The 57,671-nt window shown below is 59.7% G+C and carries 35 protein-coding genes and 2 pseudogenes (1 of these 37 running past the window's edge); 18 read left to right on the plus strand and 19 right to left on the minus strand.

Features of this window, described 5'->3' with window-relative positions; all coding sequences use genetic code 11:
- Positions 1 to 183: 183 nt before the first annotated feature.
- The 3 genes from AC3WWR_RS16840 to AC3WWR_RS16850 are packed head-to-tail and all read right to left on the minus strand — an operon-like array spanning position 184 to position 3,653.
- Positions 184 to 1,092: a LuxR C-terminal-related transcriptional regulator gene (locus AC3WWR_RS16840; RefSeq protein WP_033045467.1), complete on the minus strand. Its 909-nt coding sequence runs from the start codon at positions 1,090 to 1,092 to the stop codon at positions 184 to 186.
- Positions 1,089 to 2,507 (minus strand): aminotransferase, encoded by a 1,419-nt coding sequence (locus AC3WWR_RS16845; protein WP_432668434.1) that lies wholly within the window; start codon positions 2,505 to 2,507, stop codon positions 1,089 to 1,091. Before AC3WWR_RS16845 ends, AC3WWR_RS16840 begins: the two co-directional genes overlap by 4 nt.
- A 39-nt stretch (positions 2,508 to 2,546) precedes the next feature.
- Complete coding sequence (locus AC3WWR_RS16850) at positions 2,547 to 3,653, minus strand: polyamine ABC transporter substrate-binding protein (protein WP_020795665.1); 1,107 nt, start codon at positions 3,651 to 3,653, stop codon at positions 2,547 to 2,549.
- 218 nt (positions 3,654 to 3,871) lie between these two features.
- Between AC3WWR_RS16850 and AC3WWR_RS16855 the strand changes: the two genes are divergently transcribed.
- The 3 genes from AC3WWR_RS16855 to queC all read left to right on the plus strand — a co-directional run bounded on the left by AC3WWR_RS16855 (position 3,872) and on the right by queC (position 6,852).
- Positions 3,872 to 4,654: an enoyl-CoA hydratase-related protein gene (locus AC3WWR_RS16855; RefSeq protein WP_020795666.1), complete on the plus strand. Its 783-nt coding sequence runs from the start codon at positions 3,872 to 3,874 to the stop codon at positions 4,652 to 4,654.
- Positions 4,651 to 5,832: an acetyl-CoA C-acyltransferase family protein gene (locus AC3WWR_RS16860; protein WP_151142918.1), complete on the plus strand. Its 1,182-nt coding sequence runs from the start codon at positions 4,651 to 4,653 to the stop codon at positions 5,830 to 5,832. The genes AC3WWR_RS16855 and AC3WWR_RS16860 overlap by 4 nt, the downstream gene beginning before the upstream one ends.
- 321 nt (positions 5,833 to 6,153) lie before the next feature.
- Positions 6,154 to 6,852 (plus strand): 7-cyano-7-deazaguanine synthase QueC, encoded by a 699-nt coding sequence (queC, locus tag AC3WWR_RS16865; protein ID WP_020795668.1) that lies wholly within the window; start codon positions 6,154 to 6,156, stop codon positions 6,850 to 6,852.
- Between the two features lie 55 nt (positions 6,853 to 6,907).
- Here the strand turns inward: queC and AC3WWR_RS16870 are convergent, their stop codons facing one another.
- Both AC3WWR_RS16870 and AC3WWR_RS16875 read right to left on the minus strand, forming a co-directional pair.
- Entirely contained in the window at positions 6,908 to 7,780 is an 873-nt protein-coding gene (locus tag AC3WWR_RS16870; protein ID WP_020795669.1) for a queuosine precursor transporter, read from the minus strand.
- Positions 7,773 to 8,369 (minus strand): helix-turn-helix domain-containing protein, encoded by a 597-nt coding sequence (locus AC3WWR_RS16875; protein ID WP_020795670.1) that lies wholly within the window; start codon positions 8,367 to 8,369, stop codon positions 7,773 to 7,775. Before AC3WWR_RS16875 ends, AC3WWR_RS16870 begins: the two co-directional genes overlap by 8 nt.
- 424 nt (positions 8,370 to 8,793) lie before the next feature.
- Between AC3WWR_RS16875 and AC3WWR_RS16880 the strand changes: the two genes are divergently transcribed.
- The 4 genes from AC3WWR_RS16880 (at position 8,794) to AC3WWR_RS16895 (ending at position 12,340) form a co-directional block, all read left to right on the plus strand.
- The gene (locus tag AC3WWR_RS16880; RefSeq protein ID WP_033039860.1) at positions 8,794 to 9,171 is read left to right on the plus strand and encodes a DUF6124 family protein; all 378 of its coding nucleotides are present in this window, start codon (positions 8,794 to 8,796) and stop codon (positions 9,169 to 9,171) included.
- A gap of 41 nt (positions 9,172 to 9,212) precedes the next feature.
- Positions 9,213 to 9,467 carry a hypothetical protein gene (locus tag AC3WWR_RS16885; RefSeq protein WP_033039858.1) on the plus strand — a complete coding sequence of 85 codons (255 nt, stop codon included), beginning with the start codon at positions 9,213 to 9,215 and terminating at the stop codon, positions 9,465 to 9,467.
- 180 nt (positions 9,468 to 9,647) lie between these two features.
- Positions 9,648 to 10,766 (plus strand): HlyD family secretion protein, encoded by a 1,119-nt coding sequence (locus AC3WWR_RS16890; RefSeq protein WP_020795676.1) that lies wholly within the window; start codon positions 9,648 to 9,650, stop codon positions 10,764 to 10,766.
- Positions 10,763 to 12,340, plus strand: a complete 1,578-nt coding sequence (locus tag AC3WWR_RS16895) for a DHA2 family efflux MFS transporter permease subunit (RefSeq protein WP_020795677.1) — start codon at positions 10,763 to 10,765, stop codon at positions 12,338 to 12,340. Before AC3WWR_RS16890 ends, AC3WWR_RS16895 begins: the two co-directional genes overlap by 4 nt.
- An 11-nt stretch (positions 12,341 to 12,351) precedes the next feature.
- Here the strand turns inward: AC3WWR_RS16895 and AC3WWR_RS16900 are convergent, their stop codons facing one another.
- The 5 genes and pseudogenes from AC3WWR_RS16900 to AC3WWR_RS16920 all read right to left on the minus strand — a co-directional run bounded on the left by AC3WWR_RS16900 (position 12,352) and on the right by AC3WWR_RS16920 (position 18,496).
- Positions 12,352 to 14,943, minus strand: coding sequence for a putative mucin/carbohydrate-binding domain-containing protein (locus tag AC3WWR_RS16900; protein WP_151142920.1), 2,592 nt, complete (start codon positions 14,941 to 14,943; stop codon positions 12,352 to 12,354).
- A gap of 303 nt (positions 14,944 to 15,246) precedes the next feature.
- A complete protein-coding gene (locus AC3WWR_RS16905; protein ID WP_151142922.1) occupies positions 15,247 to 15,687 on the minus strand; it encodes a carboxymuconolactone decarboxylase family protein in 441 nt (146 codons plus the stop codon).
- 118 nt (positions 15,688 to 15,805) lie between these two features.
- Positions 15,806 to 17,248 carry a mechanosensitive ion channel domain-containing protein gene (locus AC3WWR_RS16910; protein WP_492598894.1) on the minus strand — a complete coding sequence of 481 codons (1,443 nt, stop codon included), beginning with the start codon at positions 17,246 to 17,248 and terminating at the stop codon, positions 15,806 to 15,808.
- Between the two features lie 280 nt (positions 17,249 to 17,528).
- A pseudogene (locus AC3WWR_RS16915) lies at positions 17,529 to 17,648 on the minus strand (hydrolase); the annotation flags it as partial.
- Entirely contained in the window at positions 17,630 to 18,496 is an 867-nt protein-coding gene (locus AC3WWR_RS16920; RefSeq protein WP_020795682.1) for a pirin family protein, read from the minus strand. The gene AC3WWR_RS16920 and the pseudogene AC3WWR_RS16915, both read right to left, overlap by 19 nt.
- Positions 18,497 to 19,024: 528 nt before the next feature.
- Between AC3WWR_RS16920 and dkgB the strand changes: the two genes are divergently transcribed.
- On the plus strand, positions 19,025 to 19,828 hold the full coding sequence (gene dkgB, locus AC3WWR_RS16925) for a 2,5-didehydrogluconate reductase DkgB (RefSeq protein WP_020795685.1): 804 nt from the start codon (positions 19,025 to 19,027) through the stop codon (positions 19,826 to 19,828).
- Here dkgB and AC3WWR_RS16930 read toward each other — a convergent pair.
- The 5 genes from AC3WWR_RS16930 to AC3WWR_RS16950 form a co-directional block, all read right to left on the minus strand.
- Positions 19,825 to 23,061 carry a transporter substrate-binding domain-containing protein gene (locus AC3WWR_RS16930; RefSeq protein ID WP_492598895.1) on the minus strand — a complete coding sequence of 1,079 codons (3,237 nt, stop codon included), beginning with the start codon at positions 23,059 to 23,061 and terminating at the stop codon, positions 19,825 to 19,827. The two genes, dkgB and AC3WWR_RS16930, sit on opposite strands and share 4 nt — an antisense overlap.
- Positions 23,062 to 23,688 carry a response regulator transcription factor gene (locus AC3WWR_RS16935; protein WP_020795687.1) on the minus strand — a complete coding sequence of 209 codons (627 nt, stop codon included), beginning with the start codon at positions 23,686 to 23,688 and terminating at the stop codon, positions 23,062 to 23,064.
- Between the two features lie 111 nt (positions 23,689 to 23,799).
- Positions 23,800 to 24,213, minus strand: coding sequence for a hypothetical protein (locus AC3WWR_RS16940; RefSeq protein ID WP_020795688.1), 414 nt, complete (start codon positions 24,211 to 24,213; stop codon positions 23,800 to 23,802).
- Between the two features lie 148 nt (positions 24,214 to 24,361).
- Entirely contained in the window at positions 24,362 to 25,696 is a 1,335-nt protein-coding gene (locus AC3WWR_RS16945) for a lysine N(6)-hydroxylase/L-ornithine N(5)-oxygenase family protein (RefSeq protein ID WP_492598896.1), read from the minus strand.
- A 145-nt stretch (positions 25,697 to 25,841) separates the two neighbouring features.
- Positions 25,842 to 26,324, minus strand: a complete 483-nt coding sequence (locus tag AC3WWR_RS16950) for a sigma-70 family RNA polymerase sigma factor (RefSeq protein ID WP_008056197.1) — start codon at positions 26,322 to 26,324, stop codon at positions 25,842 to 25,844.
- Between the two features lie 419 nt (positions 26,325 to 26,743).
- Here AC3WWR_RS16950 and AC3WWR_RS16955 point away from each other — a divergent pair, with 419 nt between their 5' ends.
- From AC3WWR_RS16955 to AC3WWR_RS16965, 3 genes are read left to right on the plus strand one after another with little or no spacing between them, the layout of a single operon-like run.
- On the plus strand, positions 26,744 to 27,916 hold the full coding sequence (locus tag AC3WWR_RS16955) for an efflux RND transporter periplasmic adaptor subunit (RefSeq protein ID WP_083349532.1): 1,173 nt from the start codon (positions 26,744 to 26,746) through the stop codon (positions 27,914 to 27,916).
- Positions 27,917 to 29,890, plus strand: a complete 1,974-nt coding sequence (locus tag AC3WWR_RS16960; protein ID WP_083349533.1) for a MacB family efflux pump subunit — start codon at positions 27,917 to 27,919, stop codon at positions 29,888 to 29,890.
- Between the two features lie 7 nt (positions 29,891 to 29,897).
- Positions 29,898 to 31,292 carry an efflux transporter outer membrane subunit gene (locus tag AC3WWR_RS16965; RefSeq protein ID WP_492598897.1) on the plus strand — a complete coding sequence of 465 codons (1,395 nt, stop codon included), beginning with the start codon at positions 29,898 to 29,900 and terminating at the stop codon, positions 31,290 to 31,292.
- 111 nt (positions 31,293 to 31,403) lie between these two features.
- Here AC3WWR_RS16965 and pvdP read toward each other — a convergent pair whose 3' ends face one another.
- Entirely contained in the window at positions 31,404 to 33,023 is a 1,620-nt protein-coding gene (gene pvdP / locus AC3WWR_RS16970; protein WP_492598898.1) for a pyoverdine maturation tyrosinase PvdP, read from the minus strand.
- Positions 33,024 to 33,249: 226 nt separating this feature from the next.
- On the opposite strand from pvdP, the gene pvdM reads away from it, so the two are divergent.
- The 5 genes from pvdM to AC3WWR_RS16995 all read left to right on the plus strand — a co-directional run bounded on the left by pvdM (position 33,250) and on the right by AC3WWR_RS16995 (position 41,383).
- Positions 33,250 to 34,599 carry a pyoverdine-tailoring dipeptidase-like protein PvdM gene (gene pvdM / locus AC3WWR_RS16975; protein WP_033044704.1) on the plus strand — a complete coding sequence of 450 codons (1,350 nt, stop codon included), beginning with the start codon at positions 33,250 to 33,252 and terminating at the stop codon, positions 34,597 to 34,599.
- Between the two features lie 29 nt (positions 34,600 to 34,628).
- Positions 34,629 to 35,921: a pyoverdine-tailoring periplasmic protein PvdN gene (pvdN, locus tag AC3WWR_RS16980; protein ID WP_492598899.1), complete on the plus strand. Its 1,293-nt coding sequence runs from the start codon at positions 34,629 to 34,631 to the stop codon at positions 35,919 to 35,921.
- 142 nt (positions 35,922 to 36,063) lie between these two features.
- Positions 36,064 to 36,927 carry a dihydropyoverdine dehydrogenase gene (gene pvdO, locus AC3WWR_RS16985; protein ID WP_492598900.1) on the plus strand — a complete coding sequence of 288 codons (864 nt, stop codon included), beginning with the start codon at positions 36,064 to 36,066 and terminating at the stop codon, positions 36,925 to 36,927.
- A gap of 209 nt (positions 36,928 to 37,136) precedes the next feature.
- Complete coding sequence (locus AC3WWR_RS16990) at positions 37,137 to 38,786, plus strand: cyclic peptide export ABC transporter (RefSeq protein WP_492598901.1); 1,650 nt, start codon at positions 37,137 to 37,139, stop codon at positions 38,784 to 38,786.
- Between the two features lie 116 nt (positions 38,787 to 38,902).
- The gene (locus AC3WWR_RS16995; protein WP_492598902.1) at positions 38,903 to 41,383 is read left to right on the plus strand and encodes a TonB-dependent siderophore receptor; all 2,481 of its coding nucleotides are present in this window, start codon (positions 38,903 to 38,905) and stop codon (positions 41,381 to 41,383) included.
- A gap of 201 nt (positions 41,384 to 41,584) precedes the next feature.
- On the opposite strand, the gene AC3WWR_RS17000 is transcribed toward AC3WWR_RS16995, so the two are convergent.
- Complete coding sequence (locus tag AC3WWR_RS17000; protein WP_083349539.1) at positions 41,585 to 41,923, minus strand: DUF6124 family protein; 339 nt, start codon at positions 41,921 to 41,923, stop codon at positions 41,585 to 41,587.
- Between the two features lie 684 nt (positions 41,924 to 42,607).
- On the opposite strand from AC3WWR_RS17000, the gene tli1a reads away from it, so the two are divergent.
- Positions 42,608 to 43,129: a Tli1a family immunity protein gene (tli1a, locus tag AC3WWR_RS17005; protein WP_081648137.1), complete on the plus strand. Its 522-nt coding sequence runs from the start codon at positions 42,608 to 42,610 to the stop codon at positions 43,127 to 43,129.
- Positions 43,117 to 45,458, plus strand: a pseudogene (locus AC3WWR_RS17010) (T6SS phospholipase effector Tle1-like catalytic domain-containing protein). Before tli1a ends, AC3WWR_RS17010 begins: the two are co-directional and overlap by 13 nt.
- A gap of 173 nt (positions 45,459 to 45,631) precedes the next feature.
- Here the strand turns inward: AC3WWR_RS17010 and AC3WWR_RS17015 are convergent.
- Positions 45,632 to 46,588 (minus strand): alpha/beta hydrolase, encoded by a 957-nt coding sequence (locus AC3WWR_RS17015; RefSeq protein WP_492598903.1) that lies wholly within the window; start codon positions 46,586 to 46,588, stop codon positions 45,632 to 45,634.
- A 117-nt stretch (positions 46,589 to 46,705) separates the two neighbouring features.
- On the minus strand, positions 46,706 to 57,671 hold the 3' portion of the coding sequence (locus AC3WWR_RS17020) for an amino acid adenylation domain-containing protein (RefSeq protein WP_492598904.1). The gene runs 788 nt beyond the window's last position; 10,966 of the gene's 11,754 nt are visible here — the last part of the coding sequence; the start codon falls outside the window, past its right edge; it ends in the stop codon at positions 46,706 to 46,708.

Below are 57,671 nucleotides of genomic sequence, written 5' to 3' on the forward strand. Positions count from 1 at the left end.
GAAGGCAGGAGCGAGAAAAGCTGAAGGCTGCCCAAGGCAGCCTTCAGCTATGAAACATGTTTACCGGACACTAGTGACGCTCCGCGTGGGAATGCAGCCCGGGACGCTCTGCGTCCCCTCCAGCGCTGGAACGCGGAGCGTCCCTTGAGGCATTCCCACGCGGAGCGTGGGAACGATCAACGCTCAATGCCCGCGCAACCACTCGATAAACAGCGCAAACAACTCCGACTGCGAACCCACCTCCAGCTTCAGATACAGGTTCTTGCGGTGCATGCGCACGGTTTCCGGTGAGATGTTCATCTGGCTGGCAGTGGATTTCACCGAGTGCCCCCGCAGCACCATGTGCGCCACTTCGCGCTCGCGTTCGGTGAGCAAGTCACAACCGAACTGTTCGAACGCCGTTTGCACCCGATGCTTGAGATCATCGCGCAGGCCTTGATCGTTATCGCCCTGGATCTCGTCACTGCGCTGCAGGCCACGGCGACTGAATTCGCTGATGAATTCGCGCACCAGCGGTTCGACGGCGCGCAGCAGATTCAACTGCTCCACCCGCAGGCATTCACCGCCGAAACCTTGAAAGAGGCTGACGGAGATTTTCGTGTCGTTGCCGGTATCGACGATGTAGTAGCTGTCTTCCGAACAGTTCGCCTTCAGGTAATAGGTCTTGTAGTAATCACTGTCGAAGAAGTTGTCCGGCGCAATTTCCTCCAGGTGATAAAACCCCTGTGCCAGTCCCTGCTCCACCGCCAGGCAGAACGGGTCGAGCAAGTAGCCCCCGGCAAAATAGCGCTCAAGAATCGAGACCTGATACTCTTGGGCAATCCCGCGCTGATACAGCAACTGTGGTGCGCGGTCCTTGCGCTCCAGGCTGATCATCATCGACTCGATGGACACCAGCTGCGCCAACGCCGACGCCAGGTATTGCAGCGCGTCGGGCTCATCGATATGGGCGAACGCCTCGCGCATGCCCCCATGCCATTTATGCAGTGCCCCGAAGGGCATCGTGATCAGTGTTTCGTCGTTTGGCTTGCTCATGCCACGCAGTCTAGCGGGTGAACAGTCCCTTGGTAACGACCTGAGGGTTGAAATCATTGGCCGAAATACTGGCCGCTCGCCTCAAGCTCGGCCGCCACTTCCAGGATGCACTCGCGCAGGATGTCGACGATCTCATCGACCTGTGCATAAGTCAGGATCAGCGGCGGCGACATCACGTTAAGGTGCATGATCGGCCGCACCAGCAGCCCCCTCGCTTGTGCCCGCACATGGATTTTCTCACCAATGTTGATTGCGTCGGCGAACAACGCCTTGGTGCGTTTGTCGGCGACGAACTCCACGCACGCCATCAATTTCAGGCAACGCACATCACCCACCAGGGGCAGGTCGCGCAACGTGGCCAGGCGCTGCTCCAGGTAACCGCCAACATCGTCGACGTGGGCCAGCAGGTTTTCCCGCTCGATGATTTCAATGTTCTTCAGCGCTGCCGTGCAGCACACCGGATGGCCGCTGTAGGTGAAGCCATGGGTAAAGCAACGGCCCTGGCCCGGCTCGGCAATGACCTTCCAGATGCGCTCGGAAAAGATGCACGCGCCCAGCGGCAGGTAAGCCGAAGTCAGGCCCTTGGCGGTGGTGATGATGTCAGGCTGCACGTCGAACACATCCTTTGACGCGAAGAACTTGCCCAGGCGACCGAACGAAGTGACCACCTCGTCGGCGACGAACAGGATGTCGTAGCGCTGGCAGATTTCCCACATGCGCTTGAGATAACCCTTGGGTGGAATGATCACCCCGCCTGAGCCCATCACCGGCTCGGCAAAGAAACCGGCGACCTTGTCTGCGCCAATCGACAGGATCTTGTCCTCAAACTCCTTGACCAGGAACTCGAGAAACTGCGCCTCGTCCATGCCATCCGGCGCACGGTAGGGATTGGGGTTCGACACGTGGTGAATCAGCGGGTTGGCGTAATCGAACTCCGGCACCCGGTCGGCAGCCTTGTTGCCGATCGACATGGTCAGGGTGGTGGAGCCGTGGTACGCGTTGAAACGGGCGATGACGTGCTTTTTTTCCGGCAGGCCGCGGCAGTTCTGGTAGTACTGGATCAGCCGGTAGGCTGTGTCCACGGCAGTTGAGCCGCCGGTGGTGAGGAACACGTGATCGAGGTCGCCGGGCGCCAGGCTGGCGAGTTTTTCGCACAACTCGATGGCGACGTTATTGGCCATGTCGGAAAACGGGTTGGAATAGGCCAGTTGCCGCACCTGATCGGCAATGGCCTGGGCCATTTCCTCACGGCCCAGGCCGATATTGGTGCACCACATGCCGCCCACGGCATCGAGAAAGCGGTTGCCCTGGGTGTCGTAGATATAGGCGCCATCACCGGCGACGATGTTCAAGGAGCCTTGTTCGGCATGCTCGTCGAACACGTGATAACCGTGCATATGGTGGGCCTTGTCGGCCTTGACCAGCCGGGACTCGTCCGCTGGGGAAAAAACGCTGCGTGTTGGCGTCGCCATAAATAAACCTCTAACCGGATTGACTAACGATCGAACGAATCAGATGCCGCTTTTCACCGTGCTCCAGACACGGGTCATGGCGCGCATGTCCTTGGCGTCCTGGGTCTTCTGCGGGAACAGGCGCTCGCGGGTGGCGTCATCGGGGTAAATCGCCGGGTTATTGCGCACATCGGCATTCAACAAAGGCGTGGCCGCCGCGTTGCTGTTGGCGTAATGGATGTAGTCAGTGACGTCCGCCATCACCTGCGGTTGCATCAGGTATTCAAGGAATTTGTGCGCATTGGCGACATGGGGTGCGTCCGCCGGGATGTACATGTTGTCGAACCAGATCAGCGAGCCTTCCTTGGGAATGAAGTAGGACAGGTTGATGTTCAACTTGGCTTCTTCCGCGCGGGCCATGGCCGTCGCGTAGTCGCCGGACCAGGTCATGGCCATGCACACATCGCCGTTGGGCAGGCTGGTCAGGTAATTGACCGAGTCGAACTTGCGGATGTACGGCCGCACGGACAACAGCAGTTCCTGCGCCGCCTTCAGGTCATCCGGCTTGGCGCTACGGGGATCACGACCGAGGTACTTAAGCGCCAGGGGAATCACTTCGGTGGGCGCATCGACCAGGGTCACACCGCAGTCGGCGAAGCGCGAGACGATCTTCGGATCGAAAATCATTGCCAGCGAGCCGATCGGCGCATCCGGCATGCGCTCCTTGATCTTGTCGACGTTGTAGGTGATGCCATTGCTGCCCCAGGTATAAGGTGCCGAGTAGGTGGGGCCCGGATCGAACCCTTGCAGGTCGTGCAAGACTTTCGGGTCCAGGTTGCTCCAGCCCGGCAGTAGTTTCTTGTCCAGTGGCTGGAACACCTTGGCCTGGATCAGCGGCGGCGCGAGGGATGCATTCAGCACGATCAGGTCGTAACCGGAGTGGCCGGTGAGCAGCTTGGCCTGCACCGTTTCATAGGCATCGAAGGTGTCGTAGATCACCTTGATACCGGTGGCCTTTTCAAAATCGGCCAGGGTTTTCTCACCGATGTAGTCCGCCCAATTATATAGCCGCAGCGTATTGGCGCCGTCCGGCTCGCCAGCGTGGGCACTCAGGGTCAGCGGTACAACAAACAGACTGGAAATCACCTTAAGCAGTGTCTTGCCCATAGCAAATGCACCTTATCAAGCGAGTTCGGCTCTGGATGAGCGGATGAACCTACTATTGGTGGATTCGCCAGGCGGCACCATACCCCGAATGGGTGTGTGGGCGGTTTTACCGACGCGATATGGCAAAAAGCATCAGCTCGGTTGACCCGTTTTGTCATAGCTGCGGGGTTCCCCTGCCGCTTAAAGTGGCCGTCGAACCGACTCTGCAAGAGCCCGCAATGACCGACCTGATCAAACAAGACTATCGCGATGGCGTGCTGACACTGACCATTGATCGTCCCGACAAGCTCAACGCCCTGACCAACGCCATGTACACGCGCTTGGCCGACCTGCTGTTTGCAGCTGACGAGAACGATGAAATCGGGGTGGTCATCGTGACCGGTGGCCCGAACTGTTTTACCAGTGGCAACGACCTGGTGGATTTCCTGCAAGAGCCGCCAACGCACCTGGACAGCCCGGCATTTCGCCTGATGCGCGCCGTGACCCACCTGCGAAAGCCGTTGATCGCGGCGGTTTGCGGGGCCGCCATCGGCATCGGCACCACCCTGCTGCTGCATTGCGACCAGGTGCTGGTGACCCGTAATGCCAAGCTGCGCACGCCGTTCGTCAATCTGGGCCTGTGCCCCGAGTTCGGTGCCAGCCTGCTGCTACCACGCCGACTGGGCCAGGCACGCGCGGCGCGCCTGCTGTTGTTGGGCGACAGCCTTGATGGCAGCGAAGCGGTGGCCTGGGGCCTGGCCAACGAAGCCTTCGATGACGGCGAGCAGTGCCTGGCCGCGGCGGCAAAAATTGCCCAGCGCTTCCTGGCGATGCCCCAGCAAGCCTTGCGCCAATCCCGGCAGCTGATGACCCAGGCCGGCATGGCCGAACTGCAAGCCACCCTGCGCGAAGAAAACCTGCTGTTCATCCAGCGTCTCAACACCGTTGAGGCAAAAACGGCCTTGAACGCCCTGCTCAATCGCAGTACAGATAAGAATCCAGCAAAAGGAACACAGCCATGAACACCCCGGAAATTTACGTCGTCAGCGCCGCCCGTACCGCCATTGGCACCTTCGGCGGTTCACTCAAGGACGTGCCACCGGCCGATCTCGCGACCACCGCCGTGAAAGCCGCCCTGCAAAAGGCCGCCGTTGACCCGGCGCTGGTCGGTCATCTGGTGATGGGCCATGTGATCCCGACTGAAACCCGCGACGCCTACATCTCCCGCGTTGCCGCCATGAACGCCGGCATCCCGAAGGAAACCCCGGCCTACAACGTCAACCGCCTGTGCGGTTCGGGCCTGCAAGCGATCATCAGCGCGGCGCAGACCCTGCTGCTGGGCGACGCCGACATCGCCATCGGCGCCGGTGCCGAGTCCATGAGCCGTGGCCCGTACCTGCTGCCATCCGCTCGTTGGGGCGCGCGCATGGGCAACGTTCAGGCCGTCGACTACATGCTCGGCATCCTGCATGACCCGTTCCAGAACATCCACATGGGCATCACCGCGGAGAACGTCGCCGCACGCAACGGCATCACCCGTGAAATGCAGGATGCCCTGGCCCTGGAAGACCAGAAACGCGCAGCCCACGCGATTGCCAACGGCTATTTCGTTGATCAGATCGCGACCGTGGAAATCCCGGATCGCAAGGGCACCAAGCTGTTCAACGTCGACGAGCATCCACGCGCCACGTCCCTGGAACAGTTGGCGGCGATGAAGCCGGCGTTCAAGAAGGACGGCTCGGTCACCGCCGGCAACGCCTCCGGTCTCAACGACGGTGCTGCCGCACTGGTCATGGCCACCGGCGCTGCGGTCCAGGTCAACAACCTGCGCCCACTGGCCCGCCTGGTCAGCTACGCCCACGCCGGCCTCGAACCGGAACTGATGGGCCTGGGCCCGATCCCGGCCACGCGCCTGGCGCTCAAGCGCGCCGGCCTGACCGTCGCCGACATGGACGTGATCGAAGCCAACATCGCGTTCGCCGCACAAGCCTGTGCCGTCAGCCAGGAGCTGGACCTGGACCCGGCCAAGGTCAACCCGAACGGCTCGGGCATCGCCCTGGGTCACCCAGTGGGCGCTACCGGCGCAATCATCGCCACCAAGGCCATCCACGAACTGCACCGCATCAACGGCCGTTACGCACTGGTGACCATGTGCATCGGCGGTGGCCAGGGCATCGCGGCGATCTTCGAACGCGCCTGACCCCTGTCCCGCAGGACCTGTAGAACCTGTAGGAGCTGTCGAGTGAAACGAGGCTGCGATCTTTGATTTGAACAATCAAGATCAAAAGATCGCAGCCTGCGGCAGCTCCTACAGGGCTGTGTCTTTTCAAGTGAGCCCCATACCCGACGACCATTCCCGTCGCACCACTACCCTTCGGAATTTCCAGATATCTGCCAATAACTGACAGATTCGGAAAGCGCCGACAGCCATCTCGGAAACGTCCCACAGCCACAGTTTGATCTTCCCGGTACGGTCAATGCCCCCAACACACGTTGGATTCCCTCCAAGGAAGAAAAAAGCATGACTAAAAAGGCAGTTATCGTTTTCAGTGGCGGACAAGACTCAACCACCTGCTTGATCCACGCGCTACCGCTGTTTGATGAAATTCACTGTATTACCTTCGACTATGGACAACGCCATCGCGCGGAAATTGAAGTCGCGCAACAACTTTCCAAAAAGCTTGGCATAAAAGTGCATAAGGTATTAGATACTTCATTGCTTAATGAGCTGGCCATTAGCAGCTTGACGCGCGACAACATTCCCGTACCAAGCACAAGCAACGCAGGACACAGTCTACCGAGCACCTTCGTACCCGGTAGAAATATTCTGTTTTTAACTTTGGCGTCTATTTACGCCTATCAAGTGCAAGCGGACACCGTCATCACCGGTGTTTGTGAAACCGATTACTCTGGCTATCCTGATTGCCGGCATGAATTCATCGAGGTGCTGAACAACGCCATCGCGCTGGGAATGAATTACAAATTACACCTTGAAACTCCGTTAATGTGGTTAAACAAAGCGGAAACGTGGGCATTAGCTGACCACCATAATAGCCTGGACTTGATCCGCGACCATACCTTGACTTGTTATAACGGGATGAAAGGCAGCGGCTGTGGCAATTGCGACGCCTGCAATCTTCGTGCGAAAGGGCTGAATGACTTTCTGGAAGACAAGGAGAAAACCATGAAAACCCTGAAGAGCAAAATAAGCCTAAAATAGCTAGCACGTTATCGGGCGGTATGAATTCCAGATTGTTAATTATAGCCTCCACAACTTATACCGCCTGAGCTCCAGCCACATATTTCTTGAACAGCGACCTCGCACCATAGGCGGGCAACACGTTGAACACAGCAAAGCACATTTTGATGACTATCTGAACATAAACTATATTCAGGATTTCGTCATTTTCCATGGAGCCATAAAATGCAATAAAGCAAAAAATAAAACTATCTATTATTACTGCAAAAAAGGTACTAAAGAAAACCCGCAAAAAAAGAAACCTTGAACTTGTAAGTTCCTTTATTTTACACAGCAAATATGAGTTTACGTACTCAGAAAAAAGAAACGATACCGATGAGGCTACTAATGCAGACGAGACATGACCAATAACCTTATTGTATGATCCGTCAAGCTCCCAAGTAGGCAGCCCAGGAAGAAAACCAGTGACAGTGAGTAACACCAGAATAAAGGCATTGCTTGCGAAAGCAAAAAATATCGCTCTCCTTGCAAGCCTAAGCCCATAAGACTCATTCAAAAGATCAACTATTAAAAAGGTCAATGGATAGAGGAAAACGCCAGGAGTAACAACAATATCGAAATACTCTAAATATACAAGTTTAGCTGCTGCAACATTCGTAAAAATATAAAGAGCGAACAGCATTAGATTTAGAGCGACATAGGTCATCCACGACCTTTCATGGCGATCAGCGATCTCATAAGCCGTCAAGGCCGAGCCGCCAGAATAAAACTTTCTGTATACGTCTTTTATTTCAACCTTATTAAAGTTATCCATCACCTCACTTTTCATCAACTCAGCAAGTTTGATCTTGATAATTCTTCCTGTGGAGACAACCATAACCAAAGCAAGACTATTGCTCTTTTCAAACCCCAGCAGCCGGTAGCTACTGTTTTCCTGACTTCTACCCATTGAATCTTTCCTCTATTATTTCCCCCACAACACTAACAGCATCCAAATCAAGAACAGACTCACACGTCACAAGCAGTTTTTTCGTTATTTTGTCATAGATGAGCTTTTCTTTTTCACCACTCGATGATCCTTTTTTCACTATCAATAGATCTCCAGGCTCGTTCATGCCAACAATTTCATTCTCCAGCAGCACAGCGATGAGATTGCAAGCGGTACCAAAATAATAAGTAAGAGGATGAGTTGCAGCCAGTTCGCCGATTCGCTTGTCAAGGCTCTGAAAAAGCAAGCTTTCTTTGATGATAGGTACCGCAGCTGGATTCATGTTCCCCTGCAGAGAAACACTACTTTCTATAATCTCCTTCTCTTCAAAATCAACCGTCTCTATTTCCTTGTAAGACACCCCGAAAAAGTCAGAAATCTTACGAATAGTGGATTGCTGAACGTTGACGACTTTTCCTTCAAGAATGTTATAGATTGTTGTTCTGGTCAAACCACTTGAATTGCACAACGACAGCCGAGTTTCCCCGCGACTTTTTATTAGATATTTAATATTGCTCTTCAGTTTTTCTGTCTTCTCTTTTTTATACATTAAATATCTACCACTTAAATTATCCATCAAAAGATCTAATCTACCCTGATGTTTTTTTGATCAGCCCCGGTTTCCTGCACCCTGCCCTCCGAGCGAAAAACAATACTGCAACCACACCTAACAGCCGTCAAACAATGTTTCACAGCATCACATTCAGCGTCAATTCCTACAGCCCTACCCTACTTACATTGAGGATATTTCTTACAGAACCGGAAATCTTCTGGCGAATAAACCTTCAGAAAAACGAAAACGATTAGCACCGCAACTAAACATGAATCATTTAATTACATAGATGTTCATTTTTTTGATTAATTAAATGGTATTTTCTGGTAATAACTTTAGCGGCCCGCCAACTCATGCAGTGCCGCTAACCAATCCTGATTGACGGCATGGGTAGGCATTTCAACTCTGCAAGGACCTCGACATGAAAAAGACCGCCCCCCATTCCGCGCAATCGCCCGACCCGTCGATCTACGAACCTATCGATATCTCCAAACTCTCCGAGATCACCGAACCCCTGGTCAGCGCGCGCCTGCGCAATCCAAATCGTCCCGACCCTGTCAGCCACGTCTTCACCATCATGCCGAACATCGACACTGAGTCCTTGCTCTGTCACGCCTGTGAAACGCTCGCGTCCCTGAATGTCATGGCCACCGACCTTGCGTGTGAACTGGAAGGCTCGCGCCGCAATGTCATGCTGGCGATTCAGCAATTGGCCGTGCTGGGCGAACTACTGGTCAATCGGGCGCTGGACAACCTTGACCCACCGGGTGGTTTCCCCGAGGTACCGCCAAACAACTAGCTGAGTGGTCACGCTCTATTACCCAAAGGAGGTTTTTTGTCATGGATCGATATATGCCTGTCACCGGTATCGACTGTAGTGTTCCATCGTTGCTGATCGATACCGAAGCACCACTGGACGTGCTGCACGAAATTGCGGCCTACCGCATCCGCACCGCGACTCAACTGCTGGAAAGCTTTGCGCTCAGCGAAGGCGTTCACAGTGATTTAGCCCGGGTGCTGGTGACCTCATTGCGCGATGGCTGTGATTTGTTGGATGTGATTGGCCGTCGATTGCAGGCGCAACTTTCGGCTTAAGACAACAGGACAACGACGGGCGCCTGTTGGCGCCCTTCACAATCGGTCACCTGCCACCAGGCACTCATTCATTTTCTCCCCCACAACTACCTGACAGCCGGCAGCAAAAACCATTTGCGACAAAATATGACATGCGTCATATTACGCACGTAATTTAATGGCCTCCACAGGTAATCCTCCATGACCAGCATGCCCACCGTAGAGCCAGACCTTGCTGTCCCGGTGAACACTCCCAAGCCGCTGCTCAAACGCCTGCTCCTGCCGACACTGGGCATCGCCGTGTTGGTACTTGCTGGTATGTACGCCGCACACTGGTGGACCGCCGGCCGGTTCATCGAGGAAACCGACGACGCCTATATCGGTGCTGACGTGACGGTGATCGGGCCGAAGGTGGCGGGTTACATCGATGAAGTGCTGGTGACCGACAACCAGCAGGTCAAGGCCGGCGATGTGCTTATCCGCCTCGACTCACGCGACTATCGCGCCAACCTGGCCAAGGCGGAAGGCGCGGTGGCGGCTGAAGAAGCCCTGCTCGCCAACCTCGACGCCACCGAACAACTGCAACAGGCCGTCATCGGCCAGGCCCGCGCCGGTATCGATGCCGCCGGTGCCGAAACCGCTCGTTCGCGTGATGACGATGCACGCTACAAAAAACTCGTCGCTACCAATGCCGTTTCAGTGGAAAGCGCACAACGGGCGAACGCCACATTCAAGACCGCGCAGGCCCAAAGCAACCGCGCCCAGGCCGAGTTGCTGGCGGCGCAACGGCAGTTGAACGTGATCGCCACGCAAAAACAACAAGCCCGCGCCGCCCTGATTCAGGCTCTCGCCGAGCGCGACCTGGCGCAGCTGAACGTCGGCTACACCGAACTTCGCGCACCGGTAGATGGGGTGATCGGTAATCGCCGGGCACGAGTGGGCGCTTATGCCCAGGCCGGTTCGCAGCTGCTGTCAGTGGTACCGTCCAGTGGTTTGTGGGTCGATGCCAATTTCAAAGAGGATCAACTGGCACGCATGGTGCCTGGGCAGCGAGTCATCATTTACGCCGACGTTCTCTCGGGCCAGGAATTCCACGGCCATCTGGACAGCCTGGCACCGGCCAGCGGTTCGCAATTCAGCGTGCTGCCGCCGGAAAACGCCACTGGCAACTTCACCAAGATCGTCCAGCGGGTACCGGTGCGCATTCATCTCGACCCGGCAGACAGCGTGCTCGGCCACCTGCGCCCCGGTCTCTCGGTCACCGCCGAAGTGGACACACGCAAGGAGCCTGAAACGCCAGCCGTGGCCAGCGCGCCATGAGCCGCGCCCTCGCCGCCCCGGCACCACCGTTCAATGCCGCGAGCATGGCGACGGCGACCAAGGTTTTCGCCTTCGCCAGCATGTGCATCGGCATGTTCATTGCGCTGCTGGATATCCAGATCGTCTCGGCGTCGCTGCGTGACATCGGCGGCGGGCTCTCCGCCGGCACCGATGAAACCGCCTGGGTACAGACCAGTTACCTGATCGCCGAAATCATCGTGATCCCCCTCTCCGGCTGGCTATCCCGGGTGTTCTCCACGCGCTGGTTGTTCTGCGCCTCAGCGGTGGGTTTTACCCTGACCAGCCTGTTATGCGGCATGGCCTGGAACATCCAGAGCATGATCGCCTTCCGGGCCTTGCAAGGGTTTCTCGGCGGCTCGATGATTCCGATGGTGTTTACCACGGCGTTCGTTTTCTTCACCGGCAAGCAACGGGTGATTGCCGCTGCAACCATCGGCGCGGTGGCATCCCTGGCGCCGACCCTGGGGCCGGTGATCGGTGGCTGGATCACCGATGTATCGTCCTGGCACTGGCTGTTCTACATCAACCTGGTTCCGGGGATTTTCGTCGCCGTGGCGGTGCCGATGCTGGTGAAAATCGACCAGCCTGAACTGTCGCTGCTCAAAGGCGCCGACTATCTGAGCATGGTGTTCCTGGCGCTGTTCCTCGGCTGCCTGGAATACACCCTCGAAGAAGGTCCGCGCTGGAACTGGTTCAGCGACCACACGATCCTGACCACGGCGTGGATCAGCGGTCTGGCCGGCTTGGCGTTTATTGGCCGCACCCTGCACGTGGCCAACCCGATCGTCGACCTGCGCGCCTTGAAAGACCGCAACTTCGCCCTCGGCTGTTTCTTTTCCTTTGTCACTGGCATCGGTCTGTTCGCCACCATTTACCTGACACCGCTGTTCCTCGGCCGCGTCCGTGGCTATGGCGCGCTGGACATTGGCCTGGCGGTTTTCTCCACCGGCGTGTTCCAGATCATGGCGATTCCGCTGTACGCCTTTCTGGCCAACCGCGTCGACCTGCGCTGGATCATGATGACCGGCCTTGGCTTGTTCGCCTTGTCGATGTGGGATTTCAGCCCGATCACCCATGACTGGGGAGCCAAGGAATTGATGCTGCCGCAAGCGTTGCGCGGGATTGCCCAGCAATTGGCGGTACCGCCTGCGGTGACATTGACCCTCGGCGGCCTGGCGCCAGCGCGGCTGAAACATGCGTCGGGGTTGTTCAACCTGATGCGAAACCTGGGCGGCGCCATCGGCATCGCCGCCTGCGCGACCATCCTCAATGACCGCACCAACCTGCATTTCACCCGATTGGCGGAGAACCTCAACAGCACCAACGAAGCACTCAACCAGTGGCTGTCCCAAGTTGGCCACAACTTCGCCGCCCTCGGCCAGAGCGGCGACGTGGGTGTCACCGCCAGCCTGCGCCAGCTCTGGCTGCTGACTTACCGCGAAGCGCAAACGCAAACCTACGGCGACGCCTTCCTGATGATCATGGTCTGCTTCATCGTCGCCACGGCGATGGTGCCCTTGATGCGCAAGGTGCAACCACCGGCTGCGCATTGAGGCCTGGCGTGTTACGCCTGCATGTCCCCAGTATCCGATTCGTTGGTCGATACCGGCCAGTAGCTGGACAGATTCAAGCGTTGCGGACCTCCGATTTGAACATGTTGCACGTGCCCGACTGAAATTATGCTCCCGCTAGAATTATTTACGATCCAACTGCGTGTGGCTTCCCTGTGCATGACACTCACTTCACTCCCCGGCACCAACGGCAACTGCACATGACTCGCTTGAGCCCAGACATCTCCGCGAAACTCCTGAAGGTAAATTATTTCGCCCTTCTCTGATTTCACCATCACCGACAGGTAAGTCGATGCAAAGTAACTATGGGGGCGACCTGCATAAAAAACCAAGTCAATTGTACGCGCCAGTAGTTGCATATTTAAGTAACCAACTGCGCGACCACCGTTCCCTTGCCAATACCAAGTAAAGTCCCACCCATCAACTGTATGATTGACGGGCGGCCGTACGAATTCAATCTTGCGATAACGTTCAAACAGCTGACTCCTTACGGGTTCCGCGAATGTATTGATCGCCCTACGAAGATCTTGTTTAACTGGATACTCATCATGTATAACAAGATGCGGATGCGTATAAAAAGACTCCGTACACTTATCAATTTCAGACCTTAGATTTTCACCAGCATTAGTCCCAAGACTGACATTGACAAGCCCTTGCTCAGTCACCACCAACTCATTGATAAGTGCCCACCTATCAATCACTGCCGACTCCAGGCTGCTAGATACAAATAAGCGCGATGGCTCCCTGTGCATAACCTCAATTGTAAAACCCGTTGAAATTGCAACTACCGTAGAATACAACTCGGTTTTCTCACCCAACATTTCTCGAAAAAAAACGACATCACCATGTACATTTTTTACTGTTATCCGCGCATACACTTCTTTCTCAAAAAGACTGTGCGGAGCTGGATAAACAACATCGACCAACAAGCGCCCCCTAGAAACCTGCACGTCAAGCCTGCAAAAAACACCATATAAGCCTCCCAAACTTACAACCTGATCTACCAGATAACTTCCGTCCTTTTTAACGTAGGAACAATTTATTTCATTAGGTGCATCTCTAATCACGGCATAACACCTGACACTCTGATATTCCCCGCCGCGTACAGAAGGCAGTTGCAATGCATAGACCCCCAAACTCAAGCCGCTCACAATAACCGTCGCACTTTTTATTTCAACAACCCTGGCCATTCCTTGACCATTTCCTAGTAAAAGAGACTTACCCCGTAGTTCCCTTAATAAAATCCCATCAAAATTAATCGTGATGCTAGCCGTCAAACCAGTGATGCTTAGCTGAGAGCTACTGACAAGATCCACTGGGCTTCTCAACCCTAGCTGCGCCTGAATCTGTTTCAGACTATTGTTCTTAACCAGTAAATAGAGAGGGTAAACCGGAACAGCATTGCTAAAAGAATTCCTGATTGTCTGCTGCAGAGTCAGTGGCGCACTGGCAAACGACATAAACTCGGAAGTATCAACATTAGCTTTATCAATAGTGACGTCACTCAAAAGATCCATCGCCGGATGGCTGTCAGCCCGAAACCTTGGCTCATTACTGAGTCGACGATAGCGCTTGTGAAACTCGGCCATACTCGGATCGCCAGCACACCCAAATATCAACAGAAAAAAATACAGCGTTAACGCTAAATTGTTGCCAACTGTCCCTTTGTCGAACTCTTCCATAGCTATTGTATAAAGACGTTCCTCGCCGCTAGCGTATAGCCACCCTTTTCGATAAAACTCATCCCCTAATACCTTAAGTTGATAACTTGCGGCGAACACATTATTCCAAACCTCACGCAGATTGATAGAGCTGGAGTCCCTGAACAGCCCCTCGTAACCATGACCTATTTCATGAATACTGCCCCAGTTGGCCCCGTCAATATTAAGCCAAAATTCTGCAACAGAATCTTTTGACTCCGCTGTCCACGACCATCCATAGTAGGCGGCACCGGGCCCTGACTTATCCGCCTTCATAAAGTAGCGATTAGGGATGTTTTTATCGGTCGGCACAGTTGGATTAAATGAAAGCCCAGCAAGGTAGTTGAAGTGCTCAAAAATACCATCATAGTACGCAGCCAGGCTTTGTAAGCCAGATCGTTGATGCATAGCCCACAGCACCGCCTTGTCTTTAGCCGGAATCAAAATCATTGCACAGTCAGAAATATACAATGCGAATTCTGCTTCCAGCAGATTCCAGTCTCTAAAAAACTTATCCGCCTCTAATCCCGCCTGGCAAATTGGTAGATACTCACCACCGTCTACAAAATCCACCTCAATACTAACAAGCTCTCCAGCGGAGTCAGTGTACGGTGTCGTTAAAAAAAGTACTGACGTATGACTGGCTACGATTTCCCCCCACTGGGTAGTCACTACGGCATGGTGTTCTTTTTCCCGATCATCATTCAATAAATTCAGCGTAACGCCCATATCTAAGTGCGGGTGAGATTGCCGAAATCTAACTTTTTTTCCTGCAGAAAGAATCATATTAAGGGCATTTCGATCATGATAAATGCCTTTACTAAGCCCTGAGCTGAGCAACCAATCTGGCCGCTCAAGGCTGTAGATTTCATACGTGACGGCCATATCAAATTCCCCCATGGAAAAGCGTTCAACATCGAACGAATCATAGACGCGGGAAGCAAGTTTATGTAACTAGCACAACTGATAGTTATTTAGAACCAAACCATTTAACAACTGCAGCATGAAAGGAAAAGTGAATGAAGACTATCAAGCGAGATAGTCACTACCACGCCAGAACAATCAACGGATCGCACAAAAACGCCTCCAATAAAGGAGGCGTTTGCAATAGGTAACCGACAGCATCATTTCCCTCGCCCAGTCTGCTTTTCATTACCTGAGCGATTCAATGACGCAGGGGTAAAAAAATCAGGCCTGAGGCGTCTTGCGAAAGCCCACCGCCAAGCGGTTCCAGCTGTTGATGGTGTTGATTGCAACGGTCAGGTCGACCATTTCCTTGGGGGTGAATTGGGCGGCGACCACTTCGTAGTCTTCATCCGGCGCATGGGTCAGGCTGAGCTGGGTCAGCGATTCGGTCCAGAGCAGTGCGGCGCGTTCGCGCTCGGTGAAGAAGGGTGCTTCGCGCCAGGCCGTCACGGCGAACAGGCGACGCGGGGTTTCGCCGGCCTTGATCGCGTCGGCGGTATGCATGTCGATGCAGAAGGCGCAGCCGTTGATTTGCGAAGAGCGCAGCTTGACCAGTTCGATCAGGGACTTTTCCAGCGGCAGTTTGGAAACGGCGGATTCCAGGGCGATCATGGCTTTGAGGGCGTCAGGGGAAGCGGTGTAGAAATCGATACGCGGTTGCATGGCATGCTCCTGGGCAAGTGGGTGTGGCACTAAGTTAGCTCTACCGCCTGCGTGTACAAATAGCCAATCGGGCAGAAGTCGAGGAGGCCAATGGCCCGCTAAACGCGCCATGCTCCCGTCACACCCGACTGCGCAACCATTGCAAGAACCCTTTCTTCGGCACCACGAGGGGGACATCCGCGATCAGCGACTTGGCCTTGTTCAGACGGAAATCCAGCAAGGTTTTCATCGCATCGTTGATGTCCTGGCGGGCATCCAGGCAGGGCTTGAGGTACTGTTTTTCGATGCGATAGAGCGTACACGGGGTTTTCGCGGTGAACTGGGCGGGTAGCGCGCTATCGGTCAAGATACCGGCCTCGCCGATCACCTCCCCTGGCCCCATGCGTCCGGATTCGATGGGCGTGCCGTGACGGTTCAGCGTAACGGAAACCACCCCGGACTCGATGATGAACAAGTGATCGCTGACCTCCCCCGCCTCCAGTATCGTCTCGCCCGTGCGGAACGATTGCAGGGACATGTTCTGGCTGAAGGTTTCCTTCTCATCGTGGCGCAGGCTGGAAAACAGCGGCGAGCTGTCGAGCAGCGCCCGTGGGCGTGTGAGGTCGTTCGACGGGTTGGCTTCGACGCTCGACAGCAGGTGAATCCCCGATGCCCGCAAATGCCGGTACGCCAGATCGAACAGTTGATTACGTACCGAGCGCTTCTCGCTCATCGAGGCGACAAACCCGCTGATTTCGTATTCGTTGCCGGCAGCACTGGAGCTTTTGAGCGCTACTTTGCCACCGGGTGAAGTCAATAAGGTTCGGCAACCCTGCACCGCTCGCTCAAGGGCATCGATCACGATTTGCGGACGGACATGGGGGCTGACCTGCAGGCTGATCGACAGACCGAACATATCGCTGGGACGGCTGAAGTTGGTGATCTTGGCCTTGGCCGCCAACGAGTTGGGAATCACGATCATGCTGCCTTGGGAAGTCTGCAAGCGCGTGGCCCGCCAATCGATATCGATGACCCGGCCTTCGGTGCCGTCGATGGCGATCCAGTCATCCAGTTGATACGGCTTGGTGGTGTTCAGCACGATCCCGGAGAACACGTCGCTGAGGGTGCTTTGCAAGGCCAGGCCGACGATGATCGCCAAGGCACCGGAGGTAGCCAGTACACCTTTGACCGGCAGATTGAGCACGTAGGCCAGGGCTGCGATGACCGCGACCAGGAAAATCACCGCACCCAGCAAGTCCTGCAGCAATCGCCCGGTGTGTCCCACCCGTTGCATCATTCCCGCACCGATCAGCACGGTCAGGGTGCGCGCAGCGAACAGCCACCAGCCGATCTGCAAACCGGTGGCGGCCAGGTGCAACGGCACGTTGTCGTCCCAGGGCGCGGGTTCCAGCGGGTTCATGCCTTCGTTGAACAGTACCAGGCTGAACAGTGAGAAAATCACCACCCGCACCAGCAGTTTCACGTTGTGGCCACGGGTACCGATCAAGCGCCACAACACCAGATCGGTCAGGATCAGGAGCAAGGCGCAAACCAGCGGGTGTTCGGTCAGTAACGACAGCATCAAGCAGCTCCGGCACGGGTGATTAACGCAAATATCGCACACATTGTAGGAGCTGCCGCAGGCTGCGATCTTTTGATCTTCGGCGAATTGCAAATCATGCAAAATCAAGATCAAAAGATCGCAGCCTGCGGCAGCTCCTACAGGGGGCGATATGTCCGGGTTACTTGGTCAGGGTGCTGTAGCCCGATGTCGTTGCGCCGGTCGCGGTACAGCTCACAGGCCAGGCCGAACGGGTCCGCGTGTGTTATCGATGCCGAAAAAGTCGGCGTGGGTATCCCGGTTAGCGCTGCGAATCCAGCGCTTCATGTTCGTTCGCCACTTGTTGAGCCTTGAGGTAGCTCTCGATCAACAATTGTAGATCTGGAGTGGTTGCCCGAGGCATCAACCGTGCATCTGGCCGAAACGACCGGACTGAAAGTCGGCGAACGCCTGGTGGATTTCCTGCTCGGTGTTCATAACGAACGGACCGTGGCCGACGATCGGCTCGTCGATCGGTTCGCCACTGAGCAGCAGCACTACAGCGTCTTCGCTGGCCTGGAGGGTCAGTTGATCGCCCTTGCGGTCGAACAAGGCCAACTGCCCTTGACGCACCGACTCCACGCCGTTGACCTCAATCGTGCCGCGCAAAACCACCAGTGCGGTGTTGCGTCCTTCATGCAGATCCAGCGTGAGCAACTTGCCGGCATTCAGGCGCAGGTCCCAGACGTCGATTGGGGTAAAGGTGCGCGACGGCCCTTTGTGGCCTTCAAATTCACCGGCGATCAAGCGCAAGCTGCCGGCGTCGTTCGCCAGGGCAATGCTCGGAATGTCGCCATCGAGTATGGTTTGATAACCGGCATCGGCCATTTTGTCCTTGGCCGGCAGGTTGACCCACAACTGCACCATTTCCAGGGTGCCGCCGCTCTTGGCGAAAGCTTCGGAGTGAAACTCTTCATGGAGAATCCCCGAGGCGGCGGTCATCCATTGCACGTCACCGGGGCCGATCTTGCCGCCACTGCCGGTGGAGTCGCGATGTTCCAGTTCGCCCTTGTAGACGATAGTCACGGTTTCGAAACCACGGTGTGGATGCTGACCAACGCCGCGTCGCGCGGTGGTCGGGGTGAATTCAGCTGGGCCGGCGTGATCCAGCAGCAGGAACGGGCTGATGTGCTTGCCCAGGTTGTCGTAGGAAAAGAGCGTGCGAACCGGAAAACCGTCGCCGACCCAATGGGCCCGCGGGCTGGTGTAGATACCGATGATGTTTTTCATGGTGTCTCCTGATGAGGTGCGTGAAGTCATGGGCAGAGCTTAAAACCGTGACCTTTGCTGCGCTAGACTGCAAAAATCAGCTTTAGCGTTCTATCTGGAGAACGATGGTGGAAGACCTCAACACCCTCTACTACTTCACCCAGGTGGTGGAACATCAGGGTTTCGCGTTATCCATGCGATCTTCCCGTCACGCCGTGGCCTGCTGCCGTCGGTGCGGACCTTGATCGACTTTCTTGGCGAAGAGTTCAGCCGCAGCGATATTGCCTGGGCGCTGGTTCCCCTGTAGGAAGCATGCTCGCTATGGACGCCCAAACAACGCGGGCACTCAGATAGCCCGCGTTATCGTTAACGTCCATCGCGACGGTGCGACGATTCGACATGCTCGCTCCTACAGGGGAATGCATTCCAGACCACGTGCCATCGATTTTTGATTTCCAGTAAACATTGCTTTGCCCATCCAGCGGTTTTTCTCACGGATACAGGCGCGGATACTCGCGCCCATTCCCACTGCACCCACTGGAGTCATTCATGTCTATCCCCGCTTTCGGCCTGGGTACGTTTCGCTTGCAAGGCCAGGTGGTCATCGATTCGGTGAGCACCGCCCTGGAACTGGGTTACCGGGTCATCGATACCGCGCAGATCTACGAAAACGAAGCCGAAGTCGGCCAGGCCATCGCTGCCAGCGGCATTGCCCGCGAAGACCTGTTCATCACCAGCAAGATCTGGGTCGCCAATTTCGCCAAGGATCGCCTGATCGACAGCCTACGGGAGAGCCTGCACAAACTGCAGACTGACTATCTGGACTTGACGCTGATCCACTGGCCGTCGCCGCAAGACCAGGTGTCGGTCGAGGAGTTCATGGGTGCCTTGCTCGAAGCCAGGGACCTGGGCCTGACCCGGCAGATCGGTGTCTCCAACTTCACCGTCGACCTGATGAAACAGGCGATAACCGCCGTCGGCGCGCAGAACATCGCCACTAACCAGATCGAATTGCACCCCTACCTGCAAAACCGCCAGGTCGTCGAGTTCGCGCAAAGCCAGGGTATCCAGATCACTTCGTACATGACCCTGGCCTACGGTGAAGTGCTCAAGGATCCGGTGATTATGCAGATCGCCGACCGTCTGCAAGCAACACCGGCACAAGTCACCCTGGCCTGGGCCCTGCAACTGGGTCATGGCGTGATTCCTTCGTCGACCAAACGCGCCAACCTCGCCGGCAACCTCAAGGCCAGCGCGATCACGTTGAGCGATGCCGACATGGCATTGATCGCCAGCCTGGATCGCGGCTATCGACTGACCAGCCCCAAGGGCCTGGCGCCGACCTGGGATTAAGCAGCCGGGTTCAAGCCCCTGCCCTGTTCAAGCGTTTTGTCCAGGCGCGTCATCGCCTGGTGCAACTGATCGACGGCTGCGTCGATCAGTGCGGCATCGCGCTCGGCACAAGCACGCTCCAGTTGTTCGCAACACGCCACCAGAGCCTGTGCCCGGACCATTTGCGCACCACCCCTGATGCGGTGCGCCAGGTCTTTCAAGCCATGGCGATTACCGCTGGCATGTTCTTGCATAAGACGCTCGCGATCTTCGCGGTTGGTCACGGCCAAATCTTGCAGCAGTTGCACGATCAATTCACTGTCGGCGCCGGTGTAGCGTTGCAACCCGGTTAAATCGATTTCGGTGATAGGGGGCGCTTCGGGCACGCCTGCCGATTCGACGGGAAATCTGCAGCTCAACCATGCGCTCAGGTCGACCAATTGAATGGGTTTGAACAGACAATCGTCCATGCCCGCTTCAATGCAACGCATTTTCTCCTCGGGTTGCGCGCTCGCAGTGAAGCCTAGTATCAACGTCGGCGGCCCCACCTGGAAGCGCTCCTCATCGCGGATCGCACCCGCCAGTTCATAACCGCTGACCACCGGCATGTTGCAGTCGGTGACGACCAGATCGCAGACGTGTTTTCGCCATTGTTCGAAGCCTTGCTGGCCATCCTCTGCGAGCAGAACCTGGTGCCCGAGGTAACTCAGTTGCCGCGAAAGCAGCAACCGATTGGCCGGGTAATCGTCCACCACCAGAATTGTCAGTGGCCGGGTCCTTGCCGGCGGTTCGCCCGGCGCCATTTCAGCGGCGGGCAACGTCTCCAATGCCAGCAGTTCAAGGCTGATGTCCAAACGGGTACCGCGCCCCAGGACACTGGCGAGTTGCAATTGCCCGCCCATCATTTCGCACAGCGTGCGGCTGATCACCAGCCCCAGGCCGGATCCCTGTCGGCCTGATACCTGGCGATTCCCGACCTGCACGAACGGACTGAACAAGCGTTGCTGGTCAAAGTCGCTGATACCACTGCCGCTGTCCTCGATACACACATTGACCGCGATACGGTCCGGCAACACGGGCATAACCTGCAACTTCAGGCTGACTTCGCCTTTGTGGGTGAACTTGATGGCATTGCTCAGCAAGTTGGACAGCACCTGCTTGAAACGCGTGGGGTCGATCAACACATCGCGGTCGCTGTGCTCATCCAGCTCGATGCGCCACAGCAGGTTCTTCTGCCGGGCCAGGCCTTCGAAGACCCGACACACCGACACCACCAGCGCGTGCAGATTGGTGCGCTCCGGCATCAGGGACAAATGTCCGGACTCGATTCGGGCAATGTCCAGGATGTCGCCGATCAAGGCCAGCAACTGTTGCCCGGCACTTGACGCCACCTCGATGGCCGCGCGGTCGGTGACGCCCTTGTCGGCGGATTTCAGTGCCAGTTCAAGCATACCGATCAGGGCATTCATCGGCGTGCGGATTTCATGGCTCATGGTCGCCAGGAACGTGGTCTTGGCGCGATTCGCATCGTCGGCGGTGTCCTTGGCCTCCTGCAATCGGGCAAGCCATTGCTGGCGCTGGCGGATCTGCCGGCGCTGCCAGGCAATCCACAACAGGGCAAGGAGAAGCAAGGCGCCCGCGGCAGCGAACGCCTGGAATATGTTCTGTCGATGACGCAGCCAATAGCTCTGCTCCACCATCAGGTCATTGCGCCAGGGCATTATCAGGTCGTCGATTTCTTCGGGAGGGATACTGAGCAAGGCCTTGTCCAGGATCGAATGCAACTCGGTGTCGTCGCGACCGGTCGCCAGGGTACTGCGCGCGGGATCGATGCCCACGGTGCTGGTGACCTGGAGGCGATCACGGTACTGCCGGGATATCAGGTAACGGGCACTGATCAATGAGTTGATGCCACCTTGTGCCTTGCCCTGGGCAACCATTTCCATGGCATCGGCCGACAGCGGCGCATCAACACAACGAATCGACGGGAAGTATTGGCGAATGAACTCGCCAGCGATATTGCCCTGAGTCAGCGCCAGGGTCTTTCCGGCCAGATCATCCAGGGTCCTGGGGCTATCCGGCGCCAGGCGCGTTACCAGCACGGAAGGGCTGGTCAGGAACGGCCGGGTAAACAGCAAGTCTTCCTCACGCCGGGAACTCAGGCCGATGCCGGCCAGCACGTCGACCTGGCCGCTCTTGATCGCCTGCAGCATCTCGGCCACTGAGCGCATGCCCCGGATGTCGAATTGCAAGCCGGTGCGCAGGCTTATTTTCGCCAACACATCGACCCCGATGCCGCGAAACTTGCCTTCACTGTCCATGAACGTTATCGGCGGGATGTTCTCGTTGATCGCCACACTCACGCGCGGGTGACGGTCGAGCCAGCGTTGCTCGGCCACGCTCAATTGCAGCGACTGCGTGCCCGGCATGGACACCCCGCTCGCGCCCCAGCGGCGCAGGATGTTCATTTGTTCATTGGCCGTTATCGCCGTCAGGGCCTTGTTGACAACGCGCAGCAGCGCCGGGTTGTCGCGGGCCATGGCAAAGGCGAAGCGCCCCGGTTCCATGGGCGAGAAGTCAGCCAGCTGGACGTTGTTCAGGTAGTTTTTGCTGATCAGGTAATGGGCGCTGATCGCATCGCCCAGATAGACATCCGCCTGGCCAAAGGCGACTGCGCCGACCGCTGCCAGTGTCGAGGGGAAAAGCTGGACCTGCGCTTCAGGATAGAACTGCTGCACGCTTTGTTCAGGCAAGTAGTGGTAGAGCGTTGCCAGGCGCTTGTCAGCCAGCGTCGGGTCCAGTGCCTGGAGCGAGTCAACTCGGGTCACCAATACCGGCTGATCCACCGCATAGGCGTGGGACATTTGTAATTGGCGGTCCTGGGACTCGTAGCTGTTGGACGTTCCCAGGAGGTCTGCTGCCCCTTGCTTGACGGCTCGAACGGCGTCTTCGCGGGCTGGATAGCGCTGGACTTCGATCTCCACCTGCAGCAGCTGGCGCAGCAGATCGGCATAGTCGGCCGTCACCCCCTCAAGCGTGTGATCGGTGGTGATGTCAAAAGGTGGATAATCCGGCGCTGAAACGGCAAGCACCAAACGGGCTTTCTGCTGCAACCAGCGCGAGTCGGCCACCGATAACGGCAGCACCTGGCCTTCCGCGCTGGAACGGCCCAGCAACGCCAATGTCTGCGGCTGCGCAAAGACACTCGATGCCCCCAGGCAAAGAGCCAACAGCAGGTATCGAATAGCGTTCATTCAGACCAAAGCATGACGCTGGGCAAGTTCACGCAGATGCACCGACGACTTCACGTTGAGCTTTTCAGTCAAGCGGGTTTTGTAGGTGCTCACGGTCTTGTGGCTCACGTGCAGGATTTCGGCGATTTCCTTGTTGCTCGTACCGCGGGCCAGATACTGGAAAATCGATAACTCGCGGTCCGAGAGGCTGTCAATCATGTGCTTTTCACTGCGTAGCACCTGGCTCACGGACACCGAGCTCGAGGGCAATCGGGTGAAAAAGGTGTAGCCGGCCATCACGGCGCGCACGGCTTTGTGCAGATGCTGCAGATCGTTGGTCTTGGGGACGTAGGCCACGGCACCCGCGCGCATGCAACGATCCTGGAAAAACGCTGGCTCCTGGGCGGTGAACACCACCACCCGGCAGTGCATCTCTTCCATCTGGATCCGTGCCAGTACCTCAAGACCGTCGAGCTTCGGGAGTTTGAGGTCCAGCACCAGCAGTTCAGGCTTATGTTCGCGGATCATCGACAAGACTTCGTTACCGCTTGCCGCTTCAAAGATGTGCTGGTATCCCTCCAGCTTGAGTACGATTTTGACTGCACCTCGAATCGCCGGATGATCATCCACAATCAACGCGCGCTTCATGGCAACTCCCTATGCATAAACACAACATTCGGACACTGATGGTCCATGGGTAAGAGACCGCACAGGACACAATAGCTGCACCTGAACTCTTGCACGTATAACTCGATTGAACTACCTGACAGAAATGACAGTCCCGACGAGCGGTCGGGGTCGATCGACGATTGCCATCAAACGCTGGACCGTCGCCAGGTCCGGCAACAAGGCGTGGCTCACCTGCACCTTGTGCCGTTCACAGGCCGCAATGACAGGGAGTTGTGCGCACTGGCCATCGAAGATCAGCGCATGCGCAAGCTGCTCGTTGTCGAGACAGAAATCCAGCAGGTCCAGCTTGCCGTGCGCAAGGCCAGCATTGATGACCAGCAGATCGAATGGCGCGCAGCCATATTCAACCAGGTTCAGAAGCTCCTCGAAGCTTTGCACCGGTGCCACGCGAAAGTAATCGAGCTGGTTGAACAATCGCTCTATTTTCATCCGGTTGAAGTGTTGTTCGTCGGCGATCAGGATGCGTAAGGACTTGCTGGGCAACGTAGCCCCCCCGGGTCAGATTGATGAGGGGGGCAAGGCTACGGAAGACTTACGACGCATTCTGTAGGAAAAGTCCGAAATACCACCCGAAAAGTCTGACGCGAGTCGCGGGTTTGCAACGAAGGCGACCTCACTGCCGCCGAAGATTTCAGCTGGCAGTCGCCAGGAGCAGATCCGCCATCGAGCGATGCCCGCGCTTCTTGCCATGGTCATACAGCGAACCGGCGATCTCGTGCGCACGAATCGGCAGGATCGACAGCAGCGTGTCGCTCAAGCCATGGCTGGCCTGGCAGAAGCCCTGCATATAGATGCCGGCCTTGCAGCGCTCATCCGTGATCAATTTGTAGTTACGATCCACTTCGAAATCACCCAGGTACTGTTCCAGCGGGGCCAGCAGCTTGCGGTGCATCTGCCGCTCGTAACCGGTGGCCAGCACCACGGCATCATAGAGGCGGACCGTGACTTCGCCGGTGGCGTTGTTGCGCACGGCCAGCTCGATGCCACGCTCGGTGGCGCTGGCGCTTTCAATGGTGGTCAGGGTACGGAACGCATGGCGAGCAATGCCCGAGACTTTCTGCCGGTAGAAAATCCCGTAGATGCGTTCGATCAGGTCGATGTCCACCACCGAATAGTTGGTGTTGTGGTATTCGTTGACCAGGCGCTCACGCTCGCTGCTGTCTTGCTGGAACACCAGGTCGGTGAACTCCGGCGAGAACACTTCATTGACGAACGGGCTGTCGTCCGCCGGTTTCAGGGCAGAACCGCGCAAGATCATGTCGACCTGCACCGACGGAAAGCTATCGTTGAGGTCGATGAAGGCTTCCGCCGCGCTCTGCCCGCCACCAATGATTGCAATGCTCATCGGCTGGTTGTTCACGCACGGCTGCGTGGCCATCTGCGCCAGGTACTGCGAATGGTGGAACACGCGATTGTCGCCCTTGAGTGCCTTGAACGCCTCGGGGATTCGCGGCGTGCCGCCCGCGCTGACCACCACCGAACGGGTGGTTCGAACCTGTTGATATCCAGCGCTATCGCGAGAAATCACCCGCAGCGCTTCGACTTGCTGGTTGTGCAGCACCGGTTCGATGGCCAGCACTTCTTCGCCATAACGGCTCTGTTTCTCGAATTGCGCAGCCACCCAGCGCAGGTAGTCGTTGTACTCCATGCGGCAGGGATAGAACGTGCCCAGGTTGATGAAGTCCACCAGGCGATCGTGAGCCTTGAGGTAATTGACGAACGAGTAAGGACTGGTCGGGTTGCGCAGGGTCACCAGGTCCTTGAGGAAGGAGATCTGCAGCTCGCTTTGGGTCGACAGGGTGTTGCCATGCCAGCTGTAGTTGGCTTGCTTGTCAAGAAACAGTACATCCAGCTCGCCCTGGGTCGGCCCGCGTTCTTGCAGGGCGATGGCCAGTGCCAGGTTCGAAGGGCCGAAACCGACGCCGATCAGGTCGTGAACGATGGGCGATGCAATTGCCTGTGTCATTTCCAGTGTCCTCTGGATGTACCCCGAGCGGCGGGGGAGATAAGCCTAAGTGACCTGGCCGGCCTTGAGCAGGACAGCAGGTCGTCTGTTGATTAGGAACGAGGACAGTGAAATAAAATTTAACAAGAACGGATCAACGCGAGGATCAATGCGCATCCCATTGGCGCATCCGCACGCGGCAATGCTTCATGGCGTTGACGATGTGCTTTTCTACCAGAGCCTTGGAGATGCCCAGGTGTTCGGCGATCTGCGGGTGTGACAGGCCTTCGATCTTGCGCAGCAGGAAACTCTCGCGGCACAGACGGGGCAACTCCGCCAGGGCGCGCTGGAGCATGTCCAGGCGCTGGCCGTGATCGAGGCTGCTCAGGGGCGAGGGACTGAAATAGCGCTCTTCGTTGTCGAGCACCTCCAGCGACTCGACCTGGCGCAATGCATTGCGTCTGTGATCGTCGATCACCAGGTTCAATGCCGTGCGATACAGGAATGCCCGGGGCTGCTCGATCGGCGTGTCGCTGGAGCGTTCCAGGACTCGCAGGTAAGCGTCATGCACCACATCTTCAGCCACCTGGCGGTTGCCCAGCTTGGCGTTGAGGAAACACACCAGCTCTCGATAGTAGTTTTCCAACATGACTCCCGTCCGCACGGGTGCGGTTTCTGTCCTTGAAGCAACCTGTCGGCCACAGTGGCACGGTAGTGGCAATTTGAGATGCGTAATTTATAGTAATTCTCATGTAGATTTAAAGTATTGCTTTGTTTTACCTGCCAAATAGCCATGGGCTACAGCTGATCGTTCCCACGCTCCGCGTGGGAATGCCGCCAGGGACGCTCCGCGTTCCGCTGTCGACGCATGGCTCGGATCTTGCGCAAGGGTGACGCGGAGCGTCAGGGGCTGCATTCCCACGCAGAGCATGGGAACGATCAGTCAGGCAAACGACAGTGTTACGCCGCGTGTCCGAGGCTAAATTCCCTGCAGCTGTCCTCGTCTACTAGGACAGCTCCACGTCCCTGCCGGCTCCACGGCAGTGTTCAACTGCTTTGGAACCCTGCATGAAACGTTCCCGTTGTACCCGACGCGCCCTGCTGGTAGCACTCACCCTGATCCCCGTTATCGCCGTTGCGGCCTGGCAGTTCATTCCGCCCGGGCGCGACCGGTTCGCCACCGTGCAGGTGACCCGCGCCGACCTCGAAAGCAGTGTCACGGCCTTGGGTACCCTGCAACCCAGGCGTTACGTGGACGTCGGCGCCCAAGCGTCCGGGCAGATTCAAAAGATCCACGTGGAAGTCGGTGACGTGGTCAAGGAAGGCCAGCTGCTGGTGGAAATCGATCCCTCCACGCAACAGGCCAAACTCGATGCCGGGCGTTTTTCCATCGAAAACCTCAAGGCGCAGCTTCAGGAGCAACGCGCGCAACACGACCTGGCCCAACAGAAATTCCAGCGCCAGCAACACCTCAAGGCCGGCAACGCCACCCGCGAAGAAGACGTGCAGACTGCGCAGGCCGAACTGCGCGCCACCCAGGCGCGCATCGACATGATCCAGGCGCAGATTCGCCAGGCCCAGGCCAGCCTGCGCAGCGATCAGGCCGAGCTCGGATACACCCGGATCTATGCGCCCATGTCCGGCACTGTGGTCGCACTGGATGCCCGCGAAGGCCAGACCCTCAACGCCCAGCAACAGACACCGCTGATTCTGCGCATCGCCAAACTGTCGCCGATGACCGTCTGGGCCGAGGTCTCCGAAGCCGACATCGGCCACGTCAAACCCGGCATGAACGCCTGGTTCACCACCCTGAGCGGCGGCACCCGGCGCTGGAAAAGCACCGTGCGGCAGATCCTGCCCGTACCGCCCAAACCCCTAGACCAAACCAGCCAGGGCGGCGGCAGCCCCGCCAGCTCGAGCAAAAGCGGCAGCGCACGGGTGGTGCTGTACACCGTGCTGCTGGATGTCGATAACGCCGACAACGCGCTGATGGCGGAAATGACCACCCAGGTATTTTTCGTCGCAGGCCAGGCGCAAAACGTCCTGACCGCACCGATCGCCGCGCTGCAGGCCGGCGCGCAATCCGACAGCCAGACCGCGCAAGTGGTGGCCAGCAATGGCCGTATCGAACAACGCAACGTGCGCACCGGTATCAGCGACCGCCTGCGGGTGCAGATCCTCGACGGCCTGCAGGAAGGCGATCACTTGTTGATCGGCCCGGCCGACGGGAGCGGCGGGTAAATGCATACGCCCCTGATCGACCTTTCAGACATCCGCAAAGCCTACGGCGGTGGCGACGCGCCTGAAGTCCATGTGTTGCGCGGCATCGACCTGTCGATCCATGCCGGGGAATTCGTGGCGATCGTCGGCGCCTCCGGCTCCGGCAAGTCGACACTGATGAACATCCTCGGCTGCCTCGACCGTCCGACCTCGGGCGAATACCGCTTCGCCGGAGAAAACGTCGCCGACCTGGACAGCGACGAACTGGCCTGGCTGCGCCGCGAAGCTTTTGGTTTCGTGTTCCAGGGTTATCACCTGATTCCGTCCGGTTCGGCCCAGGAGAACGTCGAGATGCCGGCGATCTACGCTGGCACTCCAGCCGCCGAACGACATGCCCGTGCCGCCGCCCTGCTCAAGCGCCTCGGCCTGGCCACACGCACCGGCAATCGTCCACACCAGCTCTCCGGTGGCCAGCAGCAACGGGTGTCCATTGCCCGCGCCTTGATGAACGGCGGCCATATCATCCTCGCCGACGAACCCACCGGCGCCCTCGACAGTCACAGCGGCAAGGAAGTCATGGCGCTGCTCGACGAGCTGGCGAGCCAGGGCCACGTGGTGATCCTCATTACCCATGATCGCGAAGTGGCGGCGCGGGCCAAGCGCATCATCGAGATCCGCGACGGCCTGATCATCAGTGACAGCGCCCTGGACAATCGCGCCGCGCAAACCCCTGCCAATCCCGGTGCATTGCAAGCAGTGGACCTGCGCAAGCGCCTGACTGAAGGCACGCAAGCCAGCGGTGCCTGGAAAGGCGAGCTGGTCGACGCGGTGCAAGCCGCCTGGCGGGTGATGTGGATCAACAGGTTCCGCACCGCGCTGACCCTGCTGGGGATCATTATCGGCGTGGCGTCGGTGGTGGTGATGCTGGCCGTCGGCGAAGGCAGCAAGCGCCAAGTCATGGCCCAGATGGGCGCGTTCGGTTCCAACATCATTTACCTCAGTGGCGCGTCCCCAAACCCGCGCACGCCGCTGGGTATCGTCACCCTGGACGAAGTCAAGGCGGTGGCGAGCCTGCCCCAGGTGATGCGCATCATGCCGGTCAACGGCCAGGAAGCCGGGGTACGCTTCGGCAACCTCGACCACCTGAGCTACGTTGGCGGCAACGACACCAACTTCCCGGCGATCTTCAACTGGCCAGTGGTGCAAGGTAGCTACTTCACCGAGGCCGATGAACGAAACGCCGCGGCGGTCGCGGTGATCGGCCACAAGGTGCGGACCAAACTGCTCAAGGACGTCGCCAATCCCATCGGCCAGTACATCCTGATCGAAAATGTGCCTTTCCAGGTGGTCGGCGTGCTGGCGGAAAAAGGCGCCAGCTCCGGCGACTCCGACAGCGACGACCGCATCGCCATCCCCTACTCCGCCGCCAGCGTGCGATTGTTCGGCACTTACAACCCGGAATACATCGCGATTGCCGCCGCCGATGCGCGCAAGGTCAAGGAGACGGAACACGCCATCGAGCAATTGATGCTGCGCCTGCACAACGGCAAGAAGGATTTCGAGCTGACCAACAACGCGGCGATGATCCAGGCCGAAGCGCGCACGCAAAACACCCTGTCGCTGATGCTCGGTTCGATTGCCGCGATTTCGCTGCTGGTGGGCGGCATCGGCGTGATGAACATCATGCTCATGACCGTGCGCGAACGGACCCGCGAGATCGGCATCCGCATGGCCACCGGTGCCCGCCAGCGCGACATCCTGCGCCAGTTCCTCACCGAAGCGGTGATGCTTTCGGTGGTCGGTGGCCTGGCCGGGATCGCCCTGGCGCTGATCGTCGGCGGCGTGCTGATCCTCAGCGAAGTCGCCGTCGCGTTCTCCTTGATAGCGGTGTTGGGCGCCTTCGGCTGCGCCCTGGTCACCGGTGTCGTCTTCGGCTTCATGCCGGCCCGCAAAGCTGCCCGACTCGACCCGGTCACGGCCCTTACCAGTGAATGATCTTTCCATGAAGCCGCAACTGAGTGTGTTGACCCTCTGCCTGCTGCTCGGTGCCTGCGGCAGTCCCGCCCAGCGTCCGGACAGCGGCATTACGCCGCCCGCCGCCTGGCAATCACCACACTCCTCGACTGCTACCCGCGACAACCAGCAATGGTGGAACCGCTTTGGCAGCCCGCAACTGGGACGCCTGATCGAACAGGCCCGAGTCGGCAGCTACGACCTGGCCGCCGCCATTGCGCGGGTGCGCCAGGCACAGGCCGAAACGGTGGTCGCCGGTGGTTCGCAGTTACCAGAAGTCCAGGCAGGGGCAAACGCCAACCGCCAGAAATTGCTGCGCGGCAATGGCTACAGCCAACTGGATGCCGACAGCGACAACAGCGCCGTGGACTATTTCAACGCCAACCTGACCGCCACTTACGAAATCGATTTCTGGGGTGGCCAGCGCGCTTCCCGTGACAGTGCGCAATTCGCGTTGCAGGCCAGCGAGTTCGATCAGGCGACGGTGGAGCTGACGTTGCTCAGCGGCGTCGCCAACACCTATGCGCTAACCCTGTCGCTGCAGGAGCAAAGCCGTATTGCCGAGCTCAACCTGGCCAACGCGCAGAACGTGTTGAAACTGGTGCAGACTCGCTTCGATTCCGGCTCCGCGACCGCACTGGAACTGGCTCAGCAGAAAAGCCTGGTGGCCGCGCAACAGCGGCAATTACCGCTGGTACGGCAGCAGGCCATCGACGCGCAGATCAGCCTCGCTACCCTCCTCGGCCGCCCGGTGCAGGAACTGGTGCTGGGCCGGGAGCATTTCGATCAATTGTCCTGGCCCGCCATTGACGCGGGCGTACCCAGCGAATTGCTCAGCCGGCGCCCGGACATCGCCCGGGCCGAAGCGCAACTGGCCGCTGCCCAGGCCGACGTCACCGTCGCCCGCGCCGCAATGTTTCCGACCCTGACCCTGAGCGCGGAAATCGGCTCCGGTGCCGACCGTGCCGGTGACATCCTGCGCAGCCCCTTCTACAACCTCACCGCCGGATTGCTGGCGCCGGTGTTTAACAATGGGCGCCTGGGCGCCGAGCGCGACCAGGCTTTGGGCCGCCAGGAAGAACTGCTGGAAAGCTACCGCGGTGCGATTATCAATGGCTTCGCCGACGTGGAAAAAGCCTTGAACAGCATTCGCGGACTGGACGAACAGCGCCAGTGGCAGAGCGAGGAGCTGAGCCAGGCGCAGACCGCGTTCAACATCGCCCAAAGTCGCTATGAGGCGGGGGCCGAGGATTTGCTGACAGTGCTGGAGACGCAACGCACACTGTATGCGGCGCAGGATTTGAATGTACAACTGAGGCTGTCGCGGATGCAGGCGAGCATTGCTTTGTACAAGGCGCTTGGGGGTGGGTGGCAGGTTTTGTAGTTGATCGTTCCCACGCTCTGCGTGGGAATGCAGCCCGGGACGCTCTGCGTCCCATCCAGAGCCGAACGCGGAGCGTCCGTTGAGGCATTCCCACGCAGAGCGTGGGAACGATCATGTAACGACCGGCTTCACCTTCAAATTCCGCGCATACCAAGGCCGCTGCGGCACCTTCCTGAACAGATCCGCCAGCTTCTTCTCGTCCTCGCCAAAGGTAATCCGCAACGCCAGCTTCATGGTCTCCGGGTCCATCTCCACCGACTTGCCCGCCTGCAACCCCGGCGTGGCGCTGCAACCATGGGTCCCCGGCCCCAGCCACGGGTCGTCGATCTCGACCCAACGCCCTGGCGCGAACCACTGCACGCCATTGACCTCAAGCCGACTCACCTGCCCCGGGTGGAAACGCTCATGGGCGCGGAACCAGTCTTCCAGGCGATCGTCGATCCAGCCGTGGAAGTGCCAGAACACCGGGTTTACATGGGACGAGAACGGATCGCCGAGGAAGTCGTTTTCCGGCGCATACCAGCGCGCGGAAAAGTCCGCTGGATCCCGGGCGAACGGCACTGGCTGGCCGTTGGACGGATCGCGCGGCACCGAGGCCCAGCGCATGTGCAACCAGTCGTGCAGGCCCAACTCGACCTCTGAGCCAAACTGCCCCAGGGTCAACTTCGACAGGTAACGCGGGTCACGGTATTGCGACTCCCAGACCTGGAAATTGCTGTGGTAGGTCTCGGCGGTCTTGATGTCGCTGACCCATTGCGAATACTCGTCATCGTCTTCGGCCAGCCAGGTAGGTGGCAGCGCCGTGCCGTCGTGGTTGTCGAAATAATTGGCGAAGCCGATGCGGTCCCGGGCCAGCTCCGGTTGCGGCAAGGGGAACCGCGTCCATGACGGCAAGTCCTGCATCGAACGTGCGGTGCCGAGCATGTGCCGATGCATGAAGAAGAAATCCACGCCGGAGCCGTTGCGATCCTTGCGTGTGCCACGGGCGTCACGCTCCTTATCCCGCGGCCCGGGCTGCCACCCGATGCCGCGCAAGGCGTCGCGCTTGTCTTCGGGCAAGGTGTGCCATTTATCCCTGGACGCATGCCAGAGCTGGTGGAACAAGCGATGCTCCTGGGACGTCAGCCAGGCCAGCAGCGGTGGATTCAGAGCGGTGCGTTCGCGGGCTTCGGGGAACACCTTCTTGACCGCGACAAAGCGATTGTCCTGGGTCGTCATCATCAAGGGGCGATCCAGATCCAGCACGCGACCACTGAGGCTGCCGCTGCCGGCATTGCCGAAACCGGCCCAGACTTCGTCCAGCGCCATGCTGAACTCGTAGTCACAGCTGCCACGGGCGCTGAGCAAGCGCCAACTCAACTGCGCCGGCTTGACCCCGGCCACATCGCCGAGCACCTGATATCGCGGTGCTTCGCTGGAACGCAAGCGCTCGGCGGTGTCGAGAAAACCAACCAGGCCACGGCCCTTGTGGCCGATGTCGAGAAGCAGCTCCAGCCCGTCCCGTGGCAAGCCTTCAAGCCCGGCATCACGTCCTTCGAAACGTATCTGCCAGACACCACGCAGCGTATCCGCCAGGCGTTGGCCGGCGACATCCGCCACCTCGAACGACGCTTCGCCGGGGGTGATCGTCGGGTCCGGCTTCGTCCATTGGCGATGCCCATAAAAAGCCGCGGGCACAGCCGCGCCGGTCAGCGCCAGGCCTGCCATGAACCATCGTCGAGAAATCGTCATTGCCCTACCTGTGTCAGCCATGAAGCAGGCTTTATCCAAGCTAGAACGTTTGTTCCCTTCCAAAATTTATGGTGCAGCCAAAAGATCGCAGCCTGCGGCAGCTCCTACATGAAATGCCTGCCCCTGTAGGAGCTGCCGCAGGCTGCGATCTTTTCAGGAGCACCTAAATTCCTTGGTCGATCACTCGTTCCTCCCAGATAGCAAAGGCTCCCTGACTGAGACGGCAATGACAAAACCACGTTCGAAAAAGGCTCTTTTCATCGGCCTGCCGCTGGCCCTGGCGATCTGCGCGGGCGCAGGCTTTGCGGCCTGGGATTACGGGCTCAAGGACAATCACGGTTACCCGGTCAAAGTGATGAAGCAGGCCGAAGAACTGCATGAGCGCCTTCTCTCGTTCGACAGCCACATCACCGTACCCATGGACTTCGGTACCGCCGGCAATGAAGCCGACAAGGACGGCAGCGGCCAGTTCGACCTCGTCAAGAGCGGACGCGGACGCCTGTCCGGTGCGGCCCTGACAATTTTCGGCTGGCCGGAAATCTGGAACGGTCCCAACGCGCCGCATCGCCCCACCGCCGGCTTCGTCGAAGAGGCACGCTTCGAACAGGAAACCCGCTACAAGATCATCAGCGCCCTGGTGCGCGACTTCCCCAACCAGGCCGCCATCGCCTACACCCCTGACGATTTCCGGCGCCTGCATGGCGAAGGCAAGTTCGCGATCTTCATGAGCATGCTCAACGCCTACCCACTGGGCAACGACCTCAATGCCCTGGATAAATGGGCGGCACGGGGCATGCGCATGTTCGGCTTCAGTTATGTGGGTAACAACGCCTGGGCCGATTCATCCAGGCCGCTGCCATTCTTCAACGATTCCCGGGACGCCCTCGGCGGTCTCTCGGACATCGGCAAGCAGGCCGTGCAGCGCCTCAACGACCTCGGCGTGATCATCGATGTGTCGCAGATGTCGACCAAGGCCCTGGAGCAAGTGGCCCGGTTGAGCCGCACGCCGATGGTGGCCTCGCACTCCGCCCCGCGCGCCCTGGTAGACATCCCGCGCAACCTCAGCGACCACGAAATGCAGTTGATCAAGGACAGCGGCGGCGTGGTGCAGATCGTCGGCTTCCCGACCTACATCCGCCCACTGAGCCAGGCCACCCAGGACAAGCTCAACGCCCTGCGTGCGCGTTTCGACCTGCAACCCCTGCAAGGCCTGGAGATGGCGTTGATGCCGGGCGACCCGATCATCACCGTGTGGTCGGAACAACGGTTCGGCGAATACGCCAGCCAGCTCTACGCGATTGTCGACGAAGAACCCAAGGCCACCCTCAAGGACTACGGCGACGCGATTGACTACGCGGTGAAGAAAATCGGCATCGATCACGTCGGCATCAGTTCCGACTTCAACGATGGCGGCGGCCTGGACGGCTGGAAAGACGTCAGCGAGGCGCGCAACGTGACAGCCGAGCTGATCAGCCGCGGCTACAGCGAAGCCGATATCGCCAAACTCTGGGGCGGCAATTTCCTGCGGGTCTGGGACCAGGTCGAAAAAGCCTCCCGGCCCGTCGCCAAAAACTGATGCCACTTTTGCCAAGCGAACCCGAAGCCATGACCAACCGTCGCTCCTTCCTCAAGCAGGCCGGCATTCTCGCCGCCGGCCTGCCCCTGGCTGCTTCCGTGTACCCGCCAGCCCTGGCCGGCGATCTACAACAGCAGCCACCGCCTTTGCCCAAGGGCAAATGGGCGCAGTTGCGCCAGCTGTTCAATCAGGACCCGAACTACCTGCATTTCGCCAATTTCCTCATCACCTCGCACCCAACGCCGGTGCGCAACGCGATCGACATGCACCGCGCCAACATCGACCGCAACCCTGGCCGGGCCATGGACTGGGACCTGCAGGAAACCGAGAAACGCGAGCACAATGTGCGGGTCTGGGCCGGACGCTACCTCAATGCCAAACCCGAGCAGATCGCGCTGACCGGCAGCACCACTGAAGGCCTGGCGATGATCTATGGCGGGATTCATGTAAGGCCGGATCAGGAAATCCTGGTCAGCGAACATGAACACTATTCCACGAATTACACGCTGGAATTTCGTCAGCAACGCCAAGGCACGAACGTGCGCAAGCTCAAGCTGTTCGAGAGCAGCCGCGACATTTCCGTGGACGAAGTGCTGGGTTCGATCGCCCAAGGCATCCGCCCACAAACCCGCGTGCTGGGCATGACCTGGGTGCAATCGGGCAGCGGTGTGAAACTGCCGATCGGCGAAATCGGCAAGCTGGTCGAAGAGCACAACCGCAAGCGCGACGAAAAGGACCGCATCCTGTATGTGGTCGACGGCGTGCACGGCTTTGGCGTCGAGGACCTCGACTTTCCCGACATGTACTGCGACTTCTTTATCGCCGGTACGCACAAATGGATGTTCGGCCCCCGTGGCACCGGGATCATTTGTGCCCGCTCCGCCGAGGTCCGGGACGTCACGCCGATCATTCCGACCTTCAGCGAATCCACCGATTTCGCGACCATCATGACCCCCGGCGGCTATCACAGTTTCGAACATCGCTGGGCCGTGGACGAAGCGTTCAAGCTGCACCTGGATTTGGGCAAGGCCGAGGTCCAGGCGCGCATTCATGAACTCAACAGCTATGCCAAGGATCGCCTGCTGGAACAGCCGCGGATCGAACTGGTCACGCCAAGGAGCCCGCAACTGTCCGCCGGTTTCACCTTCTTCCGGATCAAGGACCAGGACTGCGAAAAGGTCGCCAGCGGGCTGATGCAGAACCGCGTGGTCTGCGACTCGGTGGACCGTGACGCTGGCCCGGTGATCCGCATCGCTCCCGGCCTGCTCAACAGTGAACACGAAATCGACCGGTTCACGGCCCTACTGAACAAAACCGCCTGAAACCACCATTCACTGTAGGAGCGAGCATGCTCGCGATGGTCGCCAGAACACTGCGGATATTCAGACACCCCGCGTTATCGTTGACGTCCATCGCGAGCATGCTCGCTCCTACAGGGTTCGCTCTTCTTTATCGAGATAGAAAATGACCCGTCACATGTTAGCCCTCGCCCTAACCGCCCTCATCGCCGGCCTGCTCCCCTGCGCCGCACAGGCCGCCACCCCACCGCCAGCGGGCAAGGTATTCAAGGACTGCAAGAACTGCCCGGAAATGGTCGTGCTGCCCGCCGGCACCTTTACCATGGGCACGCCCGATGACGAAGTCGGCCGCGAGCCCGATGAGGGTCCGATGCATGAGGTGACCTTCGCCAAACCCTTCGCCATGAGCCGCTTCCAGATCACCGCCGGTGAATGGGACAGCTATATCAAGGAAAGCGGCGTGACCATCGCCAACGGCGATACCCGGCCAGGTCGCGAGTGCATCGCCAGCAAGCCGCGCTACCCGCAGGGCCCGCGTCAGCCGGCGGTGTGCATGAACTTCGACGACGTGAAGAACTACGTCGCCTGGCTGTCGAAGAAAACCGGACAGCGATACAGCATGGTCAGCGAGGCCCAGCGTGAATACGCCGCACGCGGCGGCACCCAAGGCCCGTTCCCCTTTCCGTTCGATGAAGGCAAGGGATACAGCATCGCCAAACACGCCAACACCTACGGCCCGGCGGACGGCTACAGCTACAGCTCGCCGGTGGGCAGCTACCCACCGAACGCCTTCGGTATGTACGACATGCACGGCAACGTCTATGAGTGGGTCGAAGATTGCGAACACCCGAACTACGTCGACGCCCCCACCGATGGCAGCGCCTGGCTGGAACCCAACTGCGAAGCCGTGCACATCCGCGGCAACGACTGGGGGGAAGCCCCGGTGTTCTCCCGCTCCGGAAACCGCAACAGCCAATACCCTCAGGAACGCGGGGACTGGATAGGCTTTCGCGTAGTGCGCAATCTCTGACCCCCCCTACCATCCACTGTAGGAGCTGCCGCAGGCTGCGATCTTTTGACTTTGATTTTTTTAAAAACAAGATCAAAAGATCGCAGCCTGCGGCAGCTCCTACAGGGATTTACGTGTAGTTCCCCGCCACCAGTCACCCCCCTCTAAATTAACCCCTCGACCAGACGTTCTACTGGGTATCTGCCTTCCGACCCAAGGAACCGTCTTCCATGACCCAGCCTACCCGAGGCGCCATCGGCGAATTGTTCGCCCTGCTCAAACCCTTTCGATTCATCGTCGCTGCTTCCATATTCCTGGGCATGGTCGGCGGCCTGAGCGTCACGGTATTGCTGGCGACCATCAACAATGCCCTGCACTCGGACAGCGGTCTGACCCAGGGCGTGGTCGCGCTGTTCGCCGGCCTGTGCCTGCTGGCGCTGGCCAGTTCGATCTGCTCCGACATCGGCACCAACTATGTCGGCCAGCACATCATCGCCAAGCTGCGCAAACAGCTGGGCGAGAAGGTGCTGTCGGCGCCGATCGAACAGATCGAGCGTTACCGCAGCCATCGCCTGATCCCGGTGCTGACCCACGACGTCGACACCATCAGCGACTTCGCCTTCGCCTTCGCGCCGCTGGCGATTTCCCTGACCGTGACCCTGGGATGCATGGGCTACCTGGCGATCCTGTCGTGGCCGATGTTCCTGATCATGGTGGCCGCGATCTTGATCGGCAGCGCGATCCAGGCCTACGCCCAGAGCAAGGGTGTGCAAGGCTTCATGGCCGCCCGCGACGCTGAAGACGAGCTGCAAAAGCACTACAACGCCATTGCCGAAGGCGCCAAGGAACTGCGCATCCACCGCCCTCGCCGCCAGCGCATGTTCAGCTCGGGCATCAAGGGCACCGCCGAATTCATCTGCAACACCCAGGTGCGTTCGATCAACACCTTCGTCATCGCCAAGACTTTCGGCTCGATGCTGTTCTTTGTGGTCATCGGCCTGGCCCTGGCCCTGCAAGCGTTCTGGCCGAGCGCCGACAAGACCGTCATGAGCGGCTTCGTGCTGGTGCTGCTGTACATGAAAGGCCCGCTGGAGCATTTGATCGGCACCCTGCCGATCGTCAGCCGTGCGCAGATTGCCTTTCGCCGCATCGCTGAACTTTCCGAACAGTTTTCCACCCCGGAACCGCACCTGCTGCTCAGCGACCAAGGCAAGGTCAAACAGGCCGTGCACGAACTGCAACTGACGGACGTGCGCTACGCCTTCCCGTCGGTCGAGGGTGCTGCGCCCTTCCAATTGGGCCCGGTCAACCTGTCGATCAAGCAGGGCGACATCACCTTCATCGTCGGCGAGAACGGCTGTGGCAAGACCACCCTGATCAAATTGCTGCTAGGCCTGTACATGCCGCAACAGGGACAGATTCGTGTCAACAGCGAGGCCATCGACGCGCACAATCGCGATGACTACCGGCAGTTGTTCACCACCATCTTTGCCGACTATTACCTGTTCGATGACGTGGTACAGGGCGATACGCAGATTCCCGAAGACGCCAACAAATACCTGCAGCGCCTGGAGATCGCGCACAAGGTCAGCGTCAAGGACGGCAACTTCACCACCACCGACCTGTCCACCGGCCAGCGCAAGCGCCTGGCGCTGGTCAATGCCTGGCTGGAAGAGCGGCCGGTGCTGGTGTTCGACGAGTGGGCGGCCGACCAGGACCCGACCTTCCGGCGGATTTTCTACACCGAGCTGCTGCCGGACCTCAAGCGCCTGGGCAAGACCATCATCGTGATCTCCCACGATGACCGTTATTTCGATGTAGCGGACCAACTGGTGCGCATGGAAAGCGGCCGGGTCGTCACCGAGCTGGTGCCTGCCTGAACCCCAATGACATTTCTTTCACATTTCTTTTCCGGTTTCGCAATCGCATCTCGTCTTAATAATCATTCCTATTAACAAAAAATCTGCACGACACTTTTCAGGAGCACAGGCAAGTAATGCGATCTCTTCCACGCCGTACCCCTCTCGCGCTGGCCGTACAGCGCCCGTCACTGCACAAAACGCTGTTGACCAGCGTCCTGTTGACCGCCACGTTGCTGGGGAGCTCGATGGCCAACGCAGCGCCTGTAAAAGTGAGTATTGCCGTGCAGCCGCTGTCCAGCGCGCTGACCCAACTGGGCATGCAGACCAATCTGCAAATCCTCTACAGCCCGGACCAGGTGGCCGGCATCAAGTCCCGCGCGGTGTCCGGCTCGCTGGAGCCTTCCGCGGCCCTGGCCGAGATGCTCAAGGGCACCGGCATTTCGTTCCAGATCAACGGCAACAGCGTGACGCTGGTGTCGGGTGGCTCGTCGAGCCTGCAACTGGGCGCTACCACCATTTCCGGCCAGGCCCTGGGCCTGACCACTGAAGACACCGGCTCCTACACCACGGGTGCGACTACTACCGCCACCAAGCTGCCGCTGACCCTTCGCGAAACGCCGCAGTCGGTGACCGTGGTGACCCGTCAGCAGATGGACGATCGCGGTGTGACGAGCGTCGCCGATGCGCTGCGCAACACCCCGGGTGTCACCGCCCAGAAGTACGACAGCGACCGTACCGAATTTTCCGCCCGAGGCTTTGCCATCACCAACTTTCAATACGATGGCGTCAACATTCCCTACGACGGCGTGTACGGTGAAAACCCCAACAACAGCGATGACGCTGCAAGCCTCGATCACATCGAAGTCATCAAGGGCGCGACCGGCCTGATGACTGGCGCCGGCGACCCGGCGGCCACCGTCAACCTGATCCGCAAGAAACCAACCAAGGAATTCAAGGCCTCGGTCAGCGCCACCGCCGGTTCCTGGGACAACTACCGTACCGAGGGCGACATCTCCGGCTCGCTGAACGATAGCGGCAGCGTGCGCGGCCGTTTCGTCGGTGCCTTGCAGGACAAAGATTCCTACATCGACCACTACAGCCAGAAGAAAGACCTGTACTACGGCATCCTCGAAGCCGACCTGACCGACGATACCCTGCTGACCCTGGGCGTCGACAAATCCAGCGCCACCCCTCGCGGCAGTTCCTGGACCGGTAACTCGCCGTTCTATTCCGACGGTGGTCGTACCGATTTCTCTCGCAGCTTCAACCCGGGTTCCGATTGGAGCCGTCGTGACTTCGACAGCACCACCTATTTCGCTTCCCTGGAACAGGCACTGGCCAACGACTGGAAATTCAAGGCCACGTTCGACCAGAAAACCACCGATCACGATACCCAACTGGCCTCCGCCAGTGGTGGCAACCCGGATCGCAATACCGGCGAAGGCATGTTCTTCTACTGGGGGCGCTGGGAAGGCCATCGCGTACAGAACACCGCTGACGTCAACGTTTCCGGCCCGTTCAGCCTGGGCGGTCGCGAACATGAACTGGTGGCGGGTTTCATGACCTCCCATTCCCGCCAGACCGGTGCGACCTACGACAGCAGCGAGTTCGGGCTGGTGCCGGGCGACATCTTTGACTGGAAAGGTCACATTGCCAAACCGGAGTTTCCGAAAAACGGCAAGTACGAACGCACCCAAAGCCAGAACGGCGCGTACCTGGCCACCCGCCTGCGCCCGACCGACGACCTGTCGATCATCCTCGGCGGCCGTGTCAGCACCTTCAAGTACAACGAGGACTACACCTATTATCCGGGCGCGAGCCTGGCTGACACCCATGCCAGCTACAAGGAACACGGCGTTGTCACGCCTTACGCGGGCGTGGTCTATGACCTCGACGACACGTACTCGGTGTACGCCAGCTATACCAACATCTATCAGCCACAAATCTACAAGGACGCCAGTGGCAAGACCCTGGACCCGGTTGAAGGCGACAGCTACGAGACCGGTCTGAAAGCGGCCTACTTCGAAGGCAAACTCAACGCCAGCCTGGCCTTCTTCCGCATCGAACAGGACAACGTCGCCCAGTACGTCACCACGGATACCACCACCGGCCAGGACGTTTACAAGCCAATCTCCGGCGCCACCACCAAGGGTGTGGAGCTGGAAATGGCCGGTGAACTGGCCGAAGGCTGGAACCTGTCGGCCGGCTACACCTACGCGCGTTCCCGCGACAAGGACGAACAACGCATCTTCGGCTTCCCGTTGGCCACCACCAAACCGGAACACGTCGTGCGTACGTTCACCACCTACCGCCTGCCCGGCGCCCTGGACCAAGTCACCGTCGGCGGCGGCGTCAGCTGGCAGAGCGCGTTCTACGGCCAGAGCTTCAATCCGAGCGTCGATGGCAGCGGGCAAGGCGCCACCGTCAACCTCAAGCAAGGCGGCTACACCCTCGTCGACCTGATGACCCGTTACCAGTACGACGAACACCTGAGCTTCACTGCCAACGCATACAACGTCTTCGACAAGAAATACCTGACCGGCCTGGGCAACTTCGGCACCACCTTCTACGGCGAGCCGCGTAACTTCCAACTCACCGCCAAGTACGATTTCTGAGTCGCGAAGCTGAAATTAACAATGCCCGCATCGTGAGATGCGGGCATTTTTTGTGGACCGATATTGGCGATGCCCATGATGCCGCCTTCGCGAGCAGGCTCGCTCCCACAGGGGATCTTCGGTGTGCACAAAATCCGCGTTCACCTCGATCAATTGTGGGAGCGAGCCTGCTCGCGAAGGCGGCCCTCGCCCCAACATTGATTATTCAGGCGGATCGATCCGGTCCAACGCCCGGTTTACCGCCAACTCCCCCAACATGATCACCTGGGCAATCCCCAACAACGAATGACGACCTGTCCCTTCCATATGATCCGCCAGATCCAACGCCATGACATTGGCCGAAGCCAGAGACTCACAGGCATGAGCCAGCAGGGTTTCGACATCGAGCTCAGGGTTGACGATGAACATGCTGCAGAGCTTGCGTGGGGTGGACTGGATGTCGGCGGCCGAGGGGATGCGGTCGTTGGGATTGTTTGGGTCGGAATTTTCTGACGAGGGTGTCGGATCGCGGTCCGGCCGATTCGGCGTTTCTCTGATCATATGCTGATTACTCCTGAATGGAGCCGCCAACTCTTCTCTACTAAAAGAAGGGTGGCGGCTGGACGCAGGTTAGTAGACCGGGGAGATCAGCATTTACCGGCGCGCCGAAGCGCCCTGCGCCAGCCACCATCAAGTTCAGGGATGGGATACCTGATTGACAGAGCCTGTACACCTTACTGATAACACCACGGGCTACTAAACCCGATCACTGACAATCAGTGACCCGAGCCAAGTTACCGAGCGACCCCAAGGCGCACAAGCCGGCGGATTCTGGAGTAACTGTAGGCAACGACGCAAGGTGCTGTGGCTTTCTGGAAGTAACTTGTCGGGCTTTTAAACAGACTTGAACCCATCCGCGGGAAAGCTGTGAAAAAAGATCAATCAACGCTCGATCTGCCCCGTCCAAAGTCGCTGTTCTCCACCCCTTCGAAAAGACCGTAAAAAATCCTACATCAAAAGCGCTACGACACAGAGACCAATCCTACACGCGCCGTAGATGTTTCCTATATCCCCGCCTGTTTACTTTTTGAGAGGTTTTCAAGTCTTAACAGCGGGTGAAAAGGGCACCGCCCTGAACGCTCATCCAGGCCAGGGAAGTCTGAACATGAACAATCCAACTCCGGTCTTTCCACCAAAATCGCCAAAATCTTGGGTTTCTGATTTTAAGCAAAGGAGTTGCTAGTAATGCAAACAATGAAAAGGAAAGAAAGGGGACTATGGTTGCTGGGCGGGGCGACATTTATGCTGCTTGGGTGCACCCCTGCGGATAACAAGATGGCAGGCGGCAATATAGAGGCCGTCAATCATACAGTCCATGCTATCAACTGGTTATCGGTGAACGGCTATCGTGCTCATGGCGGAGGGGGAAGTTCGTGCTGCATTATTATGCCGACCAAGTGGCGTCCTGGCTTGAAGGCGCATATTGAATGGGAAGTTGACCCTGAACCTTTTGCAAAATTAAAACGAAGACAAACAGGGTATGGCTTCGATGAAGAATCATGGGCTCAGCACGAAGCTAATTTTCAACACCACAGTGCCAGCGTAGATATTCCAGAGTGGCCAGGCACAGAATCGTGCGACCTTAAAGTGCATTTTTTAACGTGCAATCGTGTCAAGGTCACTACCGCTTGCGCGGTGTATAGCCAACCTAACTATCCAATCAATGAACCTATGCAGATGAAGGAGCCAGCTGTATGTCCGAAATAAAAAACAACTCAAAGTCTAAAGCCTGGGCACCACCGGTATTCCCTTTAGAGGGGCGTCTTCCGGCGGATGTTCGGATCGTCACAAAAAATTATCAAAAACACACTTATGAGGAGGATCGCTTCCAGCGGACACCTGATGCTCAAGGGCGGCGCTCACAACTTTTCTGTTGTTGCCACAGTCTGCACATCAGCCTGTTTTTCGATGGCACAAATAACAATGACAACAACGACACCAAGAATAATCACCCGAGCAACATCGCCAAGCTGTTCCATGCCTCGCTTCAAGGCACTGAGGCCAAAAAGAATGGTTACTTTTCCTACTATATGCCCGGTGTGGGCACGCCCTTCCCTGAAGTTGGCGAATTGGACTACAGCGAAGACGGGCTGAAATATGCCACCGGCGGTGAAGACCGCATCAACTGGGCTCTGGTTTCCGTCTTTGACGCTTTGCATACGGCGCTTAATGGAACTCCACTTTCTCAGGATCGACGGGCGAAAGCCGTCGCCTCTATGAGCACGTGGAAAGCTCCACTGATGTTTGGCGCCGGCCCCAGCAAGCGCAGGCAGGTGATGAAAGAAGTGCTCGGTACCTTGCTAGACCGCGTGGAGCGGGCCACACCCAAAGTATTGGGCGTCAAGCTGTACATATACGGGTTCTCCCGCGGCGCAGCAGAAGCCCGGACCTTCGTCACCTGGCTCAGCCAGTTGTTCGAAACCCCGGAGGGGGCGGAACTACCGTCACAGAGCCTGATCGGCCTGCCGGTGAGCGTCGAATTCCTTGGCATACTGGACACCGTGGCCTCAGTGGGCATCGCTAACGTGGCACCATTTTTTGCCGGGCACATGGACTGGGCCGATGACAGCCAGTTGTTGCCGGAGGCAAAAACCTTTCCGGAGCTCGTCAAATGCTGCCGACATTTCGTTGCGTCTTTCGAACAGCGTGCGTGTTTTCCGCTCGATTCGATCCGCAACGAGGATGGCCAATACCCGGCCAATACCTATGAAGTGGTGTACCCCGGTGTGCACTCCGATGTCGGGGGTGGCTACCCGAAAAATGATCAGGGCAAGGCCCGTGGTGGCACCAGTGAGCTAGTGTCGCAGATCCTCCTGCATGACCTGTATGCCGAAGCCTTTGCGGCTGGCGCGCCGCTGCAGGTGCCGGAAACAGTGCTGTCGGAAAGGCTGAAACTAGAGAAAGTGTGGCGCGCCCTGAGTCCTGCAACTGACAGGGAATTCGGACTTAGCGAAGCACTAGTCGAACGCTTCAACGCTTGGCGCCAAACCCTACCGGGCTAGCGACTAATGAAACCTCCAATACTTCACCCTCGAAATACGTGCCACAACAGCTGAGCACCACCGTGGAAGAAACCCTGGTCGATCAACTGGGATGGATCACCGGCTGGCGCATTGGCCATTATGCCAACGACTCACTGCAAAACAACGACAGCTACAAACTCCAGCCTTTCTTCACTCAGGCAACAGAGGCAACGGCCGAGGAAGCCGAGAAAGGGCGTGAGAACTATAAGAAACAGCAAGATATCGCCCTGGGAAATCGCCTGAAATCACCACAAGCGGCAACGAATCATCCCGGCCCGCCGATCTATGAGCCACAGATCGACAAGACCCAGCTCAGCCAGGCCGCCGCCGAATTCAAGCGCGACTACCAAGGCCTCAAACGCGAGCAGACCCACTGGAGCGCCGAGATCACCGATGTGCTGTTGCGCGACACGATCTACCTGCTCAATGAGAACGACGAGGCACGGGATCACGCGGCTATTCACGAAGCGGGCGAGCGACGTGCCAAGCAACTGTTTAGTGACGACTGGGGTACGCCGAGCAAGGATCCAGTCATGGCCCTGTTGGTGGCGCTGTTCGATGACCAGGTGCACGACTCACGCGCATGGTTCATGCATGACAAGCTGAAATCCCGGGAGCTGTGGGCCGGTTACTTCTTCTACCGCATGACCTACTTCGGCAATGACAATAGCCGCGAGCTGTCGCCGGTGGTGGTGGCTGGGCGGGTATTGGGCGTGGCGATGCTGGCCGGGGCCACGGTGTATGGCATCAAGCGCGGCGGTGCACTGGGTGGGGTTGGCGGGTTGGCGGCGGGTATTGGCGGGGCAACCATCGGTTACCAGGTCATCGACAAGGCCAGCGGCCTGGCCCTGCCGTTCCTGCCCGGTGCCGAGCAACTTTTGCAACCTACCGCCCACATTGGCGAGTTGGTGACCGGCCTGAAATGGCAGATTGCTTCAGAAGACTACGCGCAGCGCATTGATAGCGTCACCGCCATGTTGCGCGCATCGGGCAACTTGTTCGAGCTGACCTGAGGGGTTCTTACCAGAGGAGATGTTCGGCAAATCCAAAACCCAGATTGCAAACAGTTCATTTGTGGGAGCGAGCCTGCTCGCGAAGGCGATAGACGCCCCACCAAAAGTCCTTGCGCCGGACACAATAAGGCCGCCATCCCTTTTATGGAGATGGCGGCCTTTTTCATCTCAGATCACAACCGCGACCGCACCCACCCCGCCACTTCCGCATGAATCCCTTCCACCTCCCTCAACAACCCCGCCATCCGCAAAAAGTCATGGGTCATGCCCGGTTGTTCCAGCAACGTCACCTCATTCCCCGCCGCCCGCAAACGTTCGGCATACGCCAACCCTTCATCATGCAACGGGTCATAACCGGCCAGGTACACCAGCGCCGGCGCCAAACCCGACAGGTCGTCAGCCAGCAACGGCGAGCAGCGCCAGTCGGCCAGGTCCGCAGGCGTGCGTGCGTAGTGGGCGTAGAACCAGTCCAGGGTCGGGGTTTCCAGGAGGTAACCTTCGGCAAAATCCCGGTGCGAGGCGCAGTGGGTGGTGGCATCTGTGACCGGGTACACCAGCAGCTGCGCCTTGGGTTTCAGCGCCAGTTCCGCAGGCTCGCGAACGGCGATGATCGACAACACCGTGGCCAGTGTCGCGCCGACGCTGTCACCGGCCAGTGCCACGCGGGTGGCGTCCAGGCCACGGGGGGCGCCTTCGCGTACCAGCCAGTTGCCGGCGTCGCAGGCGTCTTGTACCGGGGTTGGGAATTTCCATTCGGGGGCCAGGCGATAATCCACGGTCAACAGGGCAAAACCACCCTGGGCTGCGAGGCGACGACATAGGGCGTCGTGGGAATCGAGGCTGCCAACCACGTAGCCGCCGCCGTGGAAGTACAGCATCACCGGTTGCAGGCCGTCGAAGGGTTGGCCGTCGCGATACAGGCGCGCCGCGAGGCTGTGGCCGTCGCGGGCGGGGATGGTGAAGTGGTCGCAGGCAATGTGGTCCAGTGGTACATCGAGGAAGCTGGAAGAGGCTTCGAAGTCGATCCGTGCCTGTTGCGGGGTTTGTTCGTGCATTGGGCGGCTTTTGCCGGTGAGGCGACCGAACATGGCGAGTTCGAGGAAAGCTTCAAGTTCTGGCAGTAGGGCCATGGGGGGAGTCCTTTTACACAAAGAGGTCAATAATCAATCTTGTAACGAGCGACGCTCCCCCAGAGGTGAGTGCGGTCATCTGTGGCGAGGGGATAAATCCCCTCGCCACAATTTTTGTCATGCAGTCGCTAAGCGATGCTCCAGCAAGTCGTCCAGTTCATTGAGCAATTGATCACCACGCAGCAACTCGTAGTGCCCGCCCGCCAACAGACGATCCACTCCGTGATGCCCCACCTGGGCCTCGAACACCCGGCGTTCGTCGTCGCGCCCGGCCATCCACCATCGATGGCTGCCAACCTGTACCTTCGGCAATTGTCTCTGGGCCAAGGCGAGTTGTTTGAGCGACGAGCCAGTGGCGAATATCTGCGTCAGTTCACTAGCGCCCAGTGCTGCGTGGTCATTAGCGCCGTGCATGGCCGCCTCGATCACCGCGGCGGCGCCTTCGCTCTCGTTGAGGCCTTGGGCTTTCAAGGCAATCAATGCCTGTGCTTGTTCAGACGGTTGACCGAGGACAAACTTCAGGAAGTCCGCCAAATCTTCGCGCCAGTCCCCCGCTTCGGCGGTACCCGCCACATAACTGTCGACCAGCCCGGCGAAGGCTACCGTCTGCCCCTGGCTCTCCAGTTCATGGGCGACCAATTGCGTCAACGCGCCACCCAGCGACCAGCCGAGCAGGTAGTACGGGCCTTGCGGCTGTTGCGTGCGAATGCGCTGGGCATAGGCCTGGGCCATGGCCAGCAACGACGCATCCTGCCATTGCGGGTCGAGCAGCATGCGGCATTGCAGGCCGTACACCGTGCGCCGTCCTTCCAGGCGGCGGGCCAGGGGCTCGTAGTCGAACACCGTGCCGAACCCGGCGTGCAGGCAGAACAGCGCCGGCACCTTCGCCACCCGGCCATTCAAGGCCAGCAACGGGTCCGGCGCACTCGAAGTCTCGGCAGCCTGGTAGCCACTGAGTTCAGCGATGCAGGGTTTCTGCATCAGGTCGCGCAGTTTCAATTCGAAGCCCAGTTGTGGCTGGCTACGCACCCGCGAGATGACTTTGAGCACCTGCAATGAGTCGCCGCCGAGTTCGAAGAAGTTGTCGTCGATGCCCACTTGCGGCACACCCAATACCTCTTGCCAGATCGTCGCCAGCGCGCATTCCAGCGCGTTACGCGGCGCGCGGTAACCGCCAAGCGTCCATTCCGGCACCGGCAGTGCGCGACGATCAAGCTTGCCGTTGGCCGACAGCGGGAAGCGCTGCAGCACCAGGATCCGCGCCGGCACCATGTAGTCCGGCATCTGCGTTTGCAGCTCGGCCTTCAAGCGCCGATCCAGCCCGGCAGCGGCAGCGGCCACTACATAACCGACCAACTGTTTGCCAGTGGGCGTGTCATGCACCACCACGGCGGCATCCTGCACCCCTGCGCAATCACGCAGACGGGCTTCGATCTCGCCCAGTTCGATACGGAAGCCGCGGATCTTCACTTGCTGGTCGAGCCGGCCGAGGTAGTCGATCAACCCACACTCGCGCTGGCGCACCAGGTCGCCGGTGCGGTACATGCGACCACCGGCCGCGAACGGATCGGCAACGAAACGCTCGGCGCTCATGCCCGGGCGCAGGTGATAACCCCGTGCCAGGCATTCGCCGCCCAGGTACAACTCGCCGCTGACGCCGACCGGCAACGGATTGAGGTCGGCGTCGAGAATGTACAGGCCACGGCCCGCCACACCACGACCAATCGGCGCATAGGCCGCCTCGCAGGTTTCGCTGGCTTGCGCACGCCACAGCAGCGGCGTGACCACGGTTTCGGTCGGGCCGTAGCCGTTGACCAGACGCTGCGGACGCAGGGCGCGCTTGACCTGCTCGAAGCTGGCGTCCGGCACCGCATCACCGCCAAAGCAATACACCTCGACCGCCGGCGGATTGCCCAGGCGCTCGGCCACTTCGGCCATCTGTTGCAGGTACGCCGGCGGGAAGCAGGCGACGGTGACGTTGTGGCGATGCAGCACCTCCAGGGTCTGTTCCGGGGTCCACAGATTGTCCTCGCGAATCACCAGGCTGCCACCGGCCAACAGCACGCTAAGCCAGCGTTCCTGGGCACCGTCGAAGGCGAACGACATGAAGTGCAGTTCGCGGCTGCGCGGCGCCAGTTCGTAGAGGTCGATGATGCCGCGACAATGCCGGGCAATCGGTCCACGTTCCACCGCCACGCCTTTGGGCTGGCCGGTGGAGCCGGAGGTGTAGATCAGGTACGCCAGGTGCCCCGGCAGTGGATGGGAAACCGGGCACTCGGTGTTGCCAACCAGGCTCGTCTGATCAAGCAACACGCGTGGCGGGCTGGCGGCCAGTACCAGGCGATCCCCCAGGTCGCTGTCGCACAGCAACAGGCTGGCGGCCGAATCATCGAGCATGTAGGCCAGGCGCTCGGCCGGGTAGGCCAGGTCCAGCGGCAGATAGGCCGCACCGGCCTTGAGCACGGCAAGGAACGCGACGATGGTGCGTTCCGAACGGGGCAAGGCCACCGCCACCAGGCTTTCCGGGCCAATGCCTCGACTGATCAACAACTGCGCCAGCGCATTGGCCTGCTGTTCAAGATCGGCGTAGCTGACTTCGCGATCCTCACAGAACAAGGCGATTTTCTGCGGTTGGCTGCGCACATGCTGATTGAAGCTGTGCAGCAGATCAGGGTTGTCGCTAAAGGCTTGCGGCAGGCTCACGCGCGCTTCGGGCAGGCCGATGTTACCGAGCAGACAGTCCGCATCCTCCGGCAACAAACGGAGCAAACCTTCCAACTGTGCGCGAATGCGCTGCACTTCCTGTTCACTGAAGCGATCTCGCAGGTACAGGTACTCGACTTCCAGGCCCTGGTCGTTGGCGCTGACCATCAAATCCATCGGGAAGTTGGTGACGCCGCCGCTGCCGACTTCGGCGAAGCGCAGCTCACCTTCCTCGCCCCCTTTCAAGGCACGGTCTACCGGATGGTTTTCAAACACGATGATGCTGTCGAACAGGCCCTGGCCACCCTGCCCGGCCCAGCGCTGCACGTCGGACAATGGCGTGTGTTCGAAGTCGCGCACGGCCAGGTTGTAGTCCTGCAAGTCACGCAGCCACTCGCCCAGCGGCTGGTGCGGGTCGAGGACCTGAATCACCGGCAAGGTGTTGATGAACAGGCCGAGCATGTCCTCGGCACCGGCCAGCCCCGTCGGCCGCCCCGCCACTGTCGCGCCGAACGCCACGCTACGCTGGCCGCTGTGACGTTGCAGCAGCAACAGCCAGGCGCCTTGCACCAGGGTGTTGAGGGTGACGCGCTGACGCTTGGCGAAACGGTGCAACTTGCGCGTCGCCTCGGCGTCGAGGTCACTGTACATCACGCCGTGACCGGAACCTGCGGCACCCGAGGCCGAGGCCAGGATGGTCGGTGCCTCGAGCGACGCCAGGCGCTCACGCCAGAAGCTTTCTGCCTGCGCCTGGTCCTGGCGTTGCAGCCAGGCGATGTAGTCGGCGTAACGCCCGGTCAGCGCCGGCAGGCTGTCGTGGTGGTACAGGCGCAGCATCTCGCCGAGCAGGCGCGAGGCACTCCAGCCATCGAGCAGCAGGTGATGGTAGATCCAGATCATCTGGTACCGTTCTTCACCCAGGCGCACCAGGACAAAGCGCATCAGCGGCGGGCAGCTCAGGTCGAAACCCTTGGCCTGTTCGGCGGCGGCCAGTTCGCCCAGCGCCTTTTCTGTGTCGCTGTGCTCACGCCAGTCGAGTTCCTCGATCGGCAACTCGACGCTGGCGAACACCGCTTGCAGCGGATCGGCCAGGCCATCGCGCCAACGGAACGCGGCGCGCAGGACTTCATGACGCTGGATCAAGGCTTGCCACGCCGCGCGGAATCGCGGCACCTGCAAGCCGTCCACTGCCACGCTCAACTGGTTGACGTAGGGGTTGAGCTGCGGCGATTCGAGGCAATGGAACAGCATGCCCTGCTGCATCGGCGACAGCGGATACAGGTCTTGCAAGCCTTCGCGGGCGGTGGAATCGATGTGCGGCACCAAGGAAAACTTCTCGACTGCAGGCACTTCGACCAACAAGGCTTCACGACGGCTCGCCACCGCGGCCAGTGCACGAATGCTCTGCTGCTCGAACAACTGCTTGGGACTGAACACCAGTCCGCGCTGCCCGGCCCGGCTCACCGCTTGCAGCGAAATGATCGAATCACCGCCCAGTTCGAAAAAGTTTTCGGTGACGCCCACCGAGTCCAGGCCGAGCAAGTCCTGCCAGATGTCCACCAACAGCGCTTCGGCAGGCGACGCGGCGGCCACTTGATCCTGAGTGTGTCGAGTCGCCTCAGGCGCTGGCAAACCCTGTCGATCGAGCTTGCCATTCGGCGTCAGCGGCAACGCGGCCAGGCATAGCAAATGCGCTGGCAGCATGTGCGCCGGCAAGCGACTGCGCAGGTGCGCGGTCAATGCATCCTGCAGTTCCTGTTCGTCAGCCAGCGGATCGCGCGGCACCACGTAGCCCACCAGTTGCCGGCCCACCGGACCGTCGCGATCAATCACAAAGGCTTCACGCACGCCTTCATGTTCGAGCAGGCAGGCTTCGATTTCGCCGAGTTCGATACGGAAGCCGCGAATCTTCACTTGCTGGTCGATACGGCCGAGGTATTCGACGACGCCATCGGCACGGAACCGCGCCAGGTCGCCACTGCGGTACAGACGCGCCCCCGGCACGAACGGATCGGGCACGAAGCGTTCGGCAGTCAGGTCAGGACGCTGGTGATACCCACGGGCAACGCCCTCGCCGCCCAGGTACAACTCACCCGCCACGCCAACCGGCAACGGCTGCAAACCGCTGTCGAGGATGTAGGCACTGCGGTTGCCCACCGGCCGGCCAATCGGCATGAACGCCGAGTCGAATTCGGTCTCCGGATAGGCCAGCCAGATCAGCGGCGTGATCACCGTTTCGGTCGGGCCATAGCCGTTGATCAGGCGCTTGGGTTGCAGGACTTGCTGCACTTCGTCGAACGCATGCTTGGCCATCCCTTCACCGCATGGGGTGTAGGAGCGGATCGGCAGATCACGTCCCGCTTCGCCCATGAAATCGGCGATCTGCCCCAGGTAGCTGGGGGTGAAACAGGCGATGGTGATGCCGTGCTTTTCGATCTCGGCGCAGGTGCGCTCCACGCTCCACAACTCGTCGTCGCGCGGCATCACCGCCGAACCGAACACCAGGGGCGTCAGCCAGCGCTCGTGGGCGCCGTCGAAGCTGATCGAGGCAAATTGCAGCTCGCGATCGTCCGGGGTCATGCCGTACAACTCGCCGATCTTTACGCAGTGCATGGCCAGCGGGCCGTGGGCCACGCTGACGCCTTTGGGCCGCCCGGTGGAACCCGAGGTATAGATCAGGTAGGCGAGGTTTTCGCCACAGGTCAGGTTGACCGGGTTGCTGTCGGGCATCCCCTCAAGCGCTTCGCGGTCGATTTCCAGCACCGGCAAGCCTTCGGGCAGTGGCAGTTTTTCCCGCAGCCAGGATTGGCTGACCAGCAGGGAAATGCCGCTGTCTTGCATCAGGTAGCGCAGGCGCTCCGCCGGGTAGGCCGGGTCCAGCGGCACGTAGGCACCGCCGGCCTTGAGGATCGCCAACAGGCCGATGATCATCTCTGGCGAGCGCTGCATGGCCAGGCCGACCCGCTCTTCCGGGCCGATGCCCAAGGCGCGCAGGCGATGGGCCAACTGGTTGGCGCGGCGGTTGAGTTGGTCGAAGCTCAGTTCGAGGTCACTGAAGATCAGCGCCGTGGCGTCAGGTCGGATAAGGGCCTGGGCCTCGATCAGTTGATGCACGCACAGCGGATTTCTTTCTGCGGTGAACGGCGGGTTCCACTCCAGCAATTGCTGCGTGCGTTCCACCTCGGTCAGCAGGTCCAGCTCGCTCAAGGCCGCTTGTGGTGCAGCCACCATCGCCGTCAACAACGCGGCCAGGTGCTCGCTCATGCGCACGATCGCCTCGCGGCTGAAGTGGCTGCACTGGTAGCTCCAGTTGATGCTGAGTTGGTTTTCCGCGGTGGCCGCCAGGGTCAGCGGGAAGTTGGTGCGCTCGTGGTTTTGTGGAATCGAGAAACTCAAGCCAGCCGGTGCGCCCTGCTGCAAGGCCTCGGCCACCGGGAAGTTTTCGAACACCAGCAGGCTGTCGAACAGCGGCTCGCCGGCACGTCCGGCCCAACGCTGGATATCGCCCAGCGCGGTGAACTCGTGCTCGCGCAGTTCCAGGTTCTGCGCCTGCAAACGCGTCAGCCATTGCTCGACACTTTCGATGGCGTCCGGACTGCTGATCACCGGCAGGGTGTTGATAAACAGGCCGAGCTGGCTTTCGGCGCTCGGCAAGTCCACCGGGCGCCCCGCCACCGTGGCGCCGAACGCTACGCTGCGCTGGCCGCTGTAGCGTTGCAGCAACAGTGCCCACGCACCTTGCACCAAGGTGTTGAGTGTCACTTTCTGCTGCCGGGCAAAGTCGCTGAAGCGCTGGCTGGTGGCGACGTCGAAGGTCTGGCGGTGATCGGCAAATGCCGTGTTCGCCCGGTTGTTGAAGCCCATGGTCTCGGCCAGCAGCGTCGGGTTGTCGAGACTCGCCAATTGCTCGCGCCAGAACAGCTCGTCAGCTTCGTCATCCTGGCGTTGCAGCCAGCCGATGTAGTCGGCGAATCGCCCGGTGGGTGCGGGTACATCCTGCCCGGCATAACGCTGCAGCACTTCACTGAGCAGCAGCGAATTGCTCCAGCCGTCGAGCAACAGGTGATGGTGGGTGTAGACCAGTTGCTGGCGCTCGTCGTCCAGGCGCACCAGGGTCAGGCGCATCAGCGGAGCGCGGGTCGGATCGAGTTGCAGGCGTTCGCTGTCGATCAGTTGCGCCAGCGCATCGGCCTGATTCTCGCGGCCACGCCAGTCGAGGCAGGTCATCGGCAATGGCAGATGACGATGCACCAGTTGCACCGGTGCCTCGAAACCTTCGGGGAAGTGGAAACTGCTGCGCAGGATCGCGTGGCTGTCGAGCACGGCTTGCCAGGCGCGGTACAAACGATCGGCATCGAGGCCACGGGCTTCGACGCTGAGTTGGTTCACGTAGGCGCCGGATTCGGATTGGTACAGGCTGTGGAACAACAGGCCCGCCTGCATCGGCGACAGCGGGTAGACATCCTCGATCTGCGCAGGCGGCACTGGCAGCGCGTCGAGTTGTGCCTGGCTCAAGCGCGCCAGCGGGAAGTCCGCCGGGGTCACGCCACCTGCGCCGTCGCTCAGGCAATGGTCGATCAGCGCCAACAGTTCAGCGCGGAAATCGTTCGCCAGGGTTTCAATCTCGCGCAGCTCGAAGCACTCGCGGCTGAAGGTCCAGTCGAGTTTGAGTTCACCGCCATAGACCTGGCCGTCCACCGACAGCCAGTTCGGCAACGGTGCATCCGCCGATTGCGCGGCGCCGCTGGATTCGCGTGCAGGCGTGAACAGCGCGTCCTCGGCGAAGCTCTGGTCGAACTGGCCGAGGTAGTTGAAGGTCACCCGCGCTTGCGGCAACGTGGCCAGCGTCGCTTGCGCCGCTGCATCGCCCAGGTAGCGCAACAGGCAGTAGCCCAGGCCTTTGCCGGGGATGTCCCGCAGTTGCTGCTTGATCGCCTTGATCGAGCCGCCGAGGTCGGCCGTCGGCGTCAGGCGCACCGGGTACAGGCTGGAGAACCAGCCGACGGTGCGGGTCAGGTCGATGTCGTCGAACAGTTCTTCGCGGCCGTGGCCTTCGAGCTGGATCAGCGCCGATTCGCTGTCGGTCCATCGGCTGAGGGTACGAGCCAGTGCGGTCAGCAGCAGGTCGTTGACCTGGGTGCGATAGATCGCCGGGGCTTGTTGCAGCAGCTGGCGGGTCTGCTCGCGGTGCAGACCGATGCTGACGCCTTGGCGCAGATGCCCGGCCTGATTGGCTTGTGCATTGGCCGCCGGCAACGAATCGCTGGCACCGTGCAGGTGACTCTGCCACCAGCTCAATTCCTTCATGGCCGTTTCGGACTTCGCATAAGCATTGAGCTTGTCCGCCCAGGCCTGGAAGGCACTGGTCTTGGGCGGCAGGTCCTGGCCTTGATACGCGGCCTGCAAATCTTCCAGCAGCACGCGCCAGGACACCCCGTCCACCGCCAGGTGGTGGATGACCAACAGCAAACGTTGCGAACCATCGGCCTGGGCGATCAGCGCCACGCGCAGCAGCGGCCCGTCTTGCAGGCTGAGGCTGCGCTGGGCTTCATCGCACACCGATTCCAGCGACGCATCACTGGCGACGCGGGCAGTCCAGAGCATGTCGATGACATCGGCGCTGTCGGCGCCGACATAACGCGCCGACCATTGGCTGTCGACCTGGCTGAAACGCAAGCGCAGGGCATCGTGCTGCTTGAGCACACGTTGCAGGGCGCCTTGCAGGCGCGGCAATTCGAGGGTTTCGCGCGGCGTCAGCAACACCGCCTGGTTCCAGTGGGCCCGCTGCGGGATCGGTTCTTCGAAGAACCAGCGCTGGATCGGCGTGAGTGTTTGCACGCCATCCACCGACCCTTGCTGCGCCAGCGGTGCGGCTTGTTCTTTCACCACCGCGGCCAGGGCTTGCAGGGTTTGCTGTTGGAACAGGTCGCGCGGTTGCAGGCCGAGACCGGCACGCCGTGCGCGGCTGACCACCTGGATCGAAATGATCGAGTCACCGCCCAGTTCGAAGAAGTTGTCCTGGCGCCCGACCTGCTCCAGGCCCAGCACGTCCTGCCAGATCTGCGCCAGCACGCGCTCGTGTTCGCTGCGCGGGGCTTCGAACGCGCGCTGGCTGACCTGGGCGGTGGGGGCCGGCAGGCGCTTGCGCTCGAGTTTGCCGTTGGGGCTCAGGGGCATCTGTTCGATCAGCACGGTCTGCGCCGGCACCATGTAGTCCGGCAGGCTGCCGAGCAGGTGGCTTTTCAGGGTTTCGCGCCAGGCGCCTTGCTGCTGCGCATCGGCGCTGACCAAGCCGCGATCCTGCGGCACGATGTAGGCCACCAGTTGCTTGCCGCTCGGGCCGTCGAGGGCCAGCACCACGGCTTCCTGCACGCCGGCATGTTCTTGCAGGCGCGCTTCGATTTCCCCCAGCTCGATACGCAAGCCGCGAATCTTCACCTGGTGATCGATCCGTCCGCAGTAGTCGATGGCACCGTCGGCGCGGTAGCGCGCCAGGTCGCCGGTGCGGTACAGACGCTCGCCGCTGCCAAACGGGTCGGCCACGAAACGCTCGGCGGTCAACGCGCCACGGCGATGATAACCCCGGGCCAGGCCGATACCGCCCAGGTACAGTTCGCCCAGCGCGCCCAGCGGCAAAGGTTGCAGTTCGCTGTCGAGGATCAAGGTGCGCAGGTTGGCGATCGGCCGGCCGATCGGCACGCTGTCGCGCCCCTCTTCCACGCACGTCCAGTGGGTCACGTCGATGGCCGCTTCGGTCGGGCCATACAGGTTGTACAGTCGGGCTTGCGGCAGGCTGCGCAGGGTCTGGCGTTGCAGTTCCATCGGCAATGCTTCGCCGCTGCAGATGATGCGGGTCAGCGAGGTGCAGGCCAGCGCCTCATCGGCAGCGATGAAGGCCGAGAGCATCGACGGCACGAAGTGCAGCGTGGTGATGGCTTGCTCGACGATCAGTGCAGCGAGGCGTTGCGGATCGCGATGCTCGCCTGGAGCGGCGATCACCAGCGTCGCGCCTTTCATCAGCGGCCAGAAAAACTCCCACACCGACACGTCGAAACTGAACGGTGTTTTTTGCAGCACGCGGTCGCTCGGCAGCAAGTTGTAGGCCTGCTGCATCCACTCGAGGCGGTTATGCAGGGCTACATGACGGTTGCCCGCACCTTTCGGTTTTCCGGTGGAACCGGAGGTGTAGATCATGTAGGCGAGATTTTCGCCGACAGCCAGGTTGGGCAGATCATCGCCCGGCAGTTCGCTCAGCCACTCGGAATGCGCTTGCAGGCAGAGGGTGCGCACGCTGTCCGGCGTCGGCAGTTGCGCCAGCAGGTGTTCCTGGGTCAACAGCAGGGAAATGCCGCTGTCCTCGATCATGTAGCCCAGGCGATCGAGCGGGTATTGCGGGTCCAGCGGCACGTAGGCGCCGCCGGCCTTGAGGATCGCCAGCAGGCCGACGACCATTTCCAGCGAACGCTCGCAGGCGATCCCGACGATCACTTCCGGGCCGACACCCTGGGCGCGCAAGTGGTGGGCCAGGCGGTTGGCGCGCAGGTTGAGCTCGGCGTAGCTCAGGGACTGGCCCTGGAACACCAGCGCCGTCGCCTGTGGATTTTCCATCACTCGCGTTTCGAAATGCCGCTGTACGCAGACTTCGCCTGGATAGTCTTGAGCGGTGTCGTTGAGGTCGTCGAGGATGCGCAGGTGCTCGTCGGCATCGAGCAACGGCAATTCGGCCAGCGGGATTTGCGGGTTCGCCAGCACCCCGGCCAGCAGGTTGCGCCAATACCGGGCCAGGTGCTCGATGCGTTCGGCGTCGAACAGGTCCGTGGCGTAGGTCAGGCTGGCGAACAGCTTGTCGCCCTCTTCCTGGGTGTCCAGTTGCAGGTCGAACTGGGTGGTGTGCGCCGTGGCGTTCAGCACCTCGACACGCAGGCCGGCGAGCAAGCCGCTGACCGCTGCGGGTTTGGCCTGCTGGTGGTTGAACATCACCTGGAACAACGGGCTGTGGCTCAAGCTGCGTTCGCCTTGCAGGGCCTGCACCAGGCGCTCGAACGGCAAGTCCTGATGGTACTGGGCATCCAGCGCAAAGGCGCGGGTCTGCTCGAGCAACTGAGCGAACGGCAGCCGGCCATCGAGTTCGGCGCGCATCACCTGGGTGTTGACGAAGAAGCCGATCAGGCCACGGGTTTCCGCGCGATTGCGGTTGCCGATCGGCACGCCAATACGCAGGTCGGACTGGCCGCTGTAGCGATAGAGCAAGGCCTGGAAACTGGCCAGCAACAGCATGAATGGCGTGACGCCGCGCTGTCTGGCCAGGGACATCAGGCCGGTGGCGAGCGAGGCATCCAAGGCGAAGTCCAGACGAGCGCCGCGCTGGCTCGGTTGTGCC

It is taken from the genome of Pseudomonas sp. EB271-G4-1 (genome assembly GCF_058791355.1).

What these genes read in the sequence shown, in the direction of transcription:
- AC3WWR_RS16840 (WP_033045467.1), bottom strand. Translation starts at nt 1,092, where the DNA reads ATGATTTCAACCCTCAGGTCGTTACCAAGGGACTGTTCACCCGCTAGA.
- AC3WWR_RS16845 (WP_432668434.1), bottom strand. Translation starts at nt 2,507, where the DNA reads ATGGCGACGCCAACACGCAGCGTTTTTTCCCCAGCGGACGAGTCCCGG.
- AC3WWR_RS16850 (WP_020795665.1), bottom strand. Translation starts at nt 3,653, where the DNA reads ATGGGCAAGACACTGCTTAAGGTGATTTCCAGTCTGTTTGTTGTACCG.
- AC3WWR_RS16855 (WP_020795666.1), top strand. Translation starts at nt 3,872, where the DNA reads ATGACCGACCTGATCAAACAAGACTATCGCGATGGCGTGCTGACACTG.
- AC3WWR_RS16860 (WP_151142918.1), top strand. Translation starts at nt 4,651, where the DNA reads ATGAACACCCCGGAAATTTACGTCGTCAGCGCCGCCCGTACCGCCATT.
- queC (WP_020795668.1), top strand. Translation starts at nt 6,154, where the DNA reads ATGACTAAAAAGGCAGTTATCGTTTTCAGTGGCGGACAAGACTCAACC.
- AC3WWR_RS16870 (WP_020795669.1), bottom strand. Translation starts at nt 7,780, where the DNA reads ATGGGTAGAAGTCAGGAAAACAGTAGCTACCGGCTGCTGGGGTTTGAA.
- AC3WWR_RS16875 (WP_020795670.1), bottom strand. Translation starts at nt 8,369, where the DNA reads ATGTATAAAAAAGAGAAGACAGAAAAACTGAAGAGCAATATTAAATAT.
- AC3WWR_RS16880 (WP_033039860.1), top strand. Translation starts at nt 8,794, where the DNA reads ATGAAAAAGACCGCCCCCCATTCCGCGCAATCGCCCGACCCGTCGATC.
- AC3WWR_RS16885 (WP_033039858.1), top strand. Translation starts at nt 9,213, where the DNA reads ATGGATCGATATATGCCTGTCACCGGTATCGACTGTAGTGTTCCATCG.
- AC3WWR_RS16890 (WP_020795676.1), top strand. Translation starts at nt 9,648, where the DNA reads ATGACCAGCATGCCCACCGTAGAGCCAGACCTTGCTGTCCCGGTGAAC.
- AC3WWR_RS16895 (WP_020795677.1), top strand. Translation starts at nt 10,763, where the DNA reads ATGAGCCGCGCCCTCGCCGCCCCGGCACCACCGTTCAATGCCGCGAGC.
- AC3WWR_RS16900 (WP_151142920.1), bottom strand. Translation starts at nt 14,943, where the DNA reads ATGGCCGTCACGTATGAAATCTACAGCCTTGAGCGGCCAGATTGGTTG.
- AC3WWR_RS16905 (WP_151142922.1), bottom strand. Translation starts at nt 15,687, where the DNA reads ATGCAACCGCGTATCGATTTCTACACCGCTTCCCCTGACGCCCTCAAA.
- AC3WWR_RS16910 (WP_492598894.1), bottom strand. Translation starts at nt 17,248, where the DNA reads ATGCTGTCGTTACTGACCGAACACCCGCTGGTTTGCGCCTTGCTCCTG.
- AC3WWR_RS16920 (WP_020795682.1), bottom strand. Translation starts at nt 18,496, where the DNA reads ATGAAAAACATCATCGGTATCTACACCAGCCCGCGGGCCCATTGGGTC.
- dkgB (WP_020795685.1), top strand. Translation starts at nt 19,025, where the DNA reads ATGTCTATCCCCGCTTTCGGCCTGGGTACGTTTCGCTTGCAAGGCCAG.
- AC3WWR_RS16930 (WP_492598895.1), bottom strand. Translation starts at nt 23,061, where the DNA reads ATGAACGCTATTCGATACCTGCTGTTGGCTCTTTGCCTGGGGGCATCG.
- AC3WWR_RS16935 (WP_020795687.1), bottom strand. Translation starts at nt 23,688, where the DNA reads ATGAAGCGCGCGTTGATTGTGGATGATCATCCGGCGATTCGAGGTGCA.
- AC3WWR_RS16945 (WP_492598896.1), bottom strand. Translation starts at nt 25,696, where the DNA reads ATGACACAGGCAATTGCATCGCCCATCGTTCACGACCTGATCGGCGTC.
- AC3WWR_RS16950 (WP_008056197.1), bottom strand. Translation starts at nt 26,324, where the DNA reads ATGTTGGAAAACTACTATCGAGAGCTGGTGTGTTTCCTCAACGCCAAG.
- AC3WWR_RS16955 (WP_083349532.1), top strand. Translation starts at nt 26,744, where the DNA reads ATGAAACGTTCCCGTTGTACCCGACGCGCCCTGCTGGTAGCACTCACC.
- AC3WWR_RS16960 (WP_083349533.1), top strand. Translation starts at nt 27,917, where the DNA reads ATGCATACGCCCCTGATCGACCTTTCAGACATCCGCAAAGCCTACGGC.
- AC3WWR_RS16965 (WP_492598897.1), top strand. Translation starts at nt 29,898, where the DNA reads ATGAAGCCGCAACTGAGTGTGTTGACCCTCTGCCTGCTGCTCGGTGCC.
- pvdP (WP_492598898.1), bottom strand. Translation starts at nt 33,023, where the DNA reads ATGACGATTTCTCGACGATGGTTCATGGCAGGCCTGGCGCTGACCGGC.
- pvdM (WP_033044704.1), top strand. Translation starts at nt 33,250, where the DNA reads ATGACAAAACCACGTTCGAAAAAGGCTCTTTTCATCGGCCTGCCGCTG.
- pvdN (WP_492598899.1), top strand. Translation starts at nt 34,629, where the DNA reads ATGACCAACCGTCGCTCCTTCCTCAAGCAGGCCGGCATTCTCGCCGCC.
- pvdO (WP_492598900.1), top strand. Translation starts at nt 36,064, where the DNA reads ATGACCCGTCACATGTTAGCCCTCGCCCTAACCGCCCTCATCGCCGGC.
- AC3WWR_RS16990 (WP_492598901.1), top strand. Translation starts at nt 37,137, where the DNA reads ATGACCCAGCCTACCCGAGGCGCCATCGGCGAATTGTTCGCCCTGCTC.
- AC3WWR_RS16995 (WP_492598902.1), top strand. Translation starts at nt 38,903, where the DNA reads ATGCGATCTCTTCCACGCCGTACCCCTCTCGCGCTGGCCGTACAGCGC.
- AC3WWR_RS17000 (WP_083349539.1), bottom strand. Translation starts at nt 41,923, where the DNA reads ATGATCAGAGAAACGCCGAATCGGCCGGACCGCGATCCGACACCCTCG.
- tli1a (WP_081648137.1), top strand. Translation starts at nt 42,608, where the DNA reads ATGCAAACAATGAAAAGGAAAGAAAGGGGACTATGGTTGCTGGGCGGG.
- AC3WWR_RS17015 (WP_492598903.1), bottom strand. Translation starts at nt 46,588, where the DNA reads ATGGCCCTACTGCCAGAACTTGAAGCTTTCCTCGAACTCGCCATGTTC.